General features: G+C 66.1%; 56 protein-coding genes, 2 tRNA genes and 1 other RNA gene (1 of these 59 only partly in view). 43 read left to right on the top strand and 16 right to left on the bottom strand.

What is annotated here, in order from left to right; translation table 11 throughout:
• Positions 1-60 precede the first annotated feature (60 nt).
• On the top strand, positions 61-2286 hold the full coding sequence (locus AC3QL3_RS09560; protein WP_492898381.1) for a hypothetical protein: 2226 nt from the start codon (positions 61-63) through the stop codon (positions 2284-2286).
• A gap of 126 nt (positions 2287-2412) precedes the next feature.
• Positions 2413-2805, top strand: coding sequence for a DUF6165 family protein (locus AC3QL3_RS09565; protein ID WP_492898383.1), 393 nt, complete (start codon positions 2413-2415; stop codon positions 2803-2805).
• On the opposite strand, the gene AC3QL3_RS09570 is transcribed toward AC3QL3_RS09565, so the two are convergent.
• Positions 2796-3872 (bottom strand): glycosyltransferase family 9 protein, encoded by a 1077-nt coding sequence (locus AC3QL3_RS09570; RefSeq protein WP_492898384.1) that lies wholly within the window; start codon positions 3870-3872, stop codon positions 2796-2798. The two genes, AC3QL3_RS09565 and AC3QL3_RS09570, sit on opposite strands and share 10 nt — an antisense overlap.
• A gap of 75 nt (positions 3873-3947) precedes the next feature.
• On the opposite strand from AC3QL3_RS09570, the gene AC3QL3_RS09575 reads away from it, so the two are divergent.
• Genes AC3QL3_RS09575 through AC3QL3_RS09600 form a run of 6 tightly spaced genes read left to right on the top strand, consistent with a single transcriptional unit; the run spans position 3948 to position 7677 of the window.
• Positions 3948-4694 (top strand): 3-deoxy-D-manno-octulosonic acid kinase, encoded by a 747-nt coding sequence (locus AC3QL3_RS09575; RefSeq protein WP_492898386.1) that lies wholly within the window; start codon positions 3948-3950, stop codon positions 4692-4694.
• Entirely contained in the window at positions 4691-5455 is a 765-nt protein-coding gene (locus tag AC3QL3_RS09580; RefSeq protein ID WP_492898388.1) for an MBL fold metallo-hydrolase, read from the top strand. Before AC3QL3_RS09575 ends, AC3QL3_RS09580 begins: the two co-directional genes overlap by 4 nt.
• Positions 5456-5457: 2 nt before the next feature.
• Positions 5458-6501 (top strand): GTP 3',8-cyclase MoaA, encoded by a 1044-nt coding sequence (gene moaA, locus AC3QL3_RS09585; protein ID WP_492898390.1) that lies wholly within the window; start codon positions 5458-5460, stop codon positions 6499-6501.
• Between the two features lies 1 nt (position 6502).
• Complete coding sequence (gene moaC / locus AC3QL3_RS09590; protein WP_492898392.1) at positions 6503-6997, top strand: cyclic pyranopterin monophosphate synthase MoaC; 495 nt, start codon at positions 6503-6505, stop codon at positions 6995-6997.
• On the top strand, positions 6994-7233 hold the full coding sequence (locus tag AC3QL3_RS09595; protein ID WP_492898394.1) for a MoaD/ThiS family protein: 240 nt from the start codon (positions 6994-6996) through the stop codon (positions 7231-7233). Before moaC ends, AC3QL3_RS09595 begins: the two co-directional genes overlap by 4 nt.
• Positions 7234-7257: 24 nt before the next feature.
• The gene (locus AC3QL3_RS09600) at positions 7258-7677 is read left to right on the top strand and encodes a molybdenum cofactor biosynthesis protein MoaE (protein ID WP_492898396.1); all 420 of its coding nucleotides are present in this window, start codon (positions 7258-7260) and stop codon (positions 7675-7677) included.
• A gap of 48 nt (positions 7678-7725) precedes the next feature.
• Here the strand turns inward: AC3QL3_RS09600 and AC3QL3_RS09605 are convergent, their stop codons facing one another.
• The 3 genes from AC3QL3_RS09605 to AC3QL3_RS09615 form a co-directional block, all read right to left on the bottom strand.
• A complete protein-coding gene (locus AC3QL3_RS09605) occupies positions 7726-10683 on the bottom strand; it encodes a reprolysin-like metallopeptidase (RefSeq protein ID WP_492898398.1) in 2958 nt (985 codons plus the stop codon).
• A 238-nt stretch (positions 10684-10921) separates the two neighbouring features.
• Positions 10922-11018, bottom strand: an RNA gene (ffs, locus tag AC3QL3_RS09610) — signal recognition particle sRNA small type.
• Between the two features lie 82 nt (positions 11019-11100).
• Positions 11101-11192 (bottom strand) — tRNA-Ser (locus AC3QL3_RS09615).
• Positions 11193-11374: 182 nt separating this feature from the next.
• Between AC3QL3_RS09615 and dnaX the strand changes: the two genes are divergently transcribed.
• The 4 genes from dnaX (at position 11375) to AC3QL3_RS09635 (ending at position 14718) form a co-directional block, all read left to right on the top strand.
• Positions 11375-13036 carry a DNA polymerase III subunit gamma/tau gene (gene dnaX / locus AC3QL3_RS09620; protein WP_492898400.1) on the top strand — a complete coding sequence of 554 codons (1662 nt, stop codon included), beginning with the start codon at positions 11375-11377 and terminating at the stop codon, positions 13034-13036.
• A gap of 145 nt (positions 13037-13181) precedes the next feature.
• A complete protein-coding gene (locus tag AC3QL3_RS09625) occupies positions 13182-13505 on the top strand; it encodes a YbaB/EbfC family nucleoid-associated protein (RefSeq protein ID WP_492898402.1) in 324 nt (107 codons plus the stop codon).
• Between the two features lie 110 nt (positions 13506-13615).
• Positions 13616-14212, top strand: coding sequence for a recombination mediator RecR (gene recR / locus AC3QL3_RS09630; RefSeq protein WP_492898404.1), 597 nt, complete (start codon positions 13616-13618; stop codon positions 14210-14212).
• Between the two features lie 161 nt (positions 14213-14373).
• Positions 14374-14718 (top strand): histidine triad nucleotide-binding protein, encoded by a 345-nt coding sequence (locus AC3QL3_RS09635; RefSeq protein WP_492898406.1) that lies wholly within the window; start codon positions 14374-14376, stop codon positions 14716-14718.
• Positions 14719-14776: 58 nt separating this feature from the next.
• Here AC3QL3_RS09635 and AC3QL3_RS09640 read toward each other — a convergent pair whose 3' ends face one another.
• The 6 genes from AC3QL3_RS09640 to AC3QL3_RS09665 form a co-directional block, all read right to left on the bottom strand.
• The gene (locus AC3QL3_RS09640) at positions 14777-15784 is read right to left on the bottom strand and encodes a sulfate ABC transporter substrate-binding protein (RefSeq protein WP_492898408.1); all 1008 of its coding nucleotides are present in this window, start codon (positions 15782-15784) and stop codon (positions 14777-14779) included.
• 102 nt (positions 15785-15886) lie between these two features.
• The gene (locus AC3QL3_RS09645) at positions 15887-16468 is read right to left on the bottom strand and encodes a Slp family lipoprotein (protein ID WP_492898410.1); all 582 of its coding nucleotides are present in this window, start codon (positions 16466-16468) and stop codon (positions 15887-15889) included.
• 68 nt (positions 16469-16536) lie between these two features.
• Positions 16537-18510: a transglutaminase TgpA family protein gene (locus AC3QL3_RS09650; protein ID WP_492898412.1), complete on the bottom strand. Its 1974-nt coding sequence runs from the start codon at positions 18508-18510 to the stop codon at positions 16537-16539.
• Entirely contained in the window at positions 18507-19487 is a 981-nt protein-coding gene (locus tag AC3QL3_RS09655; RefSeq protein ID WP_492898414.1) for a DUF58 domain-containing protein, read from the bottom strand. Before AC3QL3_RS09655 ends, AC3QL3_RS09650 begins: the two co-directional genes overlap by 4 nt.
• Entirely contained in the window at positions 19487-20434 is a 948-nt protein-coding gene (locus tag AC3QL3_RS09660) for an AAA family ATPase (protein WP_492898416.1), read from the bottom strand. The genes AC3QL3_RS09655 and AC3QL3_RS09660 overlap by 1 nt, the downstream gene beginning before the upstream one ends.
• A gap of 134 nt (positions 20435-20568) precedes the next feature.
• Complete coding sequence (locus AC3QL3_RS09665; RefSeq protein WP_492898900.1) at positions 20569-21150, bottom strand: Maf family protein; 582 nt, start codon at positions 21148-21150, stop codon at positions 20569-20571.
• 65 nt (positions 21151-21215) lie between these two features.
• Here AC3QL3_RS09665 and AC3QL3_RS09670 point away from each other — a divergent pair, with 65 nt between their 5' ends.
• The 16 genes from AC3QL3_RS09670 to AC3QL3_RS09745 all read left to right on the top strand — a co-directional run bounded on the left by AC3QL3_RS09670 (position 21216) and on the right by AC3QL3_RS09745 (position 34667).
• Positions 21216-21770, top strand: a complete 555-nt coding sequence (locus tag AC3QL3_RS09670) for a YceD family protein (protein ID WP_492898418.1) — start codon at positions 21216-21218, stop codon at positions 21768-21770.
• Between the two features lie 61 nt (positions 21771-21831).
• A complete protein-coding gene (gene rpmF, locus AC3QL3_RS09675) occupies positions 21832-22026 on the top strand; it encodes a 50S ribosomal protein L32 (RefSeq protein WP_492898420.1) in 195 nt (64 codons plus the stop codon).
• A 152-nt stretch (positions 22027-22178) separates the two neighbouring features.
• The gene (locus AC3QL3_RS09680) at positions 22179-23171 is read left to right on the top strand and encodes a beta-ketoacyl-ACP synthase III (RefSeq protein WP_492898422.1); all 993 of its coding nucleotides are present in this window, start codon (positions 22179-22181) and stop codon (positions 23169-23171) included.
• Between the two features lie 12 nt (positions 23172-23183).
• On the top strand, positions 23184-23432 hold the full coding sequence (locus AC3QL3_RS09685) for a hypothetical protein (RefSeq protein WP_492898424.1): 249 nt from the start codon (positions 23184-23186) through the stop codon (positions 23430-23432).
• A 1-nt stretch (position 23433) separates the two neighbouring features.
• Entirely contained in the window at positions 23434-24381 is a 948-nt protein-coding gene (fabD, locus tag AC3QL3_RS09690; protein ID WP_492898426.1) for an ACP S-malonyltransferase, read from the top strand.
• Positions 24382-24530: 149 nt separating this feature from the next.
• Positions 24531-25274, top strand: a complete 744-nt coding sequence (gene fabG, locus AC3QL3_RS09695; protein ID WP_492898428.1) for a 3-oxoacyl-ACP reductase FabG — start codon at positions 24531-24533, stop codon at positions 25272-25274.
• Between the two features lie 188 nt (positions 25275-25462).
• Complete coding sequence (gene acpP / locus AC3QL3_RS09700; RefSeq protein ID WP_300620945.1) at positions 25463-25702, top strand: acyl carrier protein; 240 nt, start codon at positions 25463-25465, stop codon at positions 25700-25702.
• A 201-nt stretch (positions 25703-25903) separates the two neighbouring features.
• Entirely contained in the window at positions 25904-27142 is a 1239-nt protein-coding gene (gene fabF / locus AC3QL3_RS09705; RefSeq protein WP_492898430.1) for a beta-ketoacyl-ACP synthase II, read from the top strand.
• A 14-nt stretch (positions 27143-27156) separates the two neighbouring features.
• Complete coding sequence (locus AC3QL3_RS09710) at positions 27157-28515, top strand: aminodeoxychorismate synthase component I (protein WP_492898432.1); 1359 nt, start codon at positions 27157-27159, stop codon at positions 28513-28515.
• Positions 28516-28562: 47 nt separating this feature from the next.
• Positions 28563-29633, top strand: coding sequence for an endolytic transglycosylase MltG (gene mltG / locus AC3QL3_RS09715; RefSeq protein ID WP_492898434.1), 1071 nt, complete (start codon positions 28563-28565; stop codon positions 29631-29633).
• Positions 29630-30280: a dTMP kinase gene (tmk, locus tag AC3QL3_RS09720; protein WP_492898436.1), complete on the top strand. Its 651-nt coding sequence runs from the start codon at positions 29630-29632 to the stop codon at positions 30278-30280. Before mltG ends, tmk begins: the two co-directional genes overlap by 4 nt.
• Complete coding sequence (gene holB, locus AC3QL3_RS09725; protein WP_492898438.1) at positions 30277-31254, top strand: DNA polymerase III subunit delta'; 978 nt, start codon at positions 30277-30279, stop codon at positions 31252-31254. Before tmk ends, holB begins: the two co-directional genes overlap by 4 nt.
• 3 nt (positions 31255-31257) lie before the next feature.
• Entirely contained in the window at positions 31258-31623 is a 366-nt protein-coding gene (locus tag AC3QL3_RS09730; protein ID WP_492898440.1) for a PilZ domain-containing protein, read from the top strand.
• Between the two features lie 2 nt (positions 31624-31625).
• Positions 31626-32540, top strand: coding sequence for a ketopantoate reductase family protein (locus AC3QL3_RS09735; RefSeq protein WP_492898442.1), 915 nt, complete (start codon positions 31626-31628; stop codon positions 32538-32540).
• A 373-nt stretch (positions 32541-32913) separates the two neighbouring features.
• Positions 32914-33780: a hypothetical protein gene (locus tag AC3QL3_RS09740; RefSeq protein ID WP_492898444.1), complete on the top strand. Its 867-nt coding sequence runs from the start codon at positions 32914-32916 to the stop codon at positions 33778-33780.
• A 110-nt stretch (positions 33781-33890) separates the two neighbouring features.
• Complete coding sequence (locus tag AC3QL3_RS09745) at positions 33891-34667, top strand: hypothetical protein (protein ID WP_492898447.1); 777 nt, start codon at positions 33891-33893, stop codon at positions 34665-34667.
• Between the two features lie 58 nt (positions 34668-34725).
• Here the strand turns inward: AC3QL3_RS09745 and AC3QL3_RS09750 are convergent, their stop codons facing one another.
• Positions 34726-35166 carry a SufE family protein gene (locus AC3QL3_RS09750; RefSeq protein WP_492898449.1) on the bottom strand — a complete coding sequence of 147 codons (441 nt, stop codon included), beginning with the start codon at positions 35164-35166 and terminating at the stop codon, positions 34726-34728.
• On the bottom strand, positions 35150-36550 hold the full coding sequence (gene cysS, locus AC3QL3_RS09755; RefSeq protein ID WP_492898451.1) for a cysteine--tRNA ligase: 1401 nt from the start codon (positions 36548-36550) through the stop codon (positions 35150-35152). The genes AC3QL3_RS09750 and cysS overlap by 17 nt, the downstream gene beginning before the upstream one ends.
• Positions 36551-36768: 218 nt before the next feature.
• On the opposite strand from cysS, the gene AC3QL3_RS09760 reads away from it, so the two are divergent.
• From AC3QL3_RS09760 to AC3QL3_RS09810, 11 genes are all read left to right on the top strand, one after another.
• Entirely contained in the window at positions 36769-37314 is a 546-nt protein-coding gene (locus tag AC3QL3_RS09760; protein WP_492898453.1) for a glycine zipper 2TM domain-containing protein, read from the top strand.
• Between the two features lie 390 nt (positions 37315-37704).
• A complete protein-coding gene (locus AC3QL3_RS09765; RefSeq protein WP_492898455.1) occupies positions 37705-38715 on the top strand; it encodes an N-acetylornithine carbamoyltransferase in 1011 nt (336 codons plus the stop codon).
• A 21-nt stretch (positions 38716-38736) separates the two neighbouring features.
• Positions 38737-39945 (top strand): argininosuccinate synthase, encoded by a 1209-nt coding sequence (locus AC3QL3_RS09770; RefSeq protein ID WP_492898457.1) that lies wholly within the window; start codon positions 38737-38739, stop codon positions 39943-39945.
• Entirely contained in the window at positions 39942-41105 is a 1164-nt protein-coding gene (locus tag AC3QL3_RS09775) for an acetylornithine deacetylase (protein WP_492898459.1), read from the top strand. The genes AC3QL3_RS09770 and AC3QL3_RS09775 overlap by 4 nt, the downstream gene beginning before the upstream one ends.
• Positions 41106-41113: 8 nt before the next feature.
• The gene (locus AC3QL3_RS09780; RefSeq protein ID WP_492898461.1) at positions 41114-42439 is read left to right on the top strand and encodes an acetylglutamate kinase; all 1326 of its coding nucleotides are present in this window, start codon (positions 41114-41116) and stop codon (positions 42437-42439) included.
• Between the two features lie 90 nt (positions 42440-42529).
• On the top strand, positions 42530-43486 hold the full coding sequence (gene argC, locus AC3QL3_RS09785) for an N-acetyl-gamma-glutamyl-phosphate reductase (protein ID WP_492898463.1): 957 nt from the start codon (positions 42530-42532) through the stop codon (positions 43484-43486).
• A 49-nt stretch (positions 43487-43535) separates the two neighbouring features.
• Positions 43536-44885: a proline--tRNA ligase gene (gene proS, locus AC3QL3_RS09790; protein ID WP_492898465.1), complete on the top strand. Its 1350-nt coding sequence runs from the start codon at positions 43536-43538 to the stop codon at positions 44883-44885.
• A complete protein-coding gene (locus tag AC3QL3_RS09795; RefSeq protein ID WP_492898467.1) occupies positions 44882-45280 on the top strand; it encodes a DUF4180 domain-containing protein in 399 nt (132 codons plus the stop codon). The genes proS and AC3QL3_RS09795 overlap by 4 nt, the downstream gene beginning before the upstream one ends.
• A gap of 63 nt (positions 45281-45343) precedes the next feature.
• Positions 45344-46642, top strand: coding sequence for an argininosuccinate lyase (gene argH, locus AC3QL3_RS09800; RefSeq protein WP_492898469.1), 1299 nt, complete (start codon positions 45344-45346; stop codon positions 46640-46642).
• A 115-nt stretch (positions 46643-46757) separates the two neighbouring features.
• Positions 46758-47879, top strand: coding sequence for a glutamate 5-kinase (gene proB, locus AC3QL3_RS09805; protein WP_492898902.1), 1122 nt, complete (start codon positions 46758-46760; stop codon positions 47877-47879).
• Complete coding sequence (locus AC3QL3_RS09810; RefSeq protein WP_492898471.1) at positions 47876-49138, top strand: glutamate-5-semialdehyde dehydrogenase; 1263 nt, start codon at positions 47876-47878, stop codon at positions 49136-49138. The genes proB and AC3QL3_RS09810 overlap by 4 nt, the downstream gene beginning before the upstream one ends.
• A 3-nt stretch (positions 49139-49141) precedes the next feature.
• Here the strand turns inward: AC3QL3_RS09810 and AC3QL3_RS09815 are convergent, their stop codons facing one another.
• Positions 49142-50488, bottom strand: coding sequence for a glycosyltransferase family 2 protein (locus AC3QL3_RS09815; protein WP_492898473.1), 1347 nt, complete (start codon positions 50486-50488; stop codon positions 49142-49144).
• Positions 50489-50681: 193 nt separating this feature from the next.
• Here AC3QL3_RS09815 and AC3QL3_RS09820 point away from each other — a divergent pair, with 193 nt between their 5' ends.
• The 3 genes from AC3QL3_RS09820 to AC3QL3_RS09830 all read left to right on the top strand — a co-directional run bounded on the left by AC3QL3_RS09820 (position 50682) and on the right by AC3QL3_RS09830 (position 53115).
• Positions 50682-51728: a PIG-L deacetylase family protein gene (locus AC3QL3_RS09820; protein ID WP_492898475.1), complete on the top strand. Its 1047-nt coding sequence runs from the start codon at positions 50682-50684 to the stop codon at positions 51726-51728.
• Positions 51729-51731: 3 nt separating this feature from the next.
• A complete protein-coding gene (locus AC3QL3_RS09825) occupies positions 51732-52613 on the top strand; it encodes an alpha/beta hydrolase family protein (RefSeq protein WP_492898477.1) in 882 nt (293 codons plus the stop codon).
• Positions 52614-52749: 136 nt separating this feature from the next.
• Entirely contained in the window at positions 52750-53115 is a 366-nt protein-coding gene (locus AC3QL3_RS09830; RefSeq protein WP_492898479.1) for a hypothetical protein, read from the top strand.
• A gap of 72 nt (positions 53116-53187) precedes the next feature.
• Here AC3QL3_RS09830 and AC3QL3_RS09835 read toward each other — a convergent pair whose 3' ends face one another.
• Positions 53188-53823: a class I SAM-dependent methyltransferase gene (locus AC3QL3_RS09835; protein WP_492898481.1), complete on the bottom strand. Its 636-nt coding sequence runs from the start codon at positions 53821-53823 to the stop codon at positions 53188-53190.
• A 150-nt stretch (positions 53824-53973) separates the two neighbouring features.
• Positions 53974-54063, bottom strand: a tRNA-Ser gene (locus AC3QL3_RS09840).
• A gap of 186 nt (positions 54064-54249) precedes the next feature.
• On the opposite strand from AC3QL3_RS09840, the gene AC3QL3_RS09845 reads away from it, so the two are divergent.
• Complete coding sequence (locus AC3QL3_RS09845; RefSeq protein WP_492898483.1) at positions 54250-54906, top strand: response regulator; 657 nt, start codon at positions 54250-54252, stop codon at positions 54904-54906.
• A 50-nt stretch (positions 54907-54956) separates the two neighbouring features.
• Here AC3QL3_RS09845 and AC3QL3_RS09850 read toward each other — a convergent pair whose 3' ends face one another.
• Positions 54957-56147, bottom strand: the 3' portion of a protein-coding gene (locus AC3QL3_RS09850; RefSeq protein ID WP_492898485.1) for an Rne/Rng family ribonuclease. Its footprint extends 1938 nt past the window's final position; 1191 of the gene's 3129 nt are visible here — the last part of the coding sequence; the start codon falls outside the window, past its right edge; it ends in the stop codon at positions 54957-54959.

The raw sequence follows: 56147 nt of genomic DNA on the forward strand, positions 1-56147 counted from the left end.
ATGGCAAGGGTGGACGCTGGCGGACTATCGTCCGCGCACCTCCGTCTCCCGAGAGCTGCGATGTCCGACACCAGCAACCCGCTTTCGCTCGACACCAATCAGCTCGCGCAGCGCTACTTCGATTTGCAGCAGGCTACGGGCGAGGATCCCGGTTGGTCGGACAAAAACCACCAAGCGCTCTACTTCATCTCGGCCGGCAGCGAATATCGGCTGTGGATGCCGACCGTGGGGAAGGGCTTCGGGTTGCTGCCGCAGGCCACGATCACGACTTACGGAAAGATTCTCGACCAATTGCAGGATTGGGTCGACGCGAACCTCAGCGGCAGTCAGCAGTCCGACCAACTCGCGCGCATCGCGGCCGCCCGCGCCGAGCTCGACGGCAATAGCGAATACCCGACGCTGACGATCACCACCACCGTCGACCACATCCGCGGTGCCGCGGAGGACGATCACGCCGCCATCGCGATCATGGTGTTCTGGTCGCAGGCGCTGAACATGTGGCTGCCGGCGGACATCCAACTCGGCTTCACCTGGGCGACCGCGACCGTTCCGGTGCCCAACAGCTTGATGCAGGACCTGCTCGAGCCGCTGCCTTCGCCCTACATCACCTTGATCCGGTCTGCGTTGAAGAGGATCCCCGTGATCGGCTGGGCGGTGCAGCTGGTCTCGATCGTCCGCTACACGACGGAAGCGTGGAATTTCGCGGTGACGGCGATTTCGAAGATGGCCGACGATGGTGGCCGGCTCTATTTTCCGACGGTAGTCTCCGAGACGGTAACCCGGATTCTGCAAAGCATCACGCCGGCGATCGCCACCGACGTGGCCGCGATGAGCACGCCGGACCTGATGCGCCTCGGCCGGACCTGGACCGCCGAATACGAACAGTCTTTGTACAACCCCGGCAGCTACCGCTACTTCGACAGCGAGATGACCACCACCATCACCTGGACGGCCGGCGGCCAGACCACCGGCTACTACAGCGTGACCTTGCCCGACCTTGTCTACGTGCTCGGCGGCAACGCCACCCTGCTCAGTTTCAAGATGACCACGCAGGACGAATCCTGCTTCGCCGCGCTCACGCTCTTGTTCGCCGCCGACGGCGACGTACTGATGGCCTCGGGCGTGGTGCAATTCAGCAACGGCTCGATCTACTCCTCGCCGCCGGTATGGGCGTCCTCGGAACAAGACCTCAACGCGATGTTCTGGCAGATGACGGACGCGCTGTTCGGCGACAACGTGCCGAGCGTCGGCGACACCTCTGGCGAGGAGGGCGCCATGCAGAATGTGCTGGTCCAATATCTCGACAGCCTCGCGGCCAGCACGCGGTCGATCGCGCCGTCGTCTTCGACCTTGCTCGGCGCGCTTCCGCCGCTGCCGGCGGTGAGCTTCGGCAGCGCCGTTTCCATCGCGAGTGGGATGCAGCGACCGGCGGTGGCTGTCGCAAGCTCGGGCTATGGAGTGGTGGTGTGTGTCGATACCTCGGGCGAGGACGCGTTGTGGGAGACCACGATCTCTACCAGCGCGACGAGCATGAGCGTGAGCTCGGCGCAGAGCAGTTCCTACCAAGGCGGTCAGGATCCGGCCCTGGCCATGTGGGGAAGCTCGGACGTGCTGGAAGTGCACGGCGGCAACGGCAACAACAGCCTCTACTACAACCTGATGACCTTGTCGGGCAGTTCGGTCAGCATCCCCGACGACGGAGACAAGTACGAAAAAGGCGAGAACCCGGCGCTCGCCGTCGTCGGTTCGACCGCTTACGAACTTCATCGCGACCAGTCTTCGGGTAACGACACCCTCTACTACGAGCTCGGCACGATCTCGAGCAGCAGCGTGAAATGGTCGGGCAGCGAAACGGAGTACGCCAAGGGCGACAACGCGTTCGCCTGCGCCGTCCCCGGCCACTCGAACCTGGTCGTCGCGCACGTGCGCGACGACACGATCTACACGATGAATGCCGCCGTCTCCTCCTCGTCGATCAGTTTCGGCGACGAGCAGACGCTCGGCGATGGCGACGGACCGGCCGTGGCGGTATTGGGCAGTGGCTGGGTGATCGTGTTCCACCAGGGCACCGACGATGCCTCGAACACGCTCTGCACCAGCATCGGGCTGTGGTCGTCCGCTTCGATCCAGTGGATCGTGACGGGCGTCCACGCATTCACCGGCGGCTATCCGGGCGCTTCGCGGCGTAGTGACGACACCGTCGCGGTGGTCTACGAGAACAACAATGGATCCGGCGGCATCGCCGGGCGAATGGCCTCGTTGTCGCTGCCGGCCGGCTTCGTGTAAATACGCGGGTCGGCGCTTGCCGCGGAACTCGAAGGCGTCGGCGTCGTGCGCCGGCGCCCAACGCGATTGACGGTTCGACCCACCCCCACCATCATCCGCGCTCTTTCGACCCATTCCGGTTCGCGCATGAGCACGATCTCCATCCCCATCTCCCACGGCGAGCTGATCGACAAGATCACGATCCTCGAAATCAAGGCCGAACGCATCGGCGACGCAAGCAAGCGCACCAACGTGCGCAACGAGCTCGATCTGCTCGATGCGACGTGGAACGCCGACCCCGCTTCGCGCACCGACATCGCGGCCGAGCGTGCGCAACTGCGCGCCGTCAACGAGGCCTTGTGGGACATCGAAGACCGTATCCGCGTGAAGGAGAAGGCGAAGGCGTTCGACGCCGAATTCATCGAACTGGCGCGCTCGGTCTACGTCACCAACGACGAGCGCGCCGCGATCAAGCGCACGATTAACGACAAGCTCGGCTCCAGCCTGATCGAAGAAAAGTCCTACCAGGACTATCGCTGAGTCGCGTTGCGGTACTCGGCGAACGCGTGCAGGCGCTCGATCACGTCGTCGACTTCGATCAGATCCATAACGCCGCGGTGCTCGAGCTTGGTTCCCCATTTCAGTGCGGCGGCGGGTTTCTTGCGGTATTTGCGCGCGGCCGCGTCGTAGCGGTCGACGCACCAGCGCGTGTCCGAGTAGGGGCCCGAACGGTGCGGATTGCTGGCTGCGTGCAGGCCTAGCACCGGCGTACCGACCGCATTGGCGATGTGCATCGGCCCCGAATCGGGGCACAGCACCAGGCTGGCGCGCTGCATCAGGGCGAGCAGCTGTTTCAGCGTGTCCTTGCCGGTCAGGTCGAGCGGGCGCGTGCGTGTCTGCGCCAGAATCGTGTCGGCGAACTCGCGTTCGTACGCACTCGGCCCGCCGCACAAAGCGACGCGCCAACCGAGTTCGAGCGCGGCGTGATCGATCGCGGTGGCGTAACGCTCGGCGCGCCAGTTGCGCAGGCGGTGGCTGGATACCGGACTCACCAGCAAAGTCGGCGCATCGCCGGGCAGGTGCTTCTCGGCGAACACGCGCGCTTCGTCCGGAATGGCCAGATCCCAACGCGGTGCGCCATTGCGTTTGAGACCGAGCGGTTCGAGGAAGCTCGCCAGTGCGTCCAGCACGTGTTCGCCGCTGCGCGCCGGAATGCGGCAATTGATAAAAAGTCCGTGCAGATCTTTCGAGCGCTTGCGGTCGTAGCCGATGCGCAGCGGTGCGTTCACCGCTCGGCTGAGCAGATTCGCGCGCCAGGAGACCTGCATGTGCAGCAGCGCGCTGAAGCGCCGGCCGGCCAGCGCGGCGCGCACCGCGCGGCGTCCCAGGCGTCCGGCCGCCTTGTCGAACACGACGAATTCGACCCCGGGCAGATCGCCGATCAGGCGCTGCTCGAGCTTGCCGATGATCCAGGTCAGCCGCGTCTGCGGCCAATGTTCCTGCAGCGTGCGCACCAGCGGCACCACGTGGGTGACGTCGCCGAGCGCCGAAGTGCGCAGCAGGCAGAGCGATTCGGGCGCTTCGCCCGCGATTGCAGCTTGATCCATGTAACGCTTGCTACCATCTGGTTCGGAATGCGGCCGCCTCTTGTGCGCCCGCGAGGGCCGCAACTTGGCAGAGGCATGATCGAGGCGCAAGTTCAATCGACGGCGACGGGGGCGATCGTGTACGACCGCGCGCTCGGCGTGGCCGACGAACGCTGGTTCGACCGCGCTGCGGGCGGCGCTGCGATGCCGAGCGGTGGCCGCGGCGGCGCCGTCTTCGTCGACACGCCGGCCGGTGCCTGCGTGCTGCGCCACTACCAGCGCGGCGGCTTGGTCGCGCGCCTCAGCGCCGATCGTTATCTGTGGACCGGCGGCGCGCGCACGCGCGCGTTTCGTGAGTTCGAGCTGCTCGCGCGGCTGGTCGAGGCCGGTTTGCCGGCGCCGCATCCGGTCGCGGCGCGTTACGAACGCGACGGTCTGCGCTATCGCGCGGACTTGCTGACTCGCCGCATCGTCGACGCGCAAACCTTGGCCGAATGCCTGGCCGGCGACGCGCTGACGCCGGCGCTGGCGCACGAGGTCGGCCGTACCATCGCGCGATTCCACCAGGCCCAGGTCTGGCACGCCGATCTGAACGCGCACAACGTGCTGGCCGACGCCGGCGGGAAGGTCTGGCTGATCGATTTCGACCGCGGCCGCCTGCGCAAGGCGGCGCTCGGTTGGCAGCAGGCCAATCTGGCGCGCCTGCGTCGCTCGTTCGACAAACTCGGCGCCGGCCGCCGCGGCGATTTCGATGCCAGCTTCTGGCATCCGTTGCTGGCGAGCTACCATGAGGCGATGGCGCGGCCGCAGCGGTCGTCGCATTCGGGCGGAGTGTTGTCGTGAATCTCGCGTTGCGCTTCCTCGGCGTCGGCAGCGCGCAGGCGCCCGAACTCGGTTCGGCTTGCGGCGTGCTCGAGCGCGACGGCGCGCCGGCGCTGATGATCGACTGCGGCGCGGAAGCGCTGTCGGCGTATCTGGACCGCTACGGCGAAGCGCCGCGCGCGGTTTACATCACGCATACGCACATGGACCACGTCGGCGGGCTCGAGCGGCTGTTCTATCGCGTCTACTTCGATGCCGCCTTGCGCGGCCGCGTGCGCTTGTACGCGCACGCGGCCCTGGTGCCGCTGCTGCAGGCACGCGTGGCCGACTACCCGGAGGTGCTGGCCGAGGGCGGCGCGAACTTCTGGGACGCGTTTACGCTGGTGCCGCTGTCGCGCGGGTTCTGGCACGAGCGTCTGTGGTTCGACGTCTTCGCCACGCGCCACCACGCGCCCAATTCCTCGTTCGGCCTGTCTTTGGCCGGCAGTTTCGTCTGGACCGGCGATACGCGGCCGGTGCCGGAGATGCTCGCGCACTACGCCGCGCGCGACGAGCTGGTCGCGCACGACTGCGGCGCGATCGGCAATCCTTCGCACACCGGCGTCGACGATCTCGAGCGCGAATATCCGCCCGACTTGCGTCGCCGCCTGATGCTCTATCACTACGCCAGCTTGGCCGATGCCGCGATGATGGAGACGCGCGGCTATCGCGTCGCGCGCCGCGACGAGGCGGTCGCGCTGGCGCCGGCCTTGCGCACGGTTGAGCCGGTCGAGGTCGCCTGAGCATGGGCGCGGCGATTCCGCTGCGACTGGAATCGGCGCCGCCGCGCGACCGCCGCGGGCGAGTGCTGCGCGACCTGCGCATCTCCGTCGTCGACCGCTGCAACTTCCGCTGTCCCTATTGCATGCCGGAAGAGCGTTATCCGCGCGATCACGAGTTTCTGAGCAAGAACGAACGCTTGCGCTTCGAGGAAATCGAGCGCCTCGCGCGCCTGTTCACCGGCCTCGGCGTCCACAAGTTGCGCCTGACCGGCGGCGAGCCGCTGCTGCGGCGCGACCTGCCCGAACTGGTGCGCCGGCTCGCCGCGCTGCCCGGCATAGACGATATCGCCTTGACCACCAACGGCAGCCTGCTCGCAGTGCAGGCGCAGGCCTTGCGCACGGCCGGCTTGCAGCGCATCACGATGAGTCTGGACACGGTGGTGCCGGAGACGTTCCGGCGCATGTCCGGCGGTCGCGGCGACATCGGCATCGTGCTGGATGCCATTGCCGTGGCCGAACAGGTCGGCTTCGGTCCGCTCAAGCTCAACGTGGTGGTCATGCGCGGCGTCAACGACGGCGAAGTGCTCGAACTGCTCGAGCGATTCCGCGGCAGCGGCCACATCGTGCGCTTCATCGAATACATGGACGTCGGCACCTGCAACGACTGGCGCGATGAGCTGGTGGTGCCGAGCGCTGAACTGCGCGCACGCATCGCCGCGCGCTGGCCGCTGGTCGAACTTCAAGCCAACTATGACGGCGAGGTCGCGCGCCGCTACGCGTTCGCCGACGGCGGCGGCGAGATCGGTTTCATCAGTTCGGTGACCGAACCGTTCTGCGGCGACTGTTCGCGCGCGCGGCTGTCGGCCGACGGCCGCCTCTACACCTGCCTGTTCGCCGGCAGCGGTCACGACTTGCGCGGGCCTTTGCGTGCCGGCGCCAGCGACGCCGAACTGAGCGGCCTGATCCGCGCCGTGTGGGGCGCGCGCGAGGACCGTTACAGCGAATTGCGCAGCGAGACGGCGCCGGCTCCGCGCGAGCACGTCGAGATGTACGCGATCGGGGGCTGAGATGGCGAGCCGGACATTGAGTCACATCGATGCACAGGGGCGTCCCGCGATGGTCGACGTCGGCGCCAAGACGGCGACGCGACGCGAGGCGGTGGCCGAAGTGTTGGTGCGCTTTCCGGCCGCGGTCGCGCAGACCTTGCGTGCCGAGGGCCTGCGCTCGAAGAAAGGGCCGATCGTCGACACCGCGATCATTGCCGGCACCTTGGCGGTCAAGCGCACGCACGAGCTGATTCCGTTCTGCCATCCCTTGCCGATCGAAAACTGCCGCTTCGAGGTGGAGTTCGCCGGCGAGCGCGAGTTGCGCATCCGCTGCACCGTCGCGCTGACGCACAAGACCGGCGTCGAGATGGAAGCGCTGACCGGCGCCAGCGTGGCGGCGTTGACCGTCTACGACATGTGCAAGGCGCTTTCGCACGAGATCGTCATCGACGGTCTGCATCTCGTGGAGAAGAGCGGCGGCAAACGGCGCGTGCGGCGGGGCAGGGCGGCGGCATGAGCTATACGCTGCTGTACTTCGCCAGTCTTGCCGACCGCGCCGGCCGCGCCGAGGAATTGCTCGACAGCGTCGCGCGCACGCCGCGCGAGCTGTATGCGGAAGTCGCCGCCGTGCATCGATTCCCGTTTACGGCCGAGCGCTTGCGCGTCGCCGTCAACGGCGCTTTCGTCGCCTGGGATCACGCGCTGGCCGATCGCGACGAAATCGTATTCCTGCCGCCCGTCAGTGGGGGATGAGTGAACGCGAGCCGATTTTCATTGATGGAAAGCGCGATCGACCTCGCCGTCGAACGTCGCGCGCTCGACCACACCTCGGCCGGCGCGTATGCCAGCTTCGAGGGCTGGGTGCGCGATCACAACGACGGGCGCGCCGTGCGGCAACTCGACTATCAAGCCTATGCCGCGCTCGCCGCCAGCGAGGGCGAGGCGATCTTGACCGAAGCGGTCGCACGTTTCGGCGTACGTGAGGCGCGCTGCGTGCATCGCATCGGCCGACTCGCGATCGGCGATCTGGCGGTCTGGGTCGGCGTCAGCGCCGATCATCGCGACGCCGCGTTCGTGGCTTGTCGCTGGATCATCGACGAGGTGAAGCGGCGCGTGCCGATCTGGAAGAACGAACACTACGCCGACGGCGAATCGGGCTGGCTGCACCCGGACAACACGCCGGTCGCATCGAACTGATCCCGCGAGGCGCGCGGCCTCGCGGGATCGTTGTTGCAGCGTTTCCGCTCAGCGGCGTACGCGCTTGCCGATCTGCAACGGCGGCGACGGCGGCAGATGCGCCGGAGTCGCCGCGCAGTCCAGCGTGACGTCGTCGAGTATCACTTCGCCGGTCGCCCCGCCCGGTGCGTCAGCGGCCCAATCCAAGCGAACCACATGCGCTTGACCGTCGAGATAGGCGGCCGGGATTTCCACGCTGTGCACGTTGTACGCCGTCTCGCCGGTGGCCGGAGTGAAGGTGTGGACCAGGTTCGAGTCGATGCTCAGTTTCAGGCTCGCGCTGGTGTCGATGCCGATCAGGTTGACCATCCAGTAGTTCAGCCAGCGCGGCTGGCCTTGCGGGAACACCACGCTCTGGCTCAGCCAGGAGGTGTTCGCCACGTCCCAGCCGCCGAACCACGCGAACCAGTCGCCGGTGCGCGCCATGAAGGTCTCGTCGGAGTTGCAGGAGACGTCGCAGATCGGCGGCGCGTTGCTGCTGCTGTCGTCGCCGCTCCAGATCTCGCCGCCGCCGCCGGTGAGCTCGAAGCTCGGGTCGTTCAAGAGCTGAGTCGGTTTGCAGGCGACGCTGCCCGAACCGTCGAAGCCGTCCTTGAAGATCGCATCGTTCTCCGGCTGGTTGACGGTCAGCGTGAGCGGAATCGTGAAGCTCGGATGCGCGCTGTCGCTGGTACTCACGCACAGGCTGGCCGTATGCGTGCCGATACCGAGGCCGCTGCTGTCGACGCTGACGACGACGCTCGCGCTGGCGCCACCGGCGACGTCGCCGCTGATCGGTGCGGCGCTGACCCAGGCGACGTCAGCGGTGCTGACACAGGCATCGCTCGATTCGGCGATCGTGTAGTTGAGCGTGGTGCTGCTGTCGCCGGTATTGGCGATGGCGAGGTTCTGCGTCGAGCTGGCGCCGGCGTCGAGTTCGAAGGAGAGATTGGCCGGAGTGACGTTGGCGGTCGCGGCGACCGGATCGGGATCGCCGACCGCGGCGATCTTGAAATTCACGTCCGATACGTCGAAGAACACGTTGCCGTTGCAGCGCACGCGCACGCGCGCCTGCGTCGTGTCGGGGCGCTGCGGCACGACCACATCGGCGCGGCCGTTGTTGGGCACAGCGGCGGCGAGCGAATCGGGCCAGGTGCTGCCGCCGTCGACCGAAAGATCGATGTCGACCGCCGTGCAGTTGACCGGAGCGACATCGGTGCCGGCGACGTCCCACAGCACCGCGTGCGTCTCGCCGCGACCCCAGTTGAGCGCCGTGTTCGGCCGCTTCACCAGGAACGGACCAGCGGTATTGGTGACTTGGATCTGCACGTCGCTGCTTTGCGTCGCACCGAATTGCGGCGTGCCGGGAACGTCGTGGTTGTCGCGCACGGTCAGGCGGAAGTTCAGCGCACGCGTGGTCGTGGGCCACGCTTCGCCCAAGGCCAGCGGCGCGCCGAGTACGGTCTGCATGCGCGGGAAGACGCGCGTGCCGTCGGTGCTGGCATTGAACGAGCGGAAGATCGGTCCGGCACCGGTGTCGCCTTGCGCGAGCGTGGTCGACGGACCGAGATCGTATTGTTCCCAGTTGTAGCTCAGCACGTCGGCGCCGTCGGCATCGGTAGCCGCGGCCTTCAGCACGAAGGCGGTGTGCATCGGGATCGTGTAGCCGGTCGGCAGGCTGGCAGTGTCGATCACCGGCGCGGCGTTCGTGCTCGGCGTGTCGGCGGCGCAAGAGCCGCCGGTGCCGGCCATCCAGGTGCTGATTTCCGCCAGGTTCTTGGCGTGGAAGTAGGGATCGCTGTGCGGCTGCAGATCGTTGGTCGTACAGATACCGGCATAGGCCATGATGGTCGAGCCGCTGCCGGGCTCGTAAGCGGCCGAGCCGGCGCGATTGTTGCCGCCGCAGCTGCCCGTCCTCGAGTTGAAGGTGTGGTTGCCGCCGAATTGGTGACCCATCTCGTGCGCCACGAAATCGATCCAGAACGCATCGCCGACCGGGTTGGGCAGGCCGGTGGTGCCGCCGGCTTTGTTGGCCGTGCATACCGACGGCCGCAGCGCGACGCCGCCGCTGCCGGTGGTGAACACGTGGCCGATGTCGTAGTTCGCCGCGCCGATCACGCTGTTCAAATTGGTGATGTTCTCGTCGAGCGCACCCTCATCGTTGGAGTACGGGTCGCCCGCCGCCGTCGGGTAGATGATCTGATCGTTGTCGTCGATCAAGGTCATGTGTACCGCGAGCTCGGTCTCATAGACCTGATTGACTCGGTTCATCGCGGTGACGACGGCCGCCAGGCCGCATTCCACCGTCGCATTGCCGGGGCAGACCTTGGTCACGTAGAAGTGGTTGGCGGCGACCGCGGCGCGATAGTCGCGCTGGGTCTGGCCGGTCTGCGTCATCGGCGCCGGCTGCCCGAGCAGGTGTTGGCCGGCCGGATCGGGTGTTTGATCGTGCACGCCGCATTGGAACGGCTCGCTCGACGCCGGCAGGTCGCTGCGTCGGAAGCTCAGGTAGCGATTGCCGCCTGTGTAGGATTCCGGACGCACCAGCCAGATGCCGTCACGGTCGAACACCATCGCCTGGAAACCCGACGGCGACAGATCGATGCGCACCTTGCGTCCGTTCGCGTCGCTGCCGGCGAGGCTGGCGATCTGCGGATACTTCGCTTGCAGGGCCGGCGGCATCGTGCCGGAATCGGTGACCAGAAATTGTGCGAAATGACCATCGGGTTGCGGCAGCGCGAGTTCGAAGGCGGCGCCGCCGACGCGCGCACTGGCGACGTGCGCGCGCAGGCCGGCCAGATCGAGTTGCAGCGAGCGGTATGCCGCGGCCTGCGGCGCATCGGCCGGTAGCTGACGCGCTTGCACGTTCTGCCAGAACTGAGCGGAAGCGGGCGCGGCTGCCGCTGTCGCCGACCACGCCGCCAGCGTGGCTATCGAAACCAGGCCCGCGACCTTCGTCGCGAGCGAAAACCAGCGTTTGCTGAGCATTGCGATTCCCCAAGAGTGCGTAACGAAAACCCGCGGCCTGCCGGGGCGCGCGGGCGCGGCACTATGGCATAGCGATGGAGATGCGCACAGTACGATGGGGTATCGTGAATCGGCCGTGCGATTCGCAGCGGCGGCGTGCGGCCGCGGCCGTGTCGGGCATTGCGAATGCGATCGGCATGCGCGCCCGGCAGCGAGCGTGGCTCGCCGGCGAACTTGTTCGGAATCGAAGGGGTGGCAGCTCCGCCAGCTACATCCCGGCACCCGAATCACTCACTACCGTTGCTTCCTTCCGGACCTGGCGGGATTCGCAAGCTATCGTCGCGGGAGAACCGACGGAGCCGCCATGAACTGGCGGTGCGCGTTGTACGCGGCTATCGAAGGATCGGTGATCCTTACGAGAAGGCACACTTTTCAAATTGGCGGAGAGAGCGGGATTCGAACCCGCGAAACGGTTTGACCCGTTTACACACTTTCCAGGCGTGCTCCTTCAACCACTCGGACACCTCTCCGCAAAAACGTTGCCATGGTCTCTGGCTGGCGAGATGGATCGACTCGTCCTGAGCCTCGCCTCTCGCCCTCGAAGCGGCCGCGCAGGATACTCGCCGGACCCTCCTCGCACAAGTAAACGCCTAAGTAACGGCGGGCGCTCGGCCCGGCTTGCTACAATCGACCCTCTCTTCGCGAATCTCCCATGTCGTACCAAGCTCTCGCCCGCAAATGGCGGCCGCGCCGCTTTTCTGAACTGGTCGGCCAGGAGCACGTCGTGCGCGCGCTCGCGCACGCGCTCGACAGCGGACGCCTGCACCACGCCTTCCTGTTCACCGGCACGCGCGGCGTCGGCAAGACGACCATCGCGCGCATCTTCGCCAAATCGCTCAATTGCCAACACGGACCGACCTCCAACCCGTGCGGCGAATGCGGCGCCTGCGTGGAGATCGACGCCGGCCGCTTCGTCGATCTGCTCGAGATCGACGCCGCCAGCAACACCGGCATCGACAACGTGCGCGAACTGATCGACAACGCGCAGTACGCACCGACGCGCGGTCGTTACAAGGTTTATCTGATTGACGAAGTGCACATGCTGTCCAAAAGCGCCTTCAACGCCTTGTTGAAGACGCTGGAGGAACCGCCGCCGCACGTGAAATTCCTGCTCGCCACCACCGACCCGCAGAAGCTGCCGGTGACGGTGCTTTCGCGCTGCATCAAGTTCAATCTGAAGCGCCTGACGGCGGAGCAGATCGTCGGCCAGATGCGCTCGATCCTCGGCGCCGAAGGCATCGCCTTCGACAGCGAAGGCATCGACGTGCTGGCACGCGCCGCCGATGGTTCGCTGCGCGACGGCCTGTCGCTGCTCGATCAGGCGATCGCGCACGGCGGCGGCGCGCTGCACGCGAACGAGGTGCACGCGATGCTCGGCACAGTCGAGCGCGCCAAGGTACGCGTGCTGCTCGACCGGCTCGCCGCCGGTGACGGCGCCGGCCTTCTGGCCGAGATCGAACGCATCGCGAGTTTCGCGCCGGATTTCGCTCAAGTGCTGGACGAGCTGGCCGGACTCCTGCACCGCATCCAGCTCGCCCAGCTGGTTCCGGACATCGGTGACGAAGACGGCGTCGATTCGCGCGATCTGGCCGCACGCGTGGCGGCGCAGGACGTGCAGCTGTGGTACCAGATCGCGGTGACCGGCCGGCGCGATCTGCCGCTGGCGCCGACGCCGCGCGTCGGTTTTGAGATGAGCTTGTTGCGCATGCTGGCGTTCGTGCCGGGTGGAGCCGGGATTGGGGATTCGGGATTGGGGATTGGTAAAAGCGCTCCCTCGAGCGTTACAGCCGTGCCTGAGCGACGCGTCGAAATGCCTAAATCGGCCCCGCCGACTGATACGGCTCCAACCGCCCCATCGACTCCTTCACGTCGAATGGAAGAGAAAGCACCCGCTTCTGCTTCTCCCAATCCCCACTCCCCAATCCCCAATCCCGGCCTCTCATGGCCTGAACTGATCGACCGCGCCGAACTGCGCGGGCCGGTCGGCGAACTCGCACGCAATTCGACCTTGATCGCGATCGAGGATCAGCTGGTACGGCTCGCCATTCGGTCGAGCCACGAACACTTGGCCGAAGGGCCGTTGGTGGGAACGCTGGAGCAGCGCCTCGGCGCCGCGCTCGGACGCGCGGTGAAGGTCCGCTTCGAGCGCGCCAACACCGGCGCCGAAAGCCCGGCCGAACAGCGCCAGCGCGCCGACCACGAACGCCGGCAAGCCGCTGCGGCGGCCGTGCAAGGCGACCCGGTCGTGCAGTCGCTGATCGACACCTTCGGCGCACGCGTCATCCCCGATAGCGTCCGCCCGATTGACAATTGAAGCGCATGTCGAAGAGTGCTTCTCATGAAAAGTGCGGCCATGGATGGCCGCGAGTAGATTTTCCGAAGCTTGAATCGTTCTCGATAGTCGCGACCTTGCAGGTTGCAGCGATCCCGGACGGATCGCACAAACAAAGGTGAATGAAATGAAAGGTCCGCTTGCCGGCTTGATGCAACAAGCCCAGCGCATGCAAGAAGAAATGAAGCGCGCGCAGGAAGAACTCGCCAACACTGAAGTCACCGGTCAAGCCGGCGGTGGCCTCGTCAGCGTCTTGATGAGCGGCCGCCACGAAGTGCGCCGCGTCACCATTGACCGCAAGCTGTTCGCCGACGATCCGGAGATGGCTGAAGATCTGGTCGCCGCGGCGGTGAATGATGCGGTCAACAAGATCGCCGCGTTGAACCAGGAGAAGCTCGGCGGCCTCGCTTCCGGCATGAACCTGCCGCCCGGCTTCAAGTTGCCGTTTTGAGAGCCGGGATTTGGGATTGGGGATTGGGGATTCGGAGAAGCCGAAGATCAAACCCCGATCCTAGATGCTTTGCCAATCCCAAATCCCGAATCCCCAATCCCGGCTTTTCAATGTCTTCTTCTCCGCTACTCGCCGACCTGATCGACGCTCTGCGCTGCCTGCCCGGCGTCGGCGCGAAGAGTGCGCAGCGCATGGCGTTTCACGTGCTCGAACGCGATCGCGACGGCGCACGCAAGCTGGCCGAGCGGTTGACGCTGGCGGTCGAGCGCATCGGCAACTGCACGCGCTGCCGCACGTTCAGCGAAGAGGCGATGTGTACGTTCTGCGCCAGCCCCACGCGCGACCGCAGTCTGCTCTGCGTGGTGGAGACGCCGGTCGATCAACTGGCGATCGAACAGGCGACCGGATACCGCGGCCAGTATTTCGTCCTGCTCGGCCGGCTGTCGCCGCTGGACGGGCTCGGCCCGAAGCAACTCGGGCTCGATCTATTGGCGAGCCGGCTCGCCGAGGGCGAGGTGCAGGAGCTGATCGTCGCCACCAATCCGACCGTCGAGGGCGAGGCGACCGCGCACATGCTGTCGCAGCTCGCGCGCGCGGCCGGCGTGCGTGCCAGCCGCCTCGCGCACGGCGTTCCGCTCGGCGGCGAACTCGAATTCATCGATCGCGGCACGCTTGCGCATGCGTTCGGGGGCCGGCAAGAGCTTTGAAGCCGGAATTGGGGATTGGGACTGTGGAGGCAGGATGCCGGAACGAACAAAGCAGCTGGCTCGAAGGGCGAGTCGCAGGATGCGACGAGTCATTCGGGATTGGTTGAGAGCTGTTCTATGATTCCCGAATCCCGAATCCCGAATCCCGAATCCCGGCCCCCATGCCCGACACCCTGTTCGCCAAGATCATCCGTCGCGAGATTCCCGCCGACATCGTCTACGAGGACGACCACGTGCTCGCGTTCCGCGACATCAACCCGCAAGCGCCGGTGCACGTGCTGTTCATTCCGAAGGTGCCGGTCGCGACCTTGAACGATCTCACCGATGCCGATGCGCTACTGGTCGGCAAGCTCGTGCTGGCGGCGACGCGTTGGGCCAAGGCGCAGGGATTCGCCGAGAACGGCTATCGCGTCGTGATGAACTGCAACAGCGACGGCGGTCAGACCGTGTATCACATTCATCTGCACTTGCTCGCCGGGCGCGCGATGCATTGGCCGCCGGGTTGAACGCGGGCCTCGAGTTTCCTGCGTAGACGCGGCATCGCGCGTCGGCGAGCCCGCCGTCTCATTTCAACGTCGCGATCTCCGCTGCGATCTGGTCGTACACGCCGCCGTCGTCGAAGTGGGTTTTCTGTGCCTGCGCCCAGCCGCCGAACGTTTCGATGCCGAACAGATCGACCGGCGGAAAGCGTTGCGCGTTCTTGGCCGCGACGGCGCCGTCGCGCGGACGCAGGAAATTCTTGGCGGCGAGTTCCTGCGCGTCCGGACTCCACAGATAGCGCAAGTATTCTTCCGCCGCGGCGCGCGTTCCTTTCTTGTCGACGACCGCATCGACGACTGCGACCGGCAGATCGGCGCGGATCGACTGCGCCGGATAGATCACTTCGAAACCACCCTGGCCGAATTCCTTCGCGACCAGTCCGGCTTCGTTCTCGAACGTGACCAGCACGTCGCCGATGCCGCGTTCGAGGAAGGTCGTGGTGGCCGCGCGGCCGCCGCTGTCGAGCACCGGCACGTTGCGGAATACGCTCGCCACCAGCGTGCGTGCCGTCGCCGCGTCGCCGCCCGGTTGCTTCAGCGCGTAGCCCCACAACGCGAGATAGGTGTAGCGGCCGTTGCCGGAGGTTTTCGGGTTCGGCACGATTACTTTGATTCCGCTGCGCGCGAGATCGCTCCAGCCGTGGATGTCCTTCGGGTTGCCCTTGCGCACGATCAGCACCTGCAGGCTGGAGAACGGCGCCGAGTCGTTCGGCAGCTGCTTGGCCCAGTCAGCGCGCACGAGCTTGCCCTTGCTCGCGATCACGTCGATGTCCAGGCTCTGGTTCATCGTCACGACGTCGGCGTCGAGACCGTCGACGACCGCGCGCGCCTGTTTGCTGGAGCCGCCGTGCGATTGCTGGATCACGATCGTCTCGTGCCGCGTCGCCTCGTAGTGCTTGACGAATAGCGGGTTGTAGTCGCGATAGAAGTCGCGCATGACGTCGTAGGAGACGTTCAACAGAGTCGTTTCGGCGGAGGCGCCCGAGGAGGCGAGGGCGAGGCCGAACAACGAGCAGACGAGACGATGGCGCACGCGGGGCTCCGGTTTCGGACGACCCCGCCATTCTGCGCGGCGCGAGCCGCGGCTACAGGACGATCGGTTGGTTCGCTATGTCGGCTTGGATATAACCGGCGCTCAGCGTCCGCGCGGATGGCCGTGGTCGCGGATGATCAACGTGCCGCCGCCGCCCCAGAACGGACCCCAATACGGGCCGCCCCAGCCCCACGGTCCGTACGGGCCGTAGCCGTAGCGCCAGGGATCGTAGGAGTCGCGCACGACCAGCGGCCGCTTGGGCCACAGATAGATCGTGTCGGCCGCGACGTGCGGATAGCTGTAATCGTACTCGCCGACCTTGCCGCGATCGGTGCCGGTCAGGCGGCCGGCGATCGTCACTTCGCGGCCGCGTTCGAATTCTTCCGGATCGTAGAAGCCGCTGCGGCAGGCGATGAAACGGCCATCGGTGGGGTCGCGCGACAGCGGTCGCGCGCTGCTGTCGAGCTTGCGCGAGAGGACTTCGAAGCAAGTGATGTCAGCCTTCGGCTCGACCTTGATGATGTCGCCGCCCCAGCGCACGTTCTGGCCGTTGACGCTGCCGGCCGCCTCGCGCGCCGTGACGTTGGCGTACTGGCCTTGCAGCGGTTGCGGCACGGTGGCGCAGGCGCCGAGTGCGCCGCCGAGCAGGACGATGGCGGGGATGCGGAAATTGGACTTGTTCATGTTGACCTCGATCAGCCGCGACGCAGGGTGCGGAGTTGCGTGTTCGATAGTACTTCGACGGCACTCGATCATGGGACGTCGCGTCGGTCGAGCTTCTTTACAAGTCCTTGCGTTCGATAGCGCCGGACACGGCGAGCGAAAGCCTGCACTTCCGCCGTGTCCGCCGTCGCGCGCGCGTAGCGCAGATCGGTATAGGTTTCGACCAGCGCGGTGAGTCCGGCGGCGACTTCGGGCGCTTGCGTGCGAATCTGATGCAACCAGTCCAGCGGACCTTGTTCGGGACGTGCGGCGAAGCCGTGGCGCGCGACGCGCCGGCGCAACTCTCCCCAAGCTCGTTCGAGCGCATCGCCTGGCGCGGTCACGCTCGAACGCATCGCCCACAGCGTAGCCAGCAGCATCGCGATGCCGAGCGCGGCGGACAGCGCCAGCATCAGGTCGCCGGGATTGGCTTCGGGCACGCCGAATGGGGTCAACAGACCTTTCTGCCGCAATGCATTGAAACCGATGATGCCTTCGGTCCAGAGCCGGTTCACCCCGTCGAGATGGTTGCGCAGATCGCGCAGCCATTGCGCCTGCGTCCAGTCCGCGGCGCCGTGGGCGGCCGCGGCGCCGCGCTCGATGCGCACCGGGCTGACGGCGGCGGTTGGATCGATGCGCACCCAGCCCCGTCCGGCTTGCCAGACCTCGGCCCAGGCGTGCGCATCGGACTGCCGTACCAGCAAATAGGATTTGCCGCTCCACCAACCGCCCTGATAACCGGTGACTACGCGCGCCGGAATGCCGGCCGCGCGCATCAGGAAAACGAAGGCCGAGGAATAGTGCTCGCAGAAGCCGCGCTGCGTGTCGAACAGGAAGTCGTCGACCGAATCGCGCCCGAGCAGCGGCGGACTGAGCGTGTAGCGAAAGCTGGCGTGGAACAGATCGAGCGCCGCGCGCACGACGGCGGCATCGTCGCGGCCTTCGCTGCGCCAACGTTCGGCCAGCGCGCGCGCGCGCGGATTGAAGCTGTCGGGCAGCGCCAACGCGCGGTTGCGCGTGGCGCCGTCCAAGGTCGGCGCGAGCTGATAGCGGGTCGCCGATTGCACGCGGTATTCGCGCGGTTGCGCGATCGGCGCATCGGCGATCGCGACTCGATCGGTGAGCAGGCGCGCATTCGGCGGCGCCGCCAGCGGCAGGTCCAACGTCGGCAGCCAATACTGGCCGGTTGGTTCCAGCACGACGCGATAGTCGAGCAGGTCGCCTTCGGTTTGCACCTCTTCGGGTTGGCGCGCGCCGCGCAAGCGTTCGCGCGACCAGGTCGCGCCGTCGAATTCCCACAACACGATCGCACGGAAGTACAACTGCTGCGCCGGCGGCACGACGCCGCCGAAATCGACGCGGAAGGCCGGCGTGTCGTCCAGCAGCAGTTCGCTGAATTGACCCGGCGTCATGCGCTCGCTCAAACCGGTGCGCGCGCTGTCGTTGCCGGGCGAGCCCCACAGCGGCGCGCCCAGGCGCGGCACCAGCACGAACGCTGCCGCGGCCAGCGGCAGACTGCAGCCGAGCAGGGCAGCGGCCAAGCGCAATTGCGCGGTCAACGGTTTGCGCGTCGGCAGCGGCGCCGGTTGCAGGGAAGCGAGCGCCGCCAGCAGCAGGCCGAGCACGGCGCAGATCAATAGAGTGAACAGCAACGATTGCGCGAACAAGAGGGCGCTCATCAGCACGAACGCGCCGAAGCCGAGTGCGACGCGCGCATCGCGCACGCGTTCGGTTTCCAACAGCTTCAGGCCGAGCAGTCCGGCACCGAGCACGCTGCCGGGCTCGCGCCCGAACACATTGCCGAAACTGACCAGGACCAGGGCGAGCAGCGCGGCGGTCAGCGGCAGGCGGATCCAAACACCGGCCGCAGCGGCGCCGCGCCGGCGCGTCCACACACGCAGCGGCAGGATGACCGCCAGCGCCAACGACAGCCACAGAGGCAAATGCGTCAGATGCGTCGCCAAAGTCGCAGCGACGGTCGCGGCGAGCAGCTCGAACTGGCGCGTGTCGAGCCGATCGCTCATGCACTGCCGCCGGGTAGCAGGGCGAGCGCGCGCAAGCAAGCCTGTCGTTGCAGCGCGCCGAGTCCGGGACCGATCGCCTCGCCCGGTAAATGCAAGGTGTAGCGGCGCTGTTCGGCTTCGGCCGCAGCGACCCAGGCGGCGAGCCGGCGGATGCGCGCTTCCGCATCGAGGCCGTGCAAGGCGAAATAGTCCAAGGTCAGCGCCTCGCCGGCACGGCGTTCGACGTCGCGCACGAGCAGGGTGTCGTGGCGCACGGATGGCTTCCACGCGATCAGCCGCGACGGATCGCTGCTGCGATAGTCGCGCAAGCCGGCGTGTTCTTCGCTGGCGCCGGCGTTCATCTGCTCGCCGTGGCTACCGTCGCCGGCCGGCAGCGGCGGCGCCGGCGACTCTTGTGCCGGATAGATCAGGAACTGCGCGGCGGGATGCAGCCAACTCCACATCTGGAAAAGTCCCAACGGGTACTCGGTCCAAACGCGCACGCGACCCGGACGGAACCAGCCGCGTTCGGCGCTCTCGATGCGCAGCGCGACGTCTTCTTCGGTGCCTGCCGGCAGCGCGAACGCGGTTTCGATGCCGTCGCGGCGCAGGCGCAGGCTGGCGCGCGCGCGCGCGCCGCCGGCGAAGCGCAGATGCACATCGAACGGCTGCTGCGCGTGCGCCTCGTCGGCGCGCAGGCGGACCAAGGCGAGCCCGCTGATCGTACGAAACCCGAAGAACAGGCTGGCACCGGCAGCGCCGGCGAGAATGCAGGTCAAGAGCAGGGCCGGGTTGTTGCTGTAGTTCAGCGCGCCGAGCAGCATCACGAACAAGAGCAGGGTGAAGGCGAGTCCGAAACGCGTCGGCAGCACGTAGATACGGCGGCGATCGAGTGCGATCGGCAGCGCTTCGGGTCGGCGCAGGCGCGTCAGCGCCGGCAAGCGCTGCTCGGCCGCGGCGAGCAGGCGGGCGCGCAAGGCGGCGACGCCGGCGTTCATCAGCTGACCGGCGTCGTTTCGAGCAGCTGCAGCGCGAGCTTGTCGCGATCGGCGCGCGCACTCGCACCGGGAGTCAGGCGGTGTGCGGCGACGAAAGCGAATACCGCCTGCACGTCCTCTGGCATCACGTGCGCGCGCCCGCCGAGCAGCGCGTGTGCGCGCGCCGCCGCGAGCAGGGCCAATCCGGCGCGCGGCGACAGGCCGATGCGGATGTCGGCGTGCTGGCGGCTGGCTTCCAGCAGTGCTTGCACGTAGGCGATCAGGGCAGGGCTGGCGAACACCTGCGCGCAGGCATGACGCAGTTCGAGGATCTGTTCGGGCGCCAGGCACGGCGACAGCGCCTCCAACACACCGCGGCGATCGGCGGCGGCGAGCATCGCGCGCTCGGCCTCGCGATCGGGATAGCCGAGGCTCATGCGCAGCATGAAGCGGTCAAGCTGCGAATCGGGCAGCGGATAGGTGCCGGCGAAGTCGAGCGGGTTCTGCGTGCCGACGACGAAGAACGGCGGCGCCAGCCGGTGCGTGGTGCCGTCCACGGTGACTTGTTCTTCCGCCATCGCCTCGAGCAAAGCGCTTTGCGTCTTCGGCATCGCGCGATTGATTTCGTCGGCTAGGAGCAGCTGGGTGAACAGCGGGCCGGGATGGAACTTGAAGCGGTTCGCTTCGCGCTCGTAAATGCCGATCCCGATGATGTCCGACGGCAACAGGTCGGAGGTGAACTGCACGCGCTGGAAGCCGAGCCCCAGCGTGGCCGCCAACGCATGCGCTAGCGTGGTCTTGCCGACGCCGGGCAGATCCTCGATCAGGAGATGACCGCCGGCGAGCAGGCAGACGAAGGCGAGGCGAATCTCGCGCCGCTTGCCGAGGACGACGGTGTTGACCTGCGCGATCGCGCGCGCGAGCGAGTCGCGCAGTTCGGTCGGCATCGGGGTGATCGCTTCCGGCATGGAGACTCCAGGAGTGGAGAGTGAAAGGCGAGGAACACGAAACAGGTGAAGGGCGAGTCGCTGGTTTCCTTCGTGTTCTACAGGCCCCGTGTGGTTCCGGCTTTGAAGGTTGGTTTTCTGAGACGCAATGCAAGTTATGGCAGTGCCACGCCGGCCTTGCGCAGCATTCGCGCCAGCGCGATCAGCGGCAGACCGATCAAGGCGGTCGGATCTTCGTTCTCGATGCGTTCGAACAAGCTGATGCCCAAGCCCTCCGCCTTGAAGCTGCCGGCGCAGTCGAGCGGCCGTTCGGCGGCGAGGTAGCGGGCGATCTCCGGCGGCGTGAGCGGGCGGAAAACCACGCGGGTCAGGTCGGATTCGAGCGTGATCGCGAGGTTCGAACCGCGCGTATCGATCAGGCACAGCGCGGTATGGAACAGCACGCTGTGGCCGGAACAGGCGGTCAGCTGCGCCGTGGCCGCCTCGATCGTGCCGGGTTTGCCGAGTGGGCGGCCGTCGAGTTCGGCGACTTGGTCGCTGCCGATGATCAACGCCTCGGGGCAGCTCGCCGCCACCGCGGCGGCCTTCGCCTGCGCCAAGCGGCCGGCCAGCGCGCGCGGGGTCTCGTCCGGTTGCGGCGTTTCGTCGGCCTCCGGCGCCAGCGTGCGGAACGGCAGGCCGAGGCGCGACAACAGCTCGCGCCGGTAGCGCGAGGTCGAGGCGAGTACGAGGTCGATGGGCATGCCGCGTGATAACACGTCGGCATCGGCGCGTCAGCCGGCGCTGCCGCGGAAGTGGCCTGGTGGCGCCGATTCAGGTTGACAGCGAGGGGGTCCGCACCTACCATCGCGCGCCCATGTCAGCAGCCCTGCCAGATCGCGTGGATATTGCGCGCCAGGTGCAGGCGCAGCGGGTCTTCGAAGGCTCGTTGCCGCTGGCGTCGATGCAGCGTCTGCGCGGCAGCCTCGCCAATGGCGAAGGCGCGGCGCGCTATTCGATCGAATTCGGCAAGGAATTGGGCGTAGCCTACCTCGCGCTGCACGTCGAGGCCGGCTTGCCGCTGGTTTGCCAGCGCACGCTCGAAACCTATGTGCATCAAGTCGTGATCGATCAGCGCCTCGGCCTGATCGCGCGCGAGGAGCAGGAGGCGGCGCTGCCGGAAGGCTACGAGCCCTTGCTCGTGCCGGATGGGCAACTGGCGCTGGCGGAAGTGGTCGAGGACGAGCTGATCCTGGCGTTGCCGGTGGTGCCGCTCAAGCCGGGCGCGCCGTTGGAATGGAAGGACGCGGCCGACGACGCCGTCGAAGAGGAACGCCCCAATCCGTTCGCGGTGCTGGGCGCCTTGAAGAAGCATTAGGGCGGTCCGCAAGGCCGCCGGGCACCGAGAGTGCCGTTACGAATCATCATTGGAGAGTGTCATGGCTGTTGCCAAGAGTCGCAAAACCCCGTCCACCCGCGGCATGCGTCGTTCGCACGACGCGCTCACCGCCAAGCAGCTCGCCACCGATCCGACCTCGGGCGAAGTGCATGTGCGTCACCACGTGACCAAGGACGGCTACTACCGCGGCAAGAAGGTCATCGATTCGAAGACCCCGGTACGCGAAGAAGACTGAGCCGGCGCCGGCGCGATGCTGAGGCATCGCGCGCGCGAGCGAAGGCCGCGGGCAAGGAGCCTGCGTCGAGGTTGATTCGCAGGGCCGGGATCGCCACGTAGCGACCGTGTCCGCCGTCCGGCGGCGCTGGCGCGAACGCGAATCGACGCTTCTTGTCGTCACGGAGAACGGCCCTGATCTACTCACGCATCGCCGGAACCGGCAGCTATCTGCCGGAAAAGATCGTCACCAACGCCGATCTCGAAAAACTCGTCGACACCACCGACGAATGGATCGCCACGCGCACCGGCATCCGCGAGCGCCGTCGCGCCGCCGACGGTGAAACCACCGGCGATCTCGCCTTCTATGCCGCCACCCACGCGCTCGAAGCGGCCGGGGTCAAGGCCAGCGAGATCGATCTGATCGTGCTCGGCACGACCACCCCCGACATCATCTTTCCCTCGACCGCCTGCCTGCTGCAGCACCGGCTCGGTGCGAACGGCTGCGCCGCGTTCGACGTCAACGCCGCCTGCTCGGGCTTCATGTACGCGCTCGGCGTGGCCGACCAGTTCATCCGCAGCGGCCAGGTGAAGAAGGCGCTGGTGGTCGGTTCGGAAACCCTCTCGCGCATGCTCGACTGGACCGACCGCTCGACCTGCGTGTTGTTCGGCGACGGCGCCGGCGCGGTCGTGCTGGAGGCGTCCTCCGAGCCCGGCATCCTGACCACCAAGCTGCACGCCGACGGCGCTTACAAGCATCTCTTGTACAACCCGGTCGGCGTGTCCGCCGGTTTCATCGAGCAGGAGCCCAATCACGGCATCCGCGTGATGATGGCCGGTAGCGAAGTGTTCAAAGTCGCGGTGAAGACGCTCGACCGCATCGTCGGCGAGACGCTCGAAGCGGCCGGCATGCACGAATCCGACGTCGACTGGCTGATCCCCCATCAAGCCAACTTGCGCATCATCGAGGCGACCGCCAAGCGCCTGAAGCTGTCGATGGACCGCGTCATCGTCACGGTCGATCGCCACGGCAATACGTCGTCCGGCTCGGTGCCGCTCGCACTCGACGAAGCCGTGCGCTCGGGTAGGGTGCAGCGTGGCCAGACCCTCTTGTTGGAAGCCTTCGGCGGCGGCTTCACTTGGTCGTCGGCCCTGCTCAAGTACTGATCGAATCGCGCGATGCTGTCGGAAGTCTCCGACGCCGTCGTTGCCGTCGTCAGAAGGGCCGTCATCGCCTGCGTCTGGGATCTGGCCTTGTTCAACCTCGGCCGGATGGCCCTGCTGATCGCGACGGCCGGCCGCTATCCGCGCGGCCGTTTCGTGCAAGATCACTCCGATCGCATCAGCGCAGCCGGCCTCGCTGCGCTGATTCTGATTTGGCTTGGCCTTGCCCTCTACAACAACCATTTCGCCACGGGACTTCTCTGAGATGAATACGTCTTCCGCGCTCGCTTTCGTCTTTCCCGGCCAAGGCTCCCAGTCGATCGGGATGCTGGCCGAACTGGCCGAGTTGCATGCCGGTGTGCGCGAAACCTTCGTCGAAGCGTCCGAAGGCGCCGGCGTCGATTTGTGGGCGCTGTCGCAAGGCGGTCCCGAGGCGATGCTCAATCGCACCGAATACACACAACCGGCCTTGCTCGCCGCAGGCGTCGCCGTTTGGCGTCTGTGGCAGCGTGAGGGCGGGGCGACGCCGGCACGTCTTGCCGGACATAGCTTGGGCGAGTACACGGCGCTGGTCGCGGCCGGCGCGATCTCGCTGCACGACGCCGCGCATCTGGTGCGCATCCGCGGCCAGGCCATGCAAGAGGCGGCGCCGGAAGGCGTCGGCGCGATGGCGGCGGTGCTCGGCGCCGACGACGCAGTGGTCGAGGAAGTGTGCCGCGAGGTATCGGGCGACCACGTGGTGGCGCCGGCGAACTACAACTCGCCCGGTCAGATCGTGATCGGCGGCCACGCGCAGGCGGTCGACGCCGCCTTGGCCAAGCTCGCCGAGCGCGGCGCGCGCAAGGCGGTCAAGCTCGCGGTCAGCGTGCCTTCGCATACGCCTTTGATGCGCGAGGCGGCGAACCGGCTGGCCGAGGCGATCAAAGCGTATGCCTGGAGCCAGCCGACCATTCCGGTGGTGCAAAACGTCGATGCGCGCGTGCATGCGGGCTTGGCCGAAATTCGCGAGGCATTGGTGCGGCAGTTGTATCTGCCGGTGCGCTGGACCGAGTGCGTGCAAGCGTTGGCGGCGGCCGGCGTCGCGCGTGTCGCCGAATGCGGTCCCGGCAAGGTGTTGAGCGGACTGGTCAAGCGCATCGACAAATCCCTCGACGGCCGCGCGCTCGGCACGCCGGGGGAATTCGAAGCTGCTTTGACCGATTGGCGCGGCTGACTCCACGCACGAGTCTTGCCTGCGATCGTCGACGTCGACACGCGCAGTAACCGATTTCGACGCCCAGAGCACACGCCACTGGCGCAAACATGGATGGCCGCGCGCCGTTTTGCGATCATGTGCGATTGCATCGACGCATGGGCGGAAACATGAGCAAGCTGCTGGAAGGTGAAGTCGCGCTGGTCACCGGTGCGAGCCGCGGCATTGGCGCGGCGATCGCGGACGAACTCGCCGCGCTCGGTGCGAAGGTGATCGGCACCGCGACGACCGCGGCCGGAGCGCAAGCGATCGGCGAGCGCCTCGCCGCACACGGCGGTGCAGGCCGCGCCTTGAACGTGACCGAGAGCGGCGCGATCGAAGGTCTGATCGAGGAGATCGGCAAAGAGTTCGGCGCCGTATCGATCCTCGTCAACAACGCCGGCATCACGCGCGACCAGCTTCTGATGCGCATGAAAGACGAAGACTGGCAGGCGATTCTCGACACCAATCTGACCTCGGTCTATCGCGCCAGCAAGGCCGTGCTGCGCGGCATGATGAAGGCGCGCAAGGGCCGCATCGTCTCGATCGCCTCGGTGATCGGCCTGGTCGGCAATCCGGGGCAGGCCAACTACGCGGCAGCGAAGGCCGGCATCATTGCGTTTTCGAAATCGTTGGCACGCGAGATCGGCTCGCGCGGCATCACCGTCAACGTGGTGGCGCCGGGTTTCATCGATACCGATATGACGCGCGCGCTGCCGGAAGAGCAGCGCACCGCCTTGCTCGGCCAGATCGCGCTCGGGCGCCTGGGCGCTGCCGAGGACATCGCCAAAGCCGTCGCGTTCCTGGCTTCGCCTTCGGCTGCCTACATCACCGGCGAGACCTTGCACGTTAATGGCGGCATGTACATGGCGTGAGACGGTGTGGCGCTGGCCGGAATCGGTGACTGCAGCGTTCGGCGACCGCCGACACGGCCTGCGGGCCCTCCAGTAGTTCCCGGCTCAAGCTTCCACTACAATGCCGCGGCTTCGGGCATGGCGCCCGCCGCGGACCGCGCAGCACTCCGCGTACCGCACGAATTCCCCTCGGGAGGCATGAGAAACACATGAGCACTATCGAAGAACGCGTCAAGAAAATCGTCGTCGAACAGCTCGGCGTGAAGGAAGAGGAAGTGACGCCGAACGCGTCGTTCGTCGACGATCTGGGCGCCGATTCGCTGGATACGGTCGAACTGGTGATGGCGCTGGAAGAAGAATTCGAGTGCGAGATCCCGGACGAAGAGGCCGAGAAGATCACCACCGTGCAGCAGGCGATCGACTACGTCAAAGCGCACGTCAAGGCCTGATCCGGCCACCAAGCTGCAAGACGCTGCGCCCACGAGGCGCAGCTTTGTTTTGCGATCGCCTACGATCGCTGCCATCACGAAGCGCGACCCTGTTTGCAGGCATCCCCCTTCGCGATCGTCCGGAGGCGGCCATTCTTGGCCGTACTCCTCCGATAATGAGATCGATTCGTTTCGATCTCTCTGGAATTCGAGAAACACCCCATGAGCAAGCGTCGCGTCGTCGTCACCGGTCTCGGCATCCTCAGCCCCGTCGGCAACGACGTCGCCACGGCCTGGGCGAACATTGTCGCCGGCAAGAGCGGCATCGGCCCGGTCACGCACTTCGATGCGTCCTCGTTCCCGACTCGTATCGCTGGTGAAGTCCGCGATTTCGATCCGGCGCAATACATTGCGCCGAAAGAAATCAAGAAGATGGACCCGTTCATCCACTACGGCATCGCCGCTTCCGTGCAGGCGCTGGCGGACGCGGGCCTGCATCCGCACGAACACGACGAAGAGCGCATCGGCGCGGCGGTCGGCGCCGGCATCGGCGGCATCTACACGATCGAGAAGACCGCGATCACCTACCACGAGCAGGGCCAGCGCAAGATCTCGCCGTTCTTCGTACCGAGTTCGATCATCAACATGGCCTCCGGCCAGTTGTCGATCATGCTCGGCCTGAAGGGGCCGAACATCGCCTGCGTGACCGCCTGCACCACCGGTGCGCACAACATCGGTTTGGCGATGCGCATGATCCAGTACGGCGACGCCGACGTGATGGTGGCCGGCGGCGCCGAGTACGCCACCGTGGGCACCGCGATGGGCGGCTTCTGCTCGGCGCGCGCGATGAGCACGCGCAACGACGAGCCGGAGAAAGCGAGCCGCCCGTGGGACAAGGATCGCGACGGCTTCGTGCTGTCCGACGGTGCCGGCGTACTCGTCATCGAAGAATACGAACACGCGGTCAAGCGCGGCGCGCGCATCTATTGCGAGCTGGTCGGCTTCGGCATGAGCGGCGACGCTTACCACATGACCTCGCCGTCCGAAGACGGCGACGGCGCGCGCCGCTCGATGGCGGCCGCGCTCGCCGACGCCAAGCTCAACCCCGAGCAGATCGATTACGTCAACGCTCACGCGACCTCGACCGGCGTCGGCGACATCACCGAAGTGCAGGCGATCAAGCGCTGCTTCGGCGACTACGCCAAGCGGCTGCCGGTCAGCTCGACCAAGTCGATGACCGGCCATCTGCTCGGTGCGGCCGGCGGCGTCGAGGCGATCTTTTCGGTGCTCGCCTTGCGCGACGGTGTGCTGCCGCCGACGATCAACCTGGACGAACCGGGCGAAGGCTGCGATCTCGATTTCGTGCCGCACACGGCGCGTCAGGCCAAGTCCGACATCGTGCTGTCGAACTCGTTCGGCTTCGGCGGCACCAATGGCACCTTGATCTTCCGTCGCCTCTGACCGACGCCTCGCGCATGCGCACCCTCGTGCGCGAAATCGCCGGCAGCCACGACCTGCTGGCGCTCGCCGCCGCTCACCCGCAACGCTACCCAGGCCTGCTCGAGAGCGCCGCACGCGGCAATGCGCGCGCGCGCCACGACATCCTGTTCGCCTTCCCGCAGGCGATGCTGCGGCTGGACGTTCACGGCGACGTGCGTGACGACAGCGATCGGCCGCGCGGCACGAATTTCCTCGATGCGCTGGATGCGGATTGGCGCACGCAGCGAACGGAGCGCGATTCCGCGTCGACGCTGCCGTTTCGCGGCGGCTGGCTGCTCTATCTCGGCTACGAACTCGCGCAGGAAGTCGAGCCCAGTCTGACCTTGCCGCAGCCGCGCGAGTCGGGTTTGCCGATTGCGCTGGCGCTGCGTTGTCCGGCGGCGATCCTGCTCGACCACGAGTGCGGTCGCACCGTGCTGGTCGCCGAAGACGGCCACGCCGCACTGCTCGATGCGATGCAAGCCGACCTCGATGCGGCGGCGCCGTTCCAGCCGGCGGCTCCGCTGGTCGACGCGATCGAGGAAGACGCAGCGCAGGATTTTCTAGACGGCGTCGCGCGCGTGCACGCGCATCTGCGCGCGGGCGACGTGTTCCAGGTCAATCTGTCGCGCGAATGGCGTGCTCGCTGCGCGACCGCGCCGGCGCCGGCTGCGCTCTACGCGGCGTTGCGGCGCGCGAATCCGGCGCCGTTCGCCGGCTTGCTGCAGCAAACTGGCTGGGCGATCGTCAGCTCCTCACCCGAGCGCTTGCTCGAAATCCAAGGCGAGCGCGCACAGACGCGGCCGATCGCCGGTACGCGTGCGCGCTTCGCCGGTGACGACGACGCAGCGCGCGTGCGCGAGCTGGTCGGTCATCCGAAGGAGCGTGCCGAGCACGTCATGCTGATCGATCTGGAGCGCAACGACCTCGGCCGCATCTGCGTGCCGGGCAGCGTCGTCGCCGACGAGATCATGCAAGTCGAAAGCTACGCGCACGTGCACCACATCGTGTCGAACGTGCGCGGGCGTCTGCGCAGCGGCGTCAGCCCGGGCGAGGCGATCCGCGCGGTGTTTCCGGGCGGCACCATCACCGGCTGCCCGAAGGTGCGTTGCATGCGCATCATCGCCGAACTCGAAGGCGTCGGCCGCGGTGCGTACACGGGCTCGCTCGGCTATCTGAATCGCGACGGCGATCTCGATTTGAACATCCTGATCCGCACCCTCAGTCAGCGCGGCGAGAGCATCCGTTTCCGTGCCGGCGCCGGCATCGTCGCCGACTCCGAGGCGACGCGCGAGCTCGACGAGACGCGCGCCAAGGCGCGCGGACTGCTGCGCGCGCTGGGGACCGACCTATGATGCGCAGCGATGGGTTGCGACATCGAATCCGGCTAAGCTGGCGCGTTATGCCGACATCGAAATTCCAATCGGGTCCACGCGTCGTTCGCGGCGGCGCGAAACTGTGGGGCTTGTTCGTGCTGTTGCTGATCGGCCTCGGCGCCGCCGCGGCGTTCGGCTGGCACGATTACCGCCGCTTCACCGAATCGCCGCTGCCGATCGCGCGCGCCGACGCAAACTTCGATGTCGCGCGCGGCGCGAGCTATCGCGACATCGTCGCGCAGCTGCGGCGCGACGGCCTTGCCGGTTCAGGTTGGCTCGACGATCTGCGCTGGCGGGCGCTCGGCCGTGAGCTCAATGTCGGCGGACGTCTGCATGCCGGCGAGTACGCCTTGCCGCAGGGCCTCACGCCGAGCGAACTGCTACGCCGCATGGCGGCCGGCGAAGTCGTGCAGCACCGCTTCACCATCGTCGACGGCTGGACGTTCAAACAGCTGCGTCTCGCGCTGGCCAACGAGAGCGGTCTGGCGCAAACCTTGCCAGCCTTGTCGGATACCGACATCGGGAACCAGCTCGGCATCGCCGACGGCAAGCCGGAAGGCTGGTTCCTGCCGGAAACCTATGCCTGGATCAAGGGCGAATCGGACGCCGACGTGCTCGGCCGTTCGTACGCTGCGATGAAGAAGGCGTTGGACAAGGCCTGGGCGGGCCGCGACGCGGACAGCGTCAAGCTCGACAACCCCTATCAGGCGCTGATCCTGGCTTCGATCGTGGAGAAGGAAACCGGTCGCGCCGACGAGCGCCCGCTGATCGCCGGCGTGTTCCTGCGCCGGCTCAAATTCGGCATGCGCCTGCAGACCGATCCGACCGTGATCTACGGCATCGGCGCCAGCTACGACGGCAATATCCGCAAGCGCGATCTGGAAACCGATACGCCCTACAACACTTACACGCGTGACGGCCTGCCGCCGACACCGATCGCGCTGCCGGGAGTGCCCGCACTGGAAGCGGCGATGCACCCGACTCCGGGCGATGCCTTGTACTTCGTCGCGCGCGGCGACGGCAGCCACGAATTCACGCCGACCCTGAGCGAACACGTGCGTGCGGTGCAGAAGTACCAATTGCGGCGCAATCCATGAACGCGTCGACCTATCCGGGCGAGCTGATCACGCTGGAAGGCGGCGAGGGTGCCGGCAAGAGCACGGTACTCGACGCGTTGCGCGCACGGTTGGTCGAGCGCGGCATCGAGGTGCTGGTCACGCGCGAACCGGGCGGCACGACGCTCGGCGAAGCCGTGCGCGCACTCGTGCTCGATCCGGCGCGCGGCGAACTCTGCGCCGAGAGCGAACTGCTCCTGATGTTCGCGGCGCGCGCGCAACACGTGCACGAGGTGATTCGGCCGGCGCTCGCGAGCGGACGTTGGGTGCTGTCCGATCGCTACACCGACGCCAGCTACGCCTATCAGGGCGGCGGTCGCGGCCAGCCGCTCGAGCGCATCGCCGCGCTGGAAGCCTGGGCCGCGCCGGTGCAGGCGGATCTGACCTTGTTGCTCGATCTGCCGGTCGCCGACGGGCTTGCCCGCGCCGGCGCGCGCGGCCAGGCCGATCGCATCGAGCGCGAGGCGGCGGATTTCTTCGAGCGCGTGCGAGCGGCGTATCGCGCTCGCGCGGCGGCCGAAGCGGAACGTTTTCGCGTGATCGATTCGAGCCATCCGGTCGAAGTCGTGCGCGCGGCCGCCTGCGCCGCGATCGACGCCTTCGTCGACCGCGTCAGGGGAGTGCGGTGAAACTGCAGCCCTGGCTGGCCGACAGCTGGCAAGTGCTCGCCGGCGCGCTCGCCGCGCAGCGGCTGCATCACGGTTTGTTGCTCGCGGCGCCGGCCGGATACGGCAAGCGCGCACTGGCCGAGGCCTTCGTCGCCGCCGCTTTGTGTACGCAGCGCGACGCCGATGGCGGCGCTTGCGGCGCTTGCCGGGGTTGCCAGCTGCGTGTGGCCGGCTCGCATCCGGATCTGGTCCGAGTCACCTTCCAGCTGCGCGACGACGGCAAGCCGCGCACCGAGATCACGGTCGACCAAATCCGTGCGCTGTCACAGCGCCTGGCGATGGCGAGCCAGTTCGGCGGTTTGCAGATCGCACTGATCGACCCGGCCGACCGTCTCAACGCCGCGGCGGCGAATGCGTTGCTGAAGACGCTGGAAGAACCGACGCCGGCGACCGTGATCGTGCTGATCGCTGACGAACCGGCGCGCCTGCCGGCGACGATTCGCAGCCGCTGTCAGCGCATCGAGATTCGGCCGCCCTCGCACGACGAAGCGTTGGCCTGGTTGCGCGCTCAGCGCATCGAGCCCGAGCGCGCCGCGGCTGCGCTGGCCGCGAGCCTGGGCAATCCCGGTCTGGCGCTGGAATGGAGCGGCGATGACACCTTGGACCTGCAGCGCGACTGCGCCGACGGTCTGACCGCACTCGCGCAAGGCCGGCGCAACGCGGCCGAGCTCGCAGAACGCTGGGTCGCCGACCGGCCCGAGCTGCGGCTTTGGTTTGCCGCCGCCTACGCGTGTGAACAGGCGAGCCGTCTCGCGCAGGCGGACAGTGACGTACTCGGCTTGACCGGGCGCGGCGAAATCCCCAAGCTTGCCGCGTGGTTCAACCGCGCGAATCGTGCGCGCGGCTTGCTCGCGACGCCGCTGCGTCCGGAACTGGTCCTGCTGGATCTGTTGCGTACTTGGCCGCGGCGTTCGACGAATGCGGGGAGAGGTTGAGAGATGGCGACGCCGGCAACCAGCGGTGCACCGCGGCAGGGCATCCTGTCGCTGGCGATCAAGGACAAGGGCGCGTTGTTCAACGCCTACATGCCGTTCGTGCGCGGCGGCGGCCTGTTCGTGCCGACCACCAAGCGCTACAGCCTCGGTGACGAGGTGTTCATCCTGCTCTCGCTGATGGACGAAAAGGATCGCCTGCCGGTCGCCGGCAAAGTCGTCTGGATCACACCGAGCGGTGCGCAAGGCAACCGGCTCGCCGGCATCGGCGTGCAATTCAACGATTCCTCCGACGGCGACACCGCGCGCACCAAGATCGAATCGATTCTGGCCGGCATCCTGACCCAGGAACGGCCGACGCATACGATGTAGCCGTGCGTATTCTGATTCTCGGCGCCGGTGCGATCGGCGGCTACTTCGGAGCGCGCCTGGTCGAAGCCGGCAGCGACGTGTCGTTTCTGGTTCGGCCTGCGCGCGCCGCCTTGCTGGCGGAGCGCGGTCTGCGCGTCTTCTCGGGGCGCGGGGATTTCGTGCGACCCGTTCGCGCAATCACGGACGTCGACGGCAGCTACGACGCGGTCCTGCTTTCCTGCAAAGCCTACGATCTCGAATCGGCCATCACCGCGATCGCGCCGGCTGTCGGCGCGGGCACGCGCGTGCTGCCGCTGCTGAACGGCTTGCGCCATCTGGATGCACTCGATGCGGCCTTCGGCGCCGAGCGCGTGCTCGGTGGCCTTTGCCATATTTCGGTGACGCTGGAGGCGGACGGCGCGATCCGGCAGTTCGGTGCGCTGGAGCGCTTGACCTACGGCAGTCGTCAGGCGGGCGTTGCGGTACCGGCGACGCTCGACGCGGCGCTGCGTTCGATCGGTCCGCAAGCCACACGAAGCGACGATGTAATCGGCGCGATGTGGGACAAGTTCGCCTTCATCACCAGCCTCGCCGGAGCGACTTGTCTGATGCGCGGCAGCGTCGGCGAGATCATCGCGACGGCGGAGGGCGGTGATCTCGTTCGCCGTCTGTATGCGGAATGCACCGAAGTCGCTGCACGCAGCGGATACGCGCTCGGCGCCGAAGCGAAGGCGAGCGCACTCGGTATCCTGACTGCATCCGGCTCGCCGCTGAAGTCCTCGATGCTGCGCGACCTCGAACGCGGCGCGCGCAGCGAAGGCGAGCACATCCTGGGCGACCTGCGAGCACGTGCGATCGCGTTCGGGCTCGATACGCCGCTGCTCGGTGCGGCGTTGGCGCATTTGCGCGTGTACGAGGCGAATCGAAGGCTGCGCTAGAGCGAAAAGCGAGCCCCATCGCTGCCTCCTCGGTGATTGGGCGCAGTCGCAATCATTCGATACCGGGTCCACCAAGAGAATCGAGCGATGCGTCGGAACGGCGCATTTTTTTGTTCGGAGATGTACCGCCCAATTGAAGCCACCTGCCGCGGCGTGTGCGAATGCGTGTGCTTTTCGATTTCGCAAAGACACATCGAAGTGGTCCGTCTCCAATTCGTCGAGCGCGCAATTTCCCACTCCATTCAATGTCGTCAGAGTGTGATTTTGTATAGGAATGAAAAATAATTCACCGGACCTCAGTGTGCGCCACTGCGCAGAACAAGGGGTTTGCCGCGACTAGATTCGCCCATCCGCATTGCTCGCAACGTGCGAAATGCGGACGAGTGCCGCCTGGGGTGCATTCGTAATCGCGAATTCAATGACTAGGGAGATTTCAATGAAGACGTACTTCATGCTGTCTGCTGCATTGATCGTCGGTATTGCCGGATCGGCCGCACAAGCGGCCAACGGTTCTTTGAAGGTCGTAAAGACCAGTCGTTTGGGGACGCCACAGACGCAGTCCGTTCCGTCGCTGAACGCGACACCGTTCTATTCGGATATCACCACGTTTTCAGGCTCGGGGATGACCTTCGGCGGCACGCTGCCCGCGCAGACACAGCCGAGCGGCGGCACCGGATTGCTCACGACGATGGCGTGTGACGACGTGACCGTGGCAGCCGGCCCGGCGAGCGGCACGTACACGCTCAACGAAGTCAGCTTCTCGATCGCCAATTTCGATACGGTGGGTCTCGATGCGGCTACCACGCTGTTTTTCTATCTGCCCGATGGTCGCAATGGCGGACCGGGCACTCTGATCGATGGTGTCGTGTTCTCGCCGTTCGGCATCGCCGACTTGATACCCGCCGGCTCCGTTCAGCTGATCAGCGCAGATCTCAGTACCTTGACCCCGCCGATCACCTTCGCACTCAGCGCGACCGGTACCGCGACGGTCTGGGCTTGCGCGATGTATGACGACGACAACGGTACCGTCGTGATCGACGCCGCCGGCACGCACATCTCGCAAGCGCAGATGGACAATCTGGGCTTCGGCTTGTGCAGCCCACCGACGGTCGGTAGCTCTACCGACAAGCTCTACAACAGCAACGCGCCGGTTCTGACGCCGTTTGGGAACCCCGCGGGCACGCAGTTCAACTTCGGCGGCACTCCGGTGGCCAATGCGTGCCTCGAGTTGAGTCAATAAGGCGGTATCAATCGGAGCGTTCCCACGGCCACGTTCGCGTGGCCGTGTTCTCTTCGGCCTGGCGCCGCTTGTTGGAAACGTGACGTGGCGACGTAGAGACGGGAGTATCCATGAAGATTCGCCTCATGTTATCTGCTGCATTGACAGCAACCCTGGCCGGCGTCTACGCGCAGGCCGCAGATGTTCCGTTGAAGGTCGTGAAATCGACTCGCGTGGAGACACCGGGGAACAAATCCGGAAACGTGATCAACGCGACACCGATCTATTCGAACATCACGACCTTTCTCGGAAGCGGACTGGTGTTCGGCGGCGCGCAGGCCGGTCAGTCGCAGCCGGCTGGCGGCACCGGCTTGCTGAGTGCGATGGGCTGCGACGACGCAAGCTTGCAGCCGGGCGATCCGAACGGTTCGTATACGTTGAGTGAGATCACGTTCCTGGCCATGAATTACGACATGGTTGCTATCAAAGCAGCGCCGACGGTGTTGTTCTATCCAGGTCCGCCCGGCGACCCCACGACCTTGATCGACCGAGTGACGCTCGGGCCGGTCACATTGCCGCCTGGTGTGGTTTCGCAAGTTTCGGCCGATGTCAGCGCATTGGGTATCGAGCTGCCGCTCGACGCGAACGGCGAAGCCACGATCTGGGTGTGTGAGATGTTCGACGATGCCAACGGAACTGCCGTCGACCAGAACGGCGCGCCTTTCACTCAAGGCCAGTACAGCAGTCTCGGCGTCGGCCTGTGCGATCCGCCGACTTTGGGCAGCTCGCTCGACAACATGTTCGTCACGTATGCGCCGGTAACCGCGCCGTTCCACGATCCAGTCGGAGTACAAGGCAGTTTCGGCGGCAATCCGGTCGCCAATGCCTGTTTCGAACTGAGCCAGTAAGCGCCGAGAAATCCGCGCGGCCAAGTTCGGCGTGGCCGTTTTTGATCGGCGCTCGATTTTAGGCGAGTTGTTCGCTAGCGAGGCGCTTAATCGTGGACAGCATCGACGCCAGTCCGTTCGAGCGCGTCGGCGACAAGTGTTTGGACAGGCCGATGGCTTCGACGAAGCGCGGCTCAGTCGCGAGGATTTCCGCAGCCGAGCGGCCAGAGTAGACGCGCAGCAGCAGTGCGATCAGTCCGGAAACGATCGAGGAATCGCTGACGGCACGAAATTCCAGCCGGCGCGCATCGCCCTCGGCGACCAACCAGACTTGCGATTGGCAGCCCTGGACTTTGTTCGCCTCCGTTTTGTCGGACTCCGGAAACGGCGGCAGCTTGCGGCCGAGGTCGATCAAGTACTGATAGCGTTCGGTCCAGTCACCGAAGAAGGCGAACTCTTCGGCGATCGTCGCTTGCGCCTGTTCGGCACTGGCCTCGAGCGGCTCAAGCTGCGCGTTCATCGGACTTCACGAATTTCCAGCGCGGCCCTTGCGCAGTGTCCTCGACAACAATGCCGAGCGCGAGCAGCTGATCGCGGATGCGATCCGATTCGGCGAAATTGCGCGCCTGTTTGGCCGCGGTGCGCTCGGCCACCAAGTTTTCGATTACCGCAACGTCGAGGTCGGCACCGACGGCTTGCTTGAACCAGACCTCCGGATCTTGTTGCAGCAGACCGAGCAGCTCGCCGCCGGCGAGCAGGGCCGCCTTGGCTGCGCTGCGTTCGGTCGGCGTCTTGGCGGCGCGCGCGACGTCGGCGAGTCCGGCCAGCACGGCGAACGCGGCAGGTGTATTCAGATCGTCGAGCAGAGCCGCTTCGACCTCGCTCGCGCCAACTACAGATTCGGAGTTGATCGGCACGTCGGCGAGGTCGCGCAAGAGGTTGTACCAGCCGTCCAAGGTCGCACGCGCCTGCTGCAAGGTCGTATCGGACCAATCCAACGGTTGGCGGTAGTGCGCCTTCAACAGTAGGAAGCGTAGGACTTCGGCCGGATGTTGCTCGAGCAAGTCGTGCAGGACCAGCACGTTGCCGAGCGACTTCGACATCTTCTTACCGTCGAAGGTGAGCATGCCGTTGTGCAGCCAGTAGCGTGCGAACGTGCGTCCGCCGTGCGCGCAGGTGCTCTGCGCGATCTCGTTCTCGTGATGCGGGAACATCAGGTCGTTGCCGCCGGCGTGGATGTCGATGGTGTCGCCGAGATGCTTCTCCGCCATCGCCGAGCATTCGATGTGCCAGCCCGGGCGGCCACGGCCCCAAGGGCTGTCCCAGCCGGGCAGGTCCGGTGTCGACGGCTTCCACAGCACGAAGTCGGCCGGATTCTTCTTGTAGGGGGCGACCTCGACGCGCGCGCCGGCAATCATGTCCTCGGTCGAGCGGCCGGAGAGGCGGCCGTAGTCGGCGAATGCGGCGACGTCGAACAGCACGTGGCCTTCCGCTGCGTACGCGTGACCGCTTTCGATCAGGCGCTGGCACATTGCGACGATCTCGCCGATGTGTGCGGTCGCATGCGGGACGACGTCGGGCGGGTCGGCGCCGAGTTTGGCCATGTCGTCGCGGTACGCGTCCGTATAGCGCGCGGTGATGCGTTCGATCGGTACGCCGGCTTCCTTCGCGGCGGCGTTGATCTTGTCGTCGACGTCGGTGATATTGCGAGCGTAGACGACGTTCGGATAAAGACGTTTCAAAAGGCGGGCGAGCAGACCGAACACCACCGGCGGTCGTGCGTTGCCGATGTGGACGTAGTTGTAGACGGTCGGGCCGCAGACGTACATGGTCACGCGGCTCGGATCGGTGGGGACGAAGTCCTCGGTGCGGCGGGTGAGGCTGTTGTGCAATCGCAGTGGCATCGGGTCGCTCTCGGTCGAACTTCGATCATAGCAGGGCCTCCCGGCGATACCCGATCGAAAGCAGTTTTCTGAATGTTAGGAATGGCTTAGGCGTGGGTTCAGCGATTGGCTGTTGTAATCCGCGCCGAGAGTGTGAAAGCCCTGCAAGGTTGGACACCCGAACCGGCGCCGATCGGTGGTGGATCCCATACAGAGAGAGTCTTTCGCTGGAGACTGTAATGAAGAAGATGCTGTTCGCCGTGATCGTGGCAGCCCTGGCGGGAACCCAGGCGCAGGCGCAGGATCGCGGCTATGACCGGGGTGGTCCCGACGGCCCGGACAACGTGAAGGTGGCCTGGGCCGACGTGCTGCGCGTCGATCCGATTTACGACCGCGTGGCGAGCCGGCCGCGCGAAGTGTGCGACGAGGTGCCAGTCGAGCGACGCGTCGACGGCGGCGGCAATCGCGCAGCCGGAACGGTGCTCGGTGCGATCGTTGGCGGCGTGCTCGGCAATACGGTCGGCAAGGGCGACGGGCGCAAGGCCGCCACCGTTGCCGGCGCGGTCATCGGCGGTGCGGTCGGCAACAACGTCGCTCAAGGCGACGACCGATACTACGCCGGCACCGAACGCCATTGCCGCATGGTCGAAGACGTCGGCGACGAACGTCGCGTCGTCGGCTACGACGTGCAGTACCGATACCGCGGCGACGTCTACATGTCGCGTTTGAACTACGACCCGGGCGACCGGCTGCGCGTACGCGTCAGCGTCGAACCCGCGGAATAGTCGATTCGTCTGCGAGCCTTCCGCAACGACCGGCCCTCGGCCGGTCGTTTGCTATGCGGGGCGGCGACGTATTGCGTCGCAGCAGATTTGTCGGTAACGTTCGTCGCATGCAGACCGCCGCTCTCTCGCCGCAGATCGTCACCAGCGCCCGCATGGCCGCCGGTATGACCTCGCGCGCGCGCCGACCGGAACCCGACCATTCCGCCGGGTAGGCTGTCGCACGTCTGCAACACGTTTCGACGACAAAACCCGGCCTTTGCGCCGGGTTTTTTTGTTTGGCGTGCTTGAAAGCGGTTGCCTGATTTACGGATACACGGCTTCTTCTTCTTCCGTGCGAACAACGAATCGGCCCCTGGTGGCCGGACATTTCAACTGACAGCAGGATGGGTGATGGCGCTTCGACATTTTTTGAGTACCCAGGATTGGTCCCGCGCCGAGCTCGATGCGCTGCTCGAGCAAGCCGCTGCGTTCAAGCGCGACAAGCTCGGCGATCAGCTCAAAGGCAAGTCGATCGCGCTCTTGTTCTTCAATCCCTCGATGCGCACGCGCACCAGCTTCGAGCTCGGCGCGTTCCAGCTCGGCGGACATGCGATCGTGCTGGCGCCAGGCAAGGACGCATGGCCGATCGAGTTCGACTTCGGCACGCTGATGGACGGTGATGCCGAGGAGCACGTGGCGGAAGTCGCGCGCGTGCTGTCGCGCTACGTCGATCTGATCGGCGTGCGTGCGTTCCCGAAATTCCAGGACTGGTCGGTCGACCGCGAAGATCGCGTGATCCACGCCTTCGCCAAGTACGCGAGCGTGCCGGTGATCAATATGGAAACGATCACTCACCCGATGCAGGAGCTGGCGCACGTGCTCGCCCTGCAGCAGCACTTCGGCAGCGCCGACCTGCGCGGCAAGAAGTACGTGTTGACCTGGACCTATCATCCGCGTCCGCTCAACACCGCGGTGGCCAACTCCGCGCTGCAAATCGCGACCCGCTACGGCATGGACGTCACCTTGCTCTGTCCTACGCCGGACTACGTGCTCGATTCGCGCTACATGGATTTCGCGCGCCGCAACGTCGAGGAGAACGGCGGCTCGCTCCTGGTCAGCCACGATCCGCAAAGCGCCTATCGCGGCGCTCACGTCGTCTACGCCAAGAGCTGGGGCGCCTTGCCGTATTTCGGCCGCTGGGCTGACGAGAAACCCATGCGCGACGCGCACAAACATTTCATCGTCGACGAGGCCAAGATGGCGCTGACCGACCGCGGCGTGTTCAGCCATTGCCTGCCGCTGCGGCGCAACGTGAAGGCGACGGACGCGGTGATGGACTCGCCGTCCTGCATCGCGATCGACGAAGCCGAGAACCGCCTGCACGTGCAGAAAGCCGTGATGGCGCAGCTCGCGAACGCCTAACCGACTTCAAGGAATCGAACCATGTCTTCCAACCGCGACATCGTCTTGGCGTTTTCCGGCGGCCTCGACACCAGTTTCTGCGTGCCCTATTTGAAAGAACGCGGCTACGCCGTGCACACCGTCTTCGCCGACACCGGCGGCGTCGATGCGGATGAGCGCGCCTTCATCGAACAGCGCGCGCAGGAACTCGGCGTCGCTTCGCATCGCACCGTCGACGGCGGCCCGTCGATCTGGAACGGCTTCGTCAAGCCATTCGTCTGGGCCGGGGAGGGCTACCAGGGTCAGTATCCGCTGCTGGTCTCCGATCGATATCTGATCGTCGACGCGGCGCTCGCACGCGCTGCCGAGCTCGGCACGCGCACGATCGCGCACGGTTGCACGGGCATGGGCAACGACCAGGTTCGCTTCGATCTCGCGGTGAAGGCGCAAGGCGACTACGAGATCGTCGCGCCGATTCGAGAAATCCAGAAAGAACACACCGAAGTACGCGCCTACGAACAGAAATATTTGGAAGAGCGCGGTTTCGGCGTGCGCGCGAAGCAGAAGAACTACACGATCAATGAGAATCTGCTCGGCGTGACCATGTCCGGCGGTGAGATCGATCGTTGGCAGGCGCCCGGCGCCGGCGCGATCGGCTGGTGCAAGCCGCGCGCAGAATGGCCGTCGGCTCCGCTGCGTCTGCGTCTGAGTTTCGTCGGCGGTGAAGCGGTGGCGCTCGACGGCGAGAAGATCGCCGGCCACCTGCTGTTGGCGCGACTCAACGAATTGCTGGCGCCCTACGGCGTCGGTCGCGGACTCTATACCGGCGACACGACCATCGGCCTCAAGGGACGCATCGTGTTCGAGGCGCCGGGATTGGCCGCGCTGCTGGTCGCGCATCGCGCGCTGGAAGAGGCGGTGCTGACCAAGCAACAGAATCGCTTCAAGCCCGAGGTTGCGCGCAAGTGGGTCGAACTGGTCTACGAAGGCTTCTTTCACGACCCGCTCAAGACCGATCTCGAAGCCTTCCTCGCTTCGAGTCAGGCCATGGTCAACGGCGAGATCGTTCTGGAAACGGCCGGCGGCCGCGTCGATGCCGTCGCGATCGAGTCACCGCATCTGCTCAACGCCAAGGGCGCGACCTATGCGCAGGCGGCCGACTGGGGTGTCGCCGAGGCGGAAGGCTTTATCAAGCTGTTCGGCATGAGCAGCACCTTGTGGGCCGAGGTGAACAAGGGCGGCGCTGCATGAGCGAACTGCTCGATACCACGCTGCGTCACCTGCGCGCGCTGGTTGCGTTCGATACGCGCAACCCGCCTCGCGCGATCGACAAGGGCGGCATTTTCGCCTACCTGCGCGAGCAACTCGTGGCCTTCGATTGCACGACCACCGACTACGGCGCCGGTGCGGTCAGCCTGTTGGCGGTTCGCGGGCGGCCGAAGTTGCTGTTCAACGTGCACCTCGACACGGTGCCGGACTCACCGCATTGGAGCGCTAGTCCGTTCGAATTGCGCGTCGACGGCGACCGCGCGATCGGCCTCGGCGCCTGCGACATCAAGGGCGCCGCCGCCGCCTTCGTAGCGGCGGCGAACGCAACGCCGGGTGACTGCGCTTTCCTCTTCAGCAGCGACGAAGAAGCCAACGACGCTCGCTGCATTGCCGGCTTTCTCAAGTCTTTTCCGCCAATCTCCAATCCCGAATCTCCAATCCCGACTTTCGAAGCCGTCATCGTCGCCGAACCGACGCGAGGCGAAGCGGTGCTCGCGCATCGCGGCATCAGTTCGGTGCTGATGCGCTTTGCCGGCCGTGCCGGTCATGCGTCCGGCGAGCAGAAGGCGGCCGACAGCGCCTTGCACCAGGCAGTGCGTTGGAGCGCGCGCGCGCTGGATCATGTCGATTCGCTCGCGCATGCGCGTTTCGGCGGACTGACCGGCCTGCGCTTCAATATCGGCCGTATCGAAGGCGGTATCAAAGCCAACGTGATCGCGCCGACGGCGGAGCTGCGCTTCGGCTTCAGGCCGCTGCCTTCGATGGACACGGACGAGTTGTTGGCGGCGTTCCGCAGCTTCGCCGCCCCGGCTGCGGTCGAGTTCACCGAGACGTTCCACGGCGGACCCTTGCCCGGCGGTGACGTCGCTCACGCGGAAACGCGCCGGCTCGCTGCGCGCGATCTCGCCGACGCACTCGATATCCCGATCGGCAATGCGGTCGATTTCTGGACAGAAGCCGCCCTGTTCTCGCAAGCCGGCTATACGACCCTGGTCTACGGACCCGGCGATATCGCGCAGGCCCACTCGGCCGACGAGTGGGTAGCGCTCGATCAGCTGCAGAGCTACGCCGAAAACATCCAACGCATCATCGAGAAGAGCGGTCAGGAATCGTTATTTCTCGACGCCAGCGCCCAAGGATGAATGCAGGAATGAACATCGAAACCCACATCCAAGTTCGCCAGACCATCGTGCGCCTGCTCTCGAGCATGGCCAGCGCGCGCGAGATCGAACAATATCTGAAGCGCTTTTCGCAGCTCGATGCGAAGCGCTTCGCCGTAGTCAAGGTCGGCGGCGCCGTATTGCGCGACGACCTCGACGCGCTGACTTCCTCGCTTGCCTTCCTGCAGCAAGTCGGCCTGACACCGATCGTCGTACACGGCGCCGGCCCGCAACTCGACGAGGAATTGGCCGCCGCCGGCATCGTCAAGCAGACCGTCAACGGCCTGCGCGTGACCACGCCGGAGACGCTGGCGATCGTGCGCCGCGTGTTCCAAACGCAGAACCTGAACTTGGTCGAAGCCTTGCAGGAAGGCGATGCGCGCGCGACCTCGATCCTGTCCGGCGTGTTCGAAGCGGAGTTCATCGACCGCGACACGCTCGATCTGGTCGGCCGCGTCGCGCGCGTGAATCTGGCGCCGATCGAAGCTTCGCTGCGCGCGGGCTCCATTCCGGTGATCGCTTCGCTCGGCGAAACCGCCGGCGGTCAGATCCTCAACATCAACGCCGACTTCGCCGCGAACGAACTCGTGCGCGTGCTCAAGCCCTACAAGATCATCTTCCTGACCGGCACCGGCGGCCTGCTCGGCGCGAACGGCAAGGTCATCGACTCGATCAACCTCAGCACCGAGTACGAAGGCTTGATCGCGCAACCCTGGATCAACGGCGGCATGCGCGTGAAGATCGAGCAGATCAAGGAACTGCTCGATCATCTGCCGCTGTCCTCGTCGGTATCGATCACCAAGCCCGACGAACTTGCGAAAGAACTGTTCACGCACAAGGGCTCGGGCACGCTGGTGCGTCGCGGCGAGCGCGTCGACGTGCACGAGGATTGGAACGGCATCGACCGCGACCGCTTGCGCGAACTGATCGAAGCCAGTTTCGGACGCAAGCTGGTGGCGGACTATTTCGAGCGCACGCGGCCGCACAAAATCTATCTCAGCGAGAACTATCGCGCCGCGCTGATTCTCACGCGCGAGGAAGGCTATACCTATCTCGACAAGTTCGCCGTCGCCGACGATGCCCAAGGCGAGGGCTTGGGGCGTGCGGCCTGGCAGGTGATGCGCGCGGACAACCCGCAGCTGTTCTGGCGCTCGCGCCACCACAACCTGATCAACCAGTTCTATTACGCCGAATCGGACGGTTGCTACAAGGAGCCGCGCTGGAAGGTGTATTGGTACGGCTTCCAGGAATTCGCCGACATCGAACGCTGCGTCGAGCACTGCCGTACGCGGCCTGCCACTTTGTCGGACTCCTGACCATGTCGATCGCGCTGCCACTCTTTATCTCGGCCTTCCGGATGTCGCCCGTTTCGCCACGCGCGATCTCGGTCAACGCGGAGAAAGCCCGTGCGTGAAACGACACAAACGGTCGGCATCGTCGGCGCGCGCGGCCACACCGGCGCCGAATTGATCCGGCTCATTGCGGGACATCCTTCGTTCCGGCTCGCCTTCGTCTCGTCGCGCGAGCTCGACGGCCAACGCGTAGCCGACCACGTCGCCGAGTTCGACGGCGAGCTGCGCTATCGCAATCCGTCGCACGGCGAAGTCGCCGCGCAGGGTGCCGATGCGGTCGTGCTCGCGCTGCCGAACGGCAAGGCCGCCGAACTCGTCGCAGCGATCGATGCGGCCAAGCCCGATACCGTTGTGGTCGATCTCTCCGCCGACTTTCGCTTCGACGAACGCTGGTACTACGGTTTGCCGGAGCTGACGCGCGAGCGCTACGCCGGCCAGCGTCGCATCAGCAATCCGGGCTGCTACGCGACCGCGATGCAGTTGGCGATCGCGCCGCTGAAAGGCGATCTCGCCGCACCGCCGGTCTGCTTCGGCGTGTCGGGCTATTCCGGCGCCGGCACGACGCCGTCGGACAAGAACGACCCGAGCAAGCTGCGCGACAACCTGATGCCGTATGCGCTGGTTGATCACATGCACGAGCGCGAGGTGACGCGTCAGCTCGGCCTGCCGGTCGAATTCATGCCGCACGTCGCGCCGCACTTTCGCGGCATCACGATGACGGTGAATCTGTGGTTGCAGCAGGCGACGACGGTGGAGGCGATCCGCGCGCGCTATCGCGACTTCTATGCCGATGAACCGTTGCTGCGCATCGTCGACGAAGCGCCGTGGGTCAGCGCGATCGCCGGCAAGCATCACGTCGAGATCGGCGGCTTCGCGCTGGCACCGGGTGGTAAGCGCGTGGTCGTGGTCGCCACGCTCGACAATCTGCTCAAGGGGGCGGCGACGCAGGCACTGCAGAACCTCAATCGCGCCTTCGGCTTGGAGGAGATGGAGGGAATTCCGCGACCGTGACGCTTGCGCGCACGACGTTCGCAGCCCTTCCTACCGATCGAGGTGTTCCATGCGTCTTTCCCGCTATTTCTTGCCCACGTTGAAAGACAATCCGGCCGAGGCACAGATCGTCTCGCATCGGTTGATGCTGCGCGCCGGGCTGATCCGTCAGGAGGCCGCCGGCATCTACGCCTGGCTGCCGCTCGGCCTGCGCGTGCTGCGCAATGTCGAGCGCATCGTGCGCGAGGAGATGGATCGTGCCGGCGCGCTGGAACTCTTGATGCCGACCCTGCAACTCGCCGATCTGTGGCGCGAGAGCGGCCGTTACGACGCGTACGGGCCGGAAATGCTGCGCCTGCGCGATCGCCACGAGCGCGAACTCCTGTACGGGCCGACCAACGAGGAAATGGTCACCGAGATCTTCCGCGCCGGCGTGCGTTCTTATCGCGACCTGCCGCTGAATCTCTATCACGTGCAGTGGAAATTCCGCGACGAGCAGCGGCCGCGTTTCGGCGTGATGCGCGGGCGCGAATTCCTGATGAAGGACGGCTATTCGTTCGATCTCGACGAGGCCGGTGCACGCCGCTCCTACAATCGCATGTTCGTCGCGTACTTGCGCACCTTCTCGCGCATGGGATTGCGCGCGATTCCGATGCGAGCGGAAACCGGCCCGATCGGTGGCGATCTTTCGCACGAGTTCATCGTATTGGCCGACACCGGTGAGTCGGACGTCTATTGCGATCGAGCCGCGCTTGATCTGCCGGTGCCGGGCGCGGAGACCGATTACGACGCTGACCTGGAGCCGTCGATCCGGCGCTGGACTTCGCTCTATGCCGCAACCTCGGACGTGCACGATGCCGCACGTTTCGAGCAGGAAGTGCCGGCCGAGCGCAGATTGCGTACGCGCGGGATCGAGGTCGGCCAGATCTTCTACTTCGGCACCAAGTATTCCGAGCCGATGCGCGCGTTGGTGACCTTGCCGGACGGATCCTCGCAACCGGTTCACGGCGGTTCCTACGGCATCGGCGTGTCGCGCTTGCTCGGCGCGATCATCGAGGCGAGCCACGATGCGAATGGCATCGTCTGGCCGGACGCGGTCGCGCCGTTCGACGTCGGCTTGATCCAGCTCAAGCCTGGCGACAGCGCCGTCGATGCGGCTTGCGATGAGGTCTACGCGCGTCTGGAATCCGCTGGTGTGCGCGTCCTCTACGACGACGACGGCGGCGAGCGTGCCGGCGCGAAGTTCGCCAACATGGACCTGATCGGCTTGCCGTGGCAGGTCGCGATCGGTCCGCGCGGACTGGCGAGCGGCACGGTCGAGTTGAAACGACGTGCGAGCGGCGAGCGCGAAGAGCTGTCGCGCGACGATCTGGTCGCGCGGCTGGTAGAGCGGACATCCGCTACGAGGCGTCAGTCGTGAATGACGATACCGTGCACGATCTCGCTGGCGTTCGCGTGCTCGTCTGCGCAGAAAACGGCGCTACGCTTGCACGCGAAGCCGATGTAAGCGCGTTTCTCAGCGCCGCCTGGGAAAGCGATGCGAGCTGGCTTGCCCTGCCGTCCTCGCGCCTGGGTGCGGATTTTTTTCGCCTGCGCAGCGGCCTCGCCGGCGCGGTGGCGCAGAAGTTCGTGAACTACCGCATCGGCCTCGCCATTCTTGGCGACCTGTCGACTGAGCTCGCCGCCAGCGAAGCCTTGCGCGATTTCGTGCGCGAGACGAATCGCGGCTCCACGATCTGGTTCGTCAACAGCCTGGCCGAGCTGGAGCGGCGCCTCGCCACTCCGACCGCAGCGATGGCGACGAGCACGCGTTAGGCTCTCCTCCGAATCCCGAATCCCGAATCCCGAATCCCGAATCCCGAATCCCGGCTCTCCCCAATGACCGACCTGCTCTGGCAAAAATCCTCCACGCGTACCGACGAACGCATCATGCGCTTCCTCGCCGGCGACGACGTCGTGCTCGATCGCGAGTTCTTCCTGCACGACATCGAGGCGAGCAAGGCGCATGTCGGCGGACTGGCCAAGATCGGTCTGCTCGATGCAGAAGAAGCCGCCGCGCTGGAGCGCGAACTCGATGCGCTGGCCGAGGATTTCCGCGCGGCTCGATTCGTACTGGACGAACGCTACGAGGACGGTCATTCGGCGATCGAAGCGCGCTTGACCGAACGACTCGGTGACGCCGGCCGCAAGGTGCACAGCGGACGCAGCCGCAACGATCAGATCCTGGTCGCGACGCGATTGTGGCTGAAGGCTCGGTTGCGTGAGCTCGCCTCGCATTGCCGCGCTGCCGCCGCGGTCTGTCTCGAGCGCGCCGCTCGCGAAGCGCTGCCGCTGCCGGGCTATACGCACTTGCAACGTGCGGTCGTGTCCTCGACCGCGTTGTGGTTCGCCGGTTTCGCGGAAAGCCTGATCGACGACGCGCAGCGTGCGCGCGACACGCTCGCCTGGATCGACGCCAATCCGCTCGGCACCGCCGCCGGCTACGGCGTGAATCTGCCGCTCGATCGCGCTCACACGACGCAGGCGCTCGGCTTCACGCGCCTGCAGATCAATCCGATCTACGCGCAGCTGTCGCGCGGCAAGTTCGAGATCGGCGCGCTCGACGCGCTCGGCGCGGCCTTGCTCGACTTGCGCCGCCTGGCTTGGGACCTGTCCTTGTTCACGACCGCCGAGTTCGGTTTCGTGCGCCTGCCGGCGGAATACACCACCGGCAGCTCGATCATGCCCAACAAGCGCAATCCGGACGTGGTCGAGCTGATGCGCGCCAGCTACGCCAGCGTCGCCGCTGCGCGCAGCGAGATCGAGCATCTGTTGTCCTTACCGTCGGGTTACCAACGCGATCTGCAGTTCTCCAAAGGCGCCATCTTCCACGGTTTCCACCGCGGCCTCGCAGCGCTGGAACTATTGCCCGATCTGCTCGCACGGCTGGAGTGGAACGCAGCGGCGATGCGCGCCGCGATCGAGCCGTCGATGTACGCGACCGACGTCGCGATCGAGCAGGCCGCCGCCGGCGTGCCGTTCCGCGAAGCGTATCGGCGCGCGGGTGAGGCCGCCGCCGACGCAGGGCAGGGCAGGACGCCGGAAGCGAGTCTGGCCGCGCGCGTTTCGCCGGGCGCGACGGCGGATCTGCAGCTGGAAACGTTGCGTGCACGACTGCAAGCATTGAACGAAAGCTAGGACGACGCGCCGTCATTCGCGCGAAGCGGGAATCCATTGTCCTTGCACATGCGCAAGGACAGCCAATCAAAGCCGATCGGAGAATCCGGTGTCGCAGAGTTTCGCTGAGCAATCGATGCCGAGCTGGCGCCGGGCGGTGCTCAAGGTCGGCAGCAGCCTTCTGACCGGCACCGATGGCGCGCTGTCCGAACGTCATGCGCGCGGCCTCGCCGCGTTCATCGCGGCATCGCGCGCGGCCGGCAAGGAGGTCGTGCTGGTATCGTCCGGCGCTGTCGCCGCCGGACGCTCGCGTGTGCCGGCCGATGCACCGCGCGGCGGCGGACTGGTGTTGCGTCAGGCGCTGGCCGCGCTCGGTCAGACACGCATGATCGGTCTGTGGCAGGGATTGCTCGACGCTGCCGTGGCGCAGGTGCTGCTCAGTCACGACGATCTGCGCAATCGCCGCCGCTATCTCAATGCTCGTAACACCTTGCTCGAGCTGCTGCGTCTGCGCGTGCTGCCGGTGATCAACGAGAACGACACCGTCGCGGTCGAAGAACTCAAGCTCGGCGACAACGATAATCTCGCCGCCATCGTCGCCGCCCTGGTCGATGCGGATCTGCTCTTGATCGCCAGCGACGTCGACGGCTTGTACAGCGCGCATCCGCAACACGATCCGTCGGCACAGCCGATCGATCGCGTCGAGGCGATCACACCGGCAGTGCTGGCGATGGCCGGCGGTAGCGGCAGCGCCGTCGGTACCGGCGGCATGCGTACCAAACTCGAAGCCGCGACCAAGGCGGCCAAGGCCGGGATCGCCACGGTATTGTTCAACGGCAGCGCGGCCGCGACCGTCGCTGCGCTCGCCGAAGGCCGCTTTCGCGGCACGCATTTTCTCGCCTCGGGCTCGCGCCTCGCCGCGCGCAAGTACTGGCTGCGGCATGCGCCGGGTTCCGGCGGGCGCTTGCGCGTCGATGCCGGTGCGGCGCGCGCCGTGCTCGGCGGCGCTTCCTTGCTGCCCGGAGGCGTAGTCGGCGTCGACGGCGAGTTCGCCCGCGGCGACATCGTCGAGATCGCCACGGTCGAAGGCGATGTCGCGCAGCTGATTGCGCGCGGCTTGTGCCAGTACGCCGCCGGCGAGGTGCGTCGGCTGGCCGGGCGGCATACGCGTGAGATCGAGGCGATTCTCGGCTTCAGTTACGGCGATACCGTAATCCGCCGCGACGATCTGGTCGCGTTCGAGGAGGCGATGGCATGAGCGCATCGGTACGCGAACTGGCTCTGGCAGCGCGCGCGGCGGCGACGCGGATCGCTGCGCTGCCCAGCAGCGCCAAGCGCGCGGCGTTGGCGCGCATGGCCGACGAACTCGAGCGCCAGGCGCCGGCGATCCTTGCCGCCAATGCGCTCGATCTCGGCGCTGCCGCAACGGCAGGTCGTGCCGAGCATCTGCTCGATCGGCTGCGGCTCGATTCGGCGCGCTTGGCCGCAGTCGCGGCCGGCGTGCGCGCGGTGGCCGAGCTGCCCGATCCGGTCGGCCAGGTCACGCGATGCGAAACGCGGCCGAACGGTATCCAGGTCGAGCGCGTGCGCATTCCGCTCGGTTTGATCGCGATGATTTACGAGGCGCGCCCGAACGTCACTGCCGATGCGGCGGCGTTGTGCTTCATGGCCGGCAATGTGGTGCTGCTGCGCGGCGGCTCGGAGGCGTTTCACAGCAATCGCGCGATCGCGACGGCGTTGCGCGACGCTTTGCGCGCGAGCGGTCTGCCGGAAGCGGCGATCACGCTGATCGAGGATCTGCGCCGCGAAACCGTGCTCGAACTGTTGCAGCTGAGCGATCTAGTCGATCTGGCGATCCCGCGAGGAGGCGAGAGTCTGATCCGGTTCGTCGCCGAGCACGCGCGCGTGCCGGTGATCAAGCACTACCAAGGCGTATGTCATCTCTACGTCGACGCCAGTGCTGACCTCGACCTCGCCTTGCGCCTCTTGATCGACGGCAAGACGACGCGGCCTGCGGTGTGCAACTCGCTCGAAACCCTGCTCGTGCATGCGGACGTCGCGCCGGCGTTCGCGCCGCTCGCGCTTGCGGCGTTGCGCGAACGCGGTGTCGAAGTGCGCGGCTGCGAACGCACGCGCGCGTTGGCGTCTGATGTCGTTGCGGCGACTGAAGCCGACTACGCAGCCGAATTCCTCGACCTGATCATCGCCGTGCGAGTGGTCGACGATTTCGATGCGGCGATCGAACACATCCGCCGTCATGGCTCCGATCACACCGAAGTCATCGCCACGCGCGACAGCGCGACGGCGGACGCTTTCGTCGCTGCACTGCGTTCCGCCGTCGTGATGGTGAATGCGTCATCGCGCTTCAGCGACGGCGGTGAACTCGGGCTCGGCGCCGAAATCGGCATCTCGACCACGCGTCTGCACGCCTACGGTCCGATGGGCGCGGAGGCGCTGACGATCGAGCGCTTCGTGGTGCGCGGGGCCGGGCAGGTCCGGCATCAGCCTCTGCGCTGAGGCTCAGCGCGTGAGCCAGCCTTGCGCGCGCGCGGTGCACAACGCGTACGGGAAGATCCAGAACAACGCGAAGGTCGAGAAGAACGCGTAGCCGATGCCGTAGACGAAATCCCAATTCCGCTCGCTGCGCAGGTAGTACAGCATGTGGAGCGCGGACATCAGCAGCAAGGCGCAGAAGAAGCGCAACAGCATTTCCGGCTGCAGCGGAATCAGGGCGATCAACAGCAACAGCGTCGCCCACGCAACCGGAAAACGCAGGTTGCCGACGACGAATTCAGCCAGCGCCATCGCGCGCGCCATCGGCGGGCGCTTCCAAACCACGCGGCCAAGAAAGCGCAGCTCCTCGCGCACGTAGCTGCGGTCCCAGCGGAGGTACATCTTGCACAGCCGTTGGTAGGTGGTCGGCACCAAGGTGTGCACCACGCCGGCGCGCTGATAGACGCAGTCGTAACCCTGATTGAGGATGTCGTTGGTCAGCGCGCGGTCTTCGCCGTAGGTGCAGGCGCGGCCAAGGAAGCGCTGGCGAATCCAGGCATCGAGTACATGGCGTACGACGTCGGCACGGTAGGCAGCGAGCGCTCCGGGGCAGCAGTAGACGGTGCCGTAAGTGCTCTGCACGGCGCGCAGGAAATCGAACGACAGCGCGAAGCGCACCTTCAACATGCGCGGGATCCAACCGTCGGCGCGGTTGAACACGCTGACTTTGCCGGCCACCGCGCCGACCTTCGGGTCGCGGAATGGGCCGGCCATCGCGAGCAAGGTGTCCGGTTCGATCACGCTGTCCGAGTCGATCGTCACCACGACGTCGCCACGGCCGCGCCGAAAACCTGCCTCGAGCGCGGCGCGTTTGCCGCGGTTGTCGGGAAAGCGCAGGGTGGTGACGAGGCCGGGAAAGTCCGCCGCGGTGCGTTCGATGTGCTGCCAGGTATCGTCGCTGCTGCCGTCGTCGACGACGAAGATCTCGAGCCGCTCGCGTGGATAGCGCGCCTGCGCCACCGAGGCGATCGAGCGCGCCACCATCGCGCCTTCGTTGTAGGCGGGAATCACCACCGTCATGGTCGGCGCCGAGTCGAAATCCGCCAGCGGCGGTGTGCGATAGCGAAACCAGAGTACGGTGCGCAGAGCCAGCATCAGCAGACCGAGGCCAGCCCATGCGAAGGCGGGGCCGACCACGTAGCGCCCCCATTCGTGATGGCGTGCCGAACGCACCACGCCGTGAAAGAGCGGATAGCGCCAGCTGACGTACAACACCGCGGCAAAGCCGAACAGGATCGCTGCGCGGTAGAGGTGATCTCCGGGTTGGTCGCGGTATTCGTGCAGGCGTGTCACGCCGGTGTCGCTGTCGTTCATCGAATCTGCCCGCAAGCCTGTCTGCAAAAAAAAGCGGCCAGGCATCTTTCCTGCCGCCGCGGTAACCATCGATGAATGCCGCGATGGGTCTTTTCAACGGCATGCTGGCGGATCAACCGGGGCGTGCTTACGTTAATCTTGTGTATGCGCCGCACGGACGGCGTCACTTCGATACGGAGCGGGCGGGTCGTCGATGACGGCAGAAATGGACATTTCGGCACAGGATCGCGTCCTCGTGCTGGCGCCGCATCCGGACGACGAAACCTTGGCGGCTGGCGATTTGATCCAGACCACCTTGGCGGCCGGAGCGACCTTGCGCGTCGTATTCGCCACCGACGGCGACAACAATCCCTGGCCGCAACGCTGGCTGGAACGGCGCTGGCGCATCGGCGCGCACGAACGCGCGCGCTGGGGCGCGCGACGGCGCGGCGAGGCGCGGGCGGCGCTGCAGCAGCTCGGCGTCGGCGATGCGGCTGCGGCGCGCTTTCTCGGCTGGCCGGATCAGGGTTTGACCGCTTTGCTGATGCGCGACGACGCCCCGATTGCGACCTTGACCGACGAGATCGTGCGCTTCGCGCCGACGCATCTGGTCGCCCCGACGCTGGCCGACCGCCACCCCGACCACAGCGCTCTGCGCGTCATCGCCGATCTCGCGCTGTTGCGCAGCGGTCTGCGCTGCTCGCGCCTGGGCTATGTCGTTCACGGCGAAAAACTCCACGCCGACGCTCGCTTGCTCTCGGTTCCGCCGCGCGATGCGCAAGCGAAGCAGAGAGCGATGGCGGCGCATGCGAGTCAACTGGCGCTCAGCCGTAAACGCCTGCTCGCCTTGGCGGCTTTGCCGAATCGCTTCGAACCATCAGCGGCAACGGTGCCGCCGATCGGAGCATGGTCACCGCTGCGCATCGCTTACCCGGCGTCTTCGCTGGGGCGGTACGACCTGCTGTTGCTGATCGCGTTGCGCGACGAAGTCGTGCGCATCTCGGCAGCCGCGCCGCGCCGGCCGCACACGGCGCGGATCGTCGATCGCCTCGGACGCGAATACGCTTTCGAGTATGGGGCTCGGGAGTTGCGGATCGTCTTGCCGACGTTCGACGCTGTGCCGCAGGCGGTCTACGCGAAGTTTCATCGGCGCGATCCGCGGCTGCTGATCTTCGATCGCACGTTTTGGCGGCACGACGCCGATCTTTTGGACACGCCAGGTGCTGCGTTGACGGAGCAGCCCGACTCCGGCTACATCTAGCCGATGACCGAATCCGCCGGCGCATCCATCGAAGAACGGATCGTGCGCACCGTTGCCGGCGACGGTGCGGCGGCGGACCTGCATCTGCTGCAGCCGTCCACAACGGTGCGCGACGCGATCGTGTGGTTGCCGGCGCTCGGCGTCGCCGCACGCAACTATCTGCCGTTCGCCCGGGCCATGGCGGCGCGAGGCATCACCGTCGCGCTGCACGAATGGCGGGGCATCGGTTCCAGCGATCGACGCGCCGGACGTGAATCGAATTGGGGCTATCGCGAATTGCTGACGCTCGACATTCCGGCCACGCTCGCCGCCACGCGAGGCAGCTTCGCCGACGCGCGCGTCTGGATCGGCGGGCACAGTCTCGGCGGCCAGCTCGCTTCGCTGTACGCCGCCTTGCATCCTGATGAATTCGCCGGCTTGCTGATGATCGCCAGCGGCGCGCCGTATTGGCGCTGTTTCCCTTGGCGTCGAATGGTCGGGCCGATGGTCGTGTTGGCGCCGTGGATCGCCGCTTTGCGCGGCCATTTCCCGGGCCGGCGAGTCGGCTTCGGCGGCAACGAGGCGCGCTCCTTGATCGCGGATTGGGCGCGCAGCGGCCGCAGCGGGCGATATGCCGCCGTCGGCATGGCGGAGGACTTCGAGCAACACCTGGCCGCTCTGTCGATGCCGGTGCTGGCGCTGCGGTTGAGCGACGATTGGCTCGGTCCGCCGGCCTCGCTCGCTTGGCTGCTCGGCAAGATGCCACGAGCGAAGATCGAAACCCCCGAGCTGTCGGCGCCGGATCTCGGCGGCATAGCGGCCGATCATTTTGCTTGGATGAAAAGTCCCGCCGCGATCGTCGACCATATGGTCGATTACATCGTTCGAGTGCCGGCTTCGAGCTAAGTCAGCGTCGAATAACGAAATCTTACTGGCAAATCTGTCATAATCGCGAGTTACCACGCGAAACTTCACGTTTCGCGTGCCTTGGATCGGGCGCAGCGGTCGCCCGATTCGGGAAATTCCGTTGAAGAGGATTGCTATGTCTTACGATATCGGCATTGGTCGTTGTACCGAAATGAATGGCGACACGGTCGTCGTCAAACTGGAAAGCGTGATGGTCAAGCGGCTCTCGCCCGACCATCCCTGGCAGCGTTCCGGCACCAGCCTGCTGCGTGTCAATCGGAATCTGTGCAGCTCGGTACGTCCGCCGGAGTTGGATCGCGAGTTGTACCTCGATCGCGCTGCGTTGTCCAAGCGTGCGATGGGTGCGCTCGATCTCGGCGGCAACGGTTCGACGATTTCGGTCGACTTGCGTGCGCTGCTCAACGATCTCGATCCGCAGCCTTCTGCCGGACCTTCGAGCAAGGGCGGCCGCGGTGCCGAACGCAAGACGGCGAGCCGCTGATTCGCAGTGCAGTCGAACGGCGCCTCCAGCCGTTCATTTCTGTAGCGCCCAATCCGATCGGCGGCCAGCGAGCTACTTCTTGCGAGCGACGATGTAGGGGCGATTGTCATTGCCCTTCGTCGCGTGATTTTCCATAGCGAGAATCACGAAACCCGCGGCTTCCAGCTGCCGTTGCAGATCCGTTGCCCGAAATACGCCTGCATAGGGTGCTGCGCCGATCGCGCGCATCATGGGCAAGGCGAGCCGGATGAGCGGGTTCATCTCGCCGACGCAGGGCGTCTTGGAGACGAGCAAGCCGCCCGGCGCGAGCAGGCCGTGAATGCAGCGCAAAGTCGCGGGCAAATCGCGCACCAAGTGCAGATAGTTGAAGCCGAGTACTGCGTCGAACGACGCCGTGTCTGTGGCTAGCGTTTCGGCGGTCGCGGCGCGGAAAGTCAGGTTCGGACTCGGCGCCGCGGCGTGCTTTTGCTCGGCGATCGCGATCATTGCGGCAGAGATGTCGGTCGCAACATAGTGCCGAACGCCGTGCGCGAGTCGCAGCGCCGTCGTGCCCGTTCCGCAGCCCAGTTCCAGTACTTCGTCACTGCGTCGCAAGAGGGCGGAGGTTCGCTCCAGCGTGCGCTCGTAGGCGGCCGGATCTGCGACCGCGGCCAGCGCATACTTCCTTGATGTGCGATCCCAGAAATGCGCGTCGCTCGTCGTGCTCATGTCGCTGGCTTGCTCTTTGGTTGCGAGTTCGCGAGTTCTAACACGAAGAGATTCGTATCCGTAGCGGTATTCGTGCGATCGAGTGACGCAAAGGACGATGGGACGGACGGAGAGAGTGGGGAGGCTGCCCCGTAAGCTTGCAGCGGCAAATGGCGGAAGCGGTGAGATTCGAACTCACGGTGGCATCGCTGCCACGCCGGTTTTCAAGACCGGTGCCTTAAACCGCTCGGCCACGCTTCCGGAGTTGATCTGAATGCAGGGATCGCTGGACTCGCACCCTGGAGGGAACTGGAGACCGTCCTTCACGGACGGCCGAATATCGTACTACAGTGCATCCGATAAATCGCAGAACCATGCACTCGTGCAAATGCGATTTTGAGCGCAGATTTCGTGTTGCGGCCGGGGTAAGGGACGAGGAAAGGGAGCATGATCAAAGTCGCCCTGGTCGACGACCACGAGTTGGTCCGTACCGGCTTTCGCATGATTTTGGCGCCGTATCCGGATATTCAGATCGTCGGTGAGGCGGCCGACGGCGAGCAAGGTTTGGAGCTGATTCGGCGCATCAAACCGGACGTCGCCTTGGTCGACGTGCACATGCCGCGCCTGACCGGCATCGAGCTCACCGATCGTGCGCGCAGGAGCAAGCTGACGACGAGGATCGTGATCCTGACCGTCGTCAACGAAGCGCCATTTCCGAAGCGCCTGATCGAGGCTGGCGCCAGCGGCTATCTGACCAAAGGATGCGCGGCGGAGGAGCTCGTGCGTGCGGTGCGCCAAGTCGCCGGCGGTCGCCGCTATCTGTCGCCGGACGTGGCCGAAGTGCTCGCGCTCGGCGTGCTGGACGGCAATCCGGCTTCGCCGTTCGACGCGCTCTCGGCACGCGAGCTCGACGTCGCGCTGATGCTCGCGCAAGGCTTGGACATGCAGAACATCGCCGGCTTGCTCAAGCTCAGCGCGAAGACCGTGGCGACCTACAAGTACCGCTTGTTCGACAAGCTCGGCGTCGACAATGCGGTCGCACTGTCGCATCTGGCGCATATGCACGGTGTACTCGACAACCGTGCACGCGCTTTGAGCGATTGATCCGATCGGACTGCGCGCAGATCTGCGCGCAGTCTCGAGCATCGTTCGCCTCAGTCGGTCTTCGGTTCGGACTCCGATCCGTCCGACTTCGGTGCGGAAGCGGGCTTGGGTTCTTCACGCTTGGGCGCAGCCTCCGTCGGCGTCGGAGCCGGCCGCGACAGCGGCAGTTCGAGCGTCTGACCGCGGTTCGGCTCCGCTTCGCTGCTGCCGGCGGGTTCCGCCTTCACGCGTTCCATCGCGGGTGCGGGCGGAGCGGCGCTCGATGCAACAGGTGCGCTGGCAGCAGGTGCACTGGGCGCGGGAGGCGCGCTCGGTGCCACTGCAGTCGGCGCCGCGGCGATCTTGACTGGAGCGTCCGAGAGCGGTGGCTGCGCGGCGGTGGCGACCGGAGTCGCCACTGCCGGTGTGGTCGGCGCCGGTGTGGAAGGCGTTACGACCACTGCGGGCGGTGCCGTCACCGTCGCCGGGATCGACTGAATCGCCGCGCGCACTGCGGCCTGTACGGTCGCCGGCGGAGCGGGCGGCGGCGTCATCGATTCCGCGCCGGTAGGCGCTGCCGCGGGTGCGGCTGTGGGAGCGGCCGGAGACGTCGTTGTCGCCGCCGGACGCTGCACGGCTGGAGGCGGTGAAGCGGGGAGAGTCACAGGCGCAACCGGCGCGGTCGTCGTCTCGGCAGCTGGCGTCGTCGGCGCGGACGAACTGACCGCAGCGGTCGCAGCCGTCACCACAACAGGTTTCGGCTCGACGCTGGCCGCGATGCGCGGAGCGGATTGGGGCGCGGCTTCGGTACTCGCAGCCGGGGTGCCGGTACTACGCGGCGTTTCGGCCGCAGCACTCGACGGCGTATCGTCTTCGTCGTCGAAATCGACGTCGAGATCGGTCTGCGTCAGCGAGCCGGTGACTGCGCCTGCGTCCGTCGCAGTGCCATCCTTACGCCGGCGGCGACCGCCACGGCGACCACGGCGGCGCGAGCGCATCTCGTCGCGTTCGCCGGCAGGTTTCGGCTCGGCGTTCGCGGCCGTCTGCGGCTGCACGGGCGCGGCTAGCTCGGCTGTTGGTGCGGACGAGGGGGCTGCGGGGTTTGTCGCCGGAATCGGCGCGGGGGTGGTCGGCTTTGGTGCGGCGTCGGCTTGACGCGAAGGCGGCGGCGGAGTCGACGTACGCGCCTCGGTGACGACAGGCTGCTCGCCGGTGTTGCGATTGCGCTCATCGCGACGATTCCCGCGTTGTTGCGCTTGCTG

The sequence above is a fragment of the Dokdonella sp. GW821-FHT11D02 genome (assembly GCF_058808595.1).

Bases quoted from the DNA above. Each gene is read 5' to 3' on its own strand.
- tmk (WP_492898436.1), top strand. From the start codon at position 29,630: ATGAACGCGTCGACCTATCCGGGCGAGCTGATCACGCTGGAAGGCGGC.
- AC3QL3_RS09645 (WP_492898410.1), bottom strand. From the start codon at position 16,468: ATGAACAAGTCCAATTTCCGCATCCCCGCCATCGTCCTGCTCGGCGGC.
- AC3QL3_RS09740 (WP_492898444.1), top strand. From the start codon at position 32,914: ATGCGGACGAGTGCCGCCTGGGGTGCATTCGTAATCGCGAATTCAATG.
- AC3QL3_RS09810 (WP_492898471.1), top strand. From the start codon at position 47,876: ATGAGCGCATCGGTACGCGAACTGGCTCTGGCAGCGCGCGCGGCGGCG.
- AC3QL3_RS09780 (WP_492898461.1), top strand. From the start codon at position 41,114: ATGAACATCGAAACCCACATCCAAGTTCGCCAGACCATCGTGCGCCTG.
- AC3QL3_RS09655 (WP_492898414.1), bottom strand. From the start codon at position 19,487: ATGAACGCCGGCGTCGCCGCCTTGCGCGCCCGCCTGCTCGCCGCGGCC.
- AC3QL3_RS09815 (WP_492898473.1), bottom strand. From the start codon at position 50,488: ATGAACGACAGCGACACCGGCGTGACACGCCTGCACGAATACCGCGAC.
- AC3QL3_RS09565 (WP_492898383.1), top strand. From the start codon at position 2,413: ATGAGCACGATCTCCATCCCCATCTCCCACGGCGAGCTGATCGACAAG.
- AC3QL3_RS09635 (WP_492898406.1), top strand. From the start codon at position 14,374: ATGCCCGACACCCTGTTCGCCAAGATCATCCGTCGCGAGATTCCCGCC.
- AC3QL3_RS09750 (WP_492898449.1), bottom strand. From the start codon at position 35,166: ATGAACGCGCAGCTTGAGCCGCTCGAGGCCAGTGCCGAACAGGCGCAA.
- AC3QL3_RS09685 (WP_492898424.1), top strand. From the start codon at position 23,184: ATGCTGTCGGAAGTCTCCGACGCCGTCGTTGCCGTCGTCAGAAGGGCC.
- AC3QL3_RS09770 (WP_492898457.1), top strand. From the start codon at position 38,737: ATGTCTTCCAACCGCGACATCGTCTTGGCGTTTTCCGGCGGCCTCGAC.
- AC3QL3_RS09745 (WP_492898447.1), top strand. From the start codon at position 33,891: ATGAAGATTCGCCTCATGTTATCTGCTGCATTGACAGCAACCCTGGCC.
- recR (WP_492898404.1), top strand. From the start codon at position 13,616: ATGTCTTCTTCTCCGCTACTCGCCGACCTGATCGACGCTCTGCGCTGC.
- AC3QL3_RS09570 (WP_492898384.1), bottom strand. From the start codon at position 3,872: ATGGATCAAGCTGCAATCGCGGGCGAAGCGCCCGAATCGCTCTGCCTG.
- fabF (WP_492898430.1), top strand. From the start codon at position 25,904: ATGAGCAAGCGTCGCGTCGTCGTCACCGGTCTCGGCATCCTCAGCCCC.
- AC3QL3_RS09625 (WP_492898402.1), top strand. From the start codon at position 13,182: ATGAAAGGTCCGCTTGCCGGCTTGATGCAACAAGCCCAGCGCATGCAA.
- moaA (WP_492898390.1), top strand. From the start codon at position 5,458: ATGGGCGCGGCGATTCCGCTGCGACTGGAATCGGCGCCGCCGCGCGAC.
- AC3QL3_RS09575 (WP_492898386.1), top strand. From the start codon at position 3,948: ATGATCGAGGCGCAAGTTCAATCGACGGCGACGGGGGCGATCGTGTAC.
- rpmF (WP_492898420.1), top strand. From the start codon at position 21,832: ATGGCTGTTGCCAAGAGTCGCAAAACCCCGTCCACCCGCGGCATGCGT.
- AC3QL3_RS09600 (WP_492898396.1), top strand. From the start codon at position 7,258: ATGGAAAGCGCGATCGACCTCGCCGTCGAACGTCGCGCGCTCGACCAC.
- AC3QL3_RS09595 (WP_492898394.1), top strand. From the start codon at position 6,994: ATGAGCTATACGCTGCTGTACTTCGCCAGTCTTGCCGACCGCGCCGGC.
- AC3QL3_RS09560 (WP_492898381.1), top strand. From the start codon at position 61: ATGTCCGACACCAGCAACCCGCTTTCGCTCGACACCAATCAGCTCGCG.
- AC3QL3_RS09730 (WP_492898440.1), top strand. From the start codon at position 31,258: ATGGCGACGCCGGCAACCAGCGGTGCACCGCGGCAGGGCATCCTGTCG.
- fabG (WP_492898428.1), top strand. From the start codon at position 24,531: ATGAGCAAGCTGCTGGAAGGTGAAGTCGCGCTGGTCACCGGTGCGAGC.
- AC3QL3_RS09820 (WP_492898475.1), top strand. From the start codon at position 50,682: ATGACGGCAGAAATGGACATTTCGGCACAGGATCGCGTCCTCGTGCTG.
- argH (WP_492898469.1), top strand. From the start codon at position 45,344: ATGACCGACCTGCTCTGGCAAAAATCCTCCACGCGTACCGACGAACGC.
- AC3QL3_RS09760 (WP_492898453.1), top strand. From the start codon at position 36,769: ATGAAGAAGATGCTGTTCGCCGTGATCGTGGCAGCCCTGGCGGGAACC.
- proS (WP_492898465.1), top strand. From the start codon at position 43,536: ATGCGTCTTTCCCGCTATTTCTTGCCCACGTTGAAAGACAATCCGGCC.
- AC3QL3_RS09845 (WP_492898483.1), top strand. From the start codon at position 54,250: ATGATCAAAGTCGCCCTGGTCGACGACCACGAGTTGGTCCGTACCGGC.
- AC3QL3_RS09765 (WP_492898455.1), top strand. From the start codon at position 37,705: ATGGCGCTTCGACATTTTTTGAGTACCCAGGATTGGTCCCGCGCCGAG.
- AC3QL3_RS09660 (WP_492898416.1), bottom strand. From the start codon at position 20,434: ATGCCGGAAGCGATCACCCCGATGCCGACCGAACTGCGCGACTCGCTC.
- mltG (WP_492898434.1), top strand. From the start codon at position 28,563: ATGCCGACATCGAAATTCCAATCGGGTCCACGCGTCGTTCGCGGCGGC.
- AC3QL3_RS09825 (WP_492898477.1), top strand. From the start codon at position 51,732: ATGACCGAATCCGCCGGCGCATCCATCGAAGAACGGATCGTGCGCACC.
- dnaX (WP_492898400.1), top strand. From the start codon at position 11,375: ATGTCGTACCAAGCTCTCGCCCGCAAATGGCGGCCGCGCCGCTTTTCT.
- AC3QL3_RS09650 (WP_492898412.1), bottom strand. From the start codon at position 18,510: ATGAGCGATCGGCTCGACACGCGCCAGTTCGAGCTGCTCGCCGCGACC.
- AC3QL3_RS09830 (WP_492898479.1), top strand. From the start codon at position 52,750: ATGTCTTACGATATCGGCATTGGTCGTTGTACCGAAATGAATGGCGAC.
- moaC (WP_492898392.1), top strand. From the start codon at position 6,503: ATGGCGAGCCGGACATTGAGTCACATCGATGCACAGGGGCGTCCCGCG.
- cysS (WP_492898451.1), bottom strand. From the start codon at position 36,550: ATGCCACTGCGATTGCACAACAGCCTCACCCGCCGCACCGAGGACTTC.
- AC3QL3_RS09605 (WP_492898398.1), bottom strand. From the start codon at position 10,683: ATGCTCAGCAAACGCTGGTTTTCGCTCGCGACGAAGGTCGCGGGCCTG.
- fabD (WP_492898426.1), top strand. From the start codon at position 23,434: ATGAATACGTCTTCCGCGCTCGCTTTCGTCTTTCCCGGCCAAGGCTCC.
- proB (WP_492898902.1), top strand. From the start codon at position 46,758: ATGCCGAGCTGGCGCCGGGCGGTGCTCAAGGTCGGCAGCAGCCTTCTG.
- AC3QL3_RS09835 (WP_492898481.1), bottom strand. From the start codon at position 53,823: ATGAGCACGACGAGCGACGCGCATTTCTGGGATCGCACATCAAGGAAG.
- AC3QL3_RS09775 (WP_492898459.1), top strand. From the start codon at position 39,942: ATGAGCGAACTGCTCGATACCACGCTGCGTCACCTGCGCGCGCTGGTT.
- acpP (WP_300620945.1), top strand. From the start codon at position 25,463: ATGAGCACTATCGAAGAACGCGTCAAGAAAATCGTCGTCGAACAGCTC.
- AC3QL3_RS09710 (WP_492898432.1), top strand. From the start codon at position 27,157: ATGCGCACCCTCGTGCGCGAAATCGCCGGCAGCCACGACCTGCTGGCG.